Annotated in this window: 47 protein-coding genes and 2 pseudogenes (2 of these 49 cut by a window edge); 29 read left to right on the forward strand and 20 right to left on the reverse strand. The window is 53.6% G+C overall.

Features of this window, described 5'->3' with window-relative positions; translation table 11 throughout:
* From tssK to crtB, 10 genes and pseudogenes are all read left to right on the forward strand, one after another.
* On the forward strand, positions 1-391 hold the 3' portion of the coding sequence (gene tssK, locus E0E17_RS19270; protein ID WP_130835788.1) for a type VI secretion system baseplate subunit TssK. The gene continues 965 nt to the left of window position 1, outside the view; only the last 391 of its 1356 coding nucleotides appear in the window; its start codon lies off the left edge, out of view; the stop codon is at positions 389-391.
* Between the two features lie 221 nt (positions 392-612).
* A pseudogene (icmH, locus tag E0E17_RS19275) lies at positions 613-1794 on the forward strand (type IVB secretion system protein IcmH/DotU); the annotation flags it as partial.
* Positions 1795-1805: 11 nt separating this feature from the next.
* Positions 1806-5237, forward strand: a complete 3432-nt coding sequence (gene tssM / locus E0E17_RS19280) for a type VI secretion system membrane subunit TssM (protein ID WP_130835790.1) — start codon at positions 1806-1808, stop codon at positions 5235-5237.
* Positions 5238-5258: 21 nt separating this feature from the next.
* Positions 5259-5612 (forward strand): DUF6277 family protein, encoded by a 354-nt coding sequence (locus E0E17_RS19285; protein WP_130835791.1) that lies wholly within the window; start codon positions 5259-5261, stop codon positions 5610-5612.
* A gap of 470 nt (positions 5613-6082) precedes the next feature.
* Entirely contained in the window at positions 6083-6640 is a 558-nt protein-coding gene (locus tag E0E17_RS19290; protein ID WP_130835792.1) for a YtfJ family protein, read from the forward strand.
* Positions 6641-6807: 167 nt separating this feature from the next.
* Complete coding sequence (locus E0E17_RS19295) at positions 6808-7713, forward strand: polyprenyl synthetase family protein (RefSeq protein WP_130835793.1); 906 nt, start codon at positions 6808-6810, stop codon at positions 7711-7713.
* A gap of 1 nt (position 7714) precedes the next feature.
* Positions 7715-8998: a glycosyltransferase gene (locus E0E17_RS19300; protein WP_130835794.1), complete on the forward strand. Its 1284-nt coding sequence runs from the start codon at positions 7715-7717 to the stop codon at positions 8996-8998.
* Positions 8995-10164 (forward strand): lycopene beta-cyclase CrtY, encoded by a 1170-nt coding sequence (gene crtY / locus E0E17_RS19305; RefSeq protein ID WP_130835795.1) that lies wholly within the window; start codon positions 8995-8997, stop codon positions 10162-10164. The genes E0E17_RS19300 and crtY overlap by 4 nt, the downstream gene beginning before the upstream one ends.
* A complete protein-coding gene (locus E0E17_RS19310; RefSeq protein WP_130835796.1) occupies positions 10161-11642 on the forward strand; it encodes a phytoene desaturase in 1482 nt (493 codons plus the stop codon). Before crtY ends, E0E17_RS19310 begins: the two co-directional genes overlap by 4 nt.
* The gene (gene crtB / locus E0E17_RS19315) at positions 11639-12565 is read left to right on the forward strand and encodes a 15-cis-phytoene synthase CrtB (protein WP_237680848.1); all 927 of its coding nucleotides are present in this window, start codon (positions 11639-11641) and stop codon (positions 12563-12565) included. The genes E0E17_RS19310 and crtB overlap by 4 nt, the downstream gene beginning before the upstream one ends.
* Here the strand turns inward: crtB and E0E17_RS19320 are convergent.
* From E0E17_RS19320 to E0E17_RS19330, 3 genes are all read right to left on the reverse strand, one after another.
* Complete coding sequence (locus E0E17_RS19320) at positions 12504-13037, reverse strand: sterol desaturase family protein (RefSeq protein ID WP_130835856.1); 534 nt, start codon at positions 13035-13037, stop codon at positions 12504-12506. The genes crtB and E0E17_RS19320 overlap by 62 nt on opposite strands.
* Positions 13038-13142: 105 nt before the next feature.
* Entirely contained in the window at positions 13143-13634 is a 492-nt protein-coding gene (locus tag E0E17_RS19325; RefSeq protein ID WP_130835797.1) for a DMT family transporter, read from the reverse strand.
* A gap of 11 nt (positions 13635-13645) precedes the next feature.
* The gene (locus E0E17_RS19330; protein WP_130835798.1) at positions 13646-14080 is read right to left on the reverse strand and encodes a DMT family transporter; all 435 of its coding nucleotides are present in this window, start codon (positions 14078-14080) and stop codon (positions 13646-13648) included.
* Positions 14081-14177: 97 nt separating this feature from the next.
* Here E0E17_RS19330 and E0E17_RS19335 point away from each other — a divergent pair, with 97 nt between their 5' ends.
* Positions 14178-15113 carry a LysR family transcriptional regulator gene (locus tag E0E17_RS19335; RefSeq protein WP_130835799.1) on the forward strand — a complete coding sequence of 312 codons (936 nt, stop codon included), beginning with the start codon at positions 14178-14180 and terminating at the stop codon, positions 15111-15113.
* A gap of 646 nt (positions 15114-15759) precedes the next feature.
* Here E0E17_RS19335 and E0E17_RS19340 read toward each other — a convergent pair.
* The 3 genes from E0E17_RS19340 to E0E17_RS19350 form a co-directional block, all read right to left on the reverse strand.
* Positions 15760-16836, reverse strand: coding sequence for a YsnF/AvaK domain-containing protein (locus tag E0E17_RS19340; RefSeq protein WP_130835800.1), 1077 nt, complete (start codon positions 16834-16836; stop codon positions 15760-15762).
* Between the two features lie 3 nt (positions 16837-16839).
* Positions 16840-17271 (reverse strand): YsnF/AvaK domain-containing protein, encoded by a 432-nt coding sequence (locus tag E0E17_RS19345; protein ID WP_130835801.1) that lies wholly within the window; start codon positions 17269-17271, stop codon positions 16840-16842.
* Between the two features lie 252 nt (positions 17272-17523).
* On the reverse strand, positions 17524-17811 hold the full coding sequence (locus tag E0E17_RS19350; RefSeq protein ID WP_130835802.1) for a putative quinol monooxygenase: 288 nt from the start codon (positions 17809-17811) through the stop codon (positions 17524-17526).
* 182 nt (positions 17812-17993) lie between these two features.
* Between E0E17_RS19350 and E0E17_RS19355 the strand changes: the two genes are divergently transcribed.
* Complete coding sequence (locus E0E17_RS19355; RefSeq protein ID WP_130835803.1) at positions 17994-18734, forward strand: NADPH-dependent oxidoreductase; 741 nt, start codon at positions 17994-17996, stop codon at positions 18732-18734.
* A gap of 54 nt (positions 18735-18788) precedes the next feature.
* Here the strand turns inward: E0E17_RS19355 and E0E17_RS19360 are convergent, their stop codons facing one another.
* Positions 18789-19340: an NADPH-dependent FMN reductase gene (locus E0E17_RS19360; protein ID WP_130835804.1), complete on the reverse strand. Its 552-nt coding sequence runs from the start codon at positions 19338-19340 to the stop codon at positions 18789-18791.
* A gap of 575 nt (positions 19341-19915) precedes the next feature.
* Between E0E17_RS19360 and E0E17_RS19365 the strand changes: the two genes are divergently transcribed.
* A complete protein-coding gene (locus E0E17_RS19365) occupies positions 19916-23731 on the forward strand; it encodes an NAD(P)-binding protein (RefSeq protein WP_130835805.1) in 3816 nt (1271 codons plus the stop codon).
* A gap of 38 nt (positions 23732-23769) precedes the next feature.
* On the opposite strand, the gene E0E17_RS19370 is transcribed toward E0E17_RS19365, so the two are convergent.
* The 4 genes from E0E17_RS19370 to eptA all read right to left on the reverse strand — a co-directional run bounded on the left by E0E17_RS19370 (position 23770) and on the right by eptA (position 29560).
* Positions 23770-24915 carry a YbfB/YjiJ family MFS transporter gene (locus tag E0E17_RS19370; RefSeq protein ID WP_130835806.1) on the reverse strand — a complete coding sequence of 382 codons (1146 nt, stop codon included), beginning with the start codon at positions 24913-24915 and terminating at the stop codon, positions 23770-23772.
* 1251 nt (positions 24916-26166) lie between these two features.
* Positions 26167-27225 carry a two-component system sensor histidine kinase PmrB gene (gene pmrB / locus E0E17_RS19375; RefSeq protein ID WP_439654646.1) on the reverse strand — a complete coding sequence of 353 codons (1059 nt, stop codon included), beginning with the start codon at positions 27223-27225 and terminating at the stop codon, positions 26167-26169.
* A 14-nt stretch (positions 27226-27239) separates the two neighbouring features.
* Entirely contained in the window at positions 27240-27920 is a 681-nt protein-coding gene (pmrA, locus tag E0E17_RS19380; RefSeq protein WP_130835808.1) for a two-component system response regulator PmrA, read from the reverse strand.
* The gene (gene eptA, locus E0E17_RS19385; RefSeq protein ID WP_130835809.1) at positions 27917-29560 is read right to left on the reverse strand and encodes a phosphoethanolamine transferase EptA; all 1644 of its coding nucleotides are present in this window, start codon (positions 29558-29560) and stop codon (positions 27917-27919) included. The genes pmrA and eptA overlap by 4 nt, the downstream gene beginning before the upstream one ends.
* A gap of 286 nt (positions 29561-29846) precedes the next feature.
* Between eptA and hipB the strand changes: the two genes are divergently transcribed.
* Positions 29847-30104: a type II toxin-antitoxin system antitoxin HipB gene (gene hipB / locus E0E17_RS19390; protein WP_130835810.1), complete on the forward strand. Its 258-nt coding sequence runs from the start codon at positions 29847-29849 to the stop codon at positions 30102-30104.
* On the forward strand, positions 30104-31411 hold the full coding sequence (locus tag E0E17_RS19395) for a type II toxin-antitoxin system HipA family toxin (protein WP_130835857.1): 1308 nt from the start codon (positions 30104-30106) through the stop codon (positions 31409-31411). Before hipB ends, E0E17_RS19395 begins: the two co-directional genes overlap by 1 nt.
* A 22-nt stretch (positions 31412-31433) precedes the next feature.
* Here the strand turns inward: E0E17_RS19395 and E0E17_RS19400 are convergent, their stop codons facing one another.
* On the reverse strand, positions 31434-32228 hold the full coding sequence (locus E0E17_RS19400) for a helix-turn-helix transcriptional regulator (protein ID WP_130835811.1): 795 nt from the start codon (positions 32226-32228) through the stop codon (positions 31434-31436).
* A 111-nt stretch (positions 32229-32339) separates the two neighbouring features.
* On the opposite strand from E0E17_RS19400, the gene E0E17_RS19405 reads away from it, so the two are divergent.
* The 5 genes from E0E17_RS19405 to E0E17_RS19425 all read left to right on the forward strand — a co-directional run bounded on the left by E0E17_RS19405 (position 32340) and on the right by E0E17_RS19425 (position 36415).
* Positions 32340-33107, forward strand: coding sequence for a class I SAM-dependent methyltransferase (locus tag E0E17_RS19405; protein WP_130835812.1), 768 nt, complete (start codon positions 32340-32342; stop codon positions 33105-33107).
* Positions 33108-33304: 197 nt separating this feature from the next.
* Positions 33305-33526, forward strand: coding sequence for a helix-turn-helix domain-containing protein (locus E0E17_RS20660; RefSeq protein WP_207302108.1), 222 nt, complete (start codon positions 33305-33307; stop codon positions 33524-33526).
* A 16-nt stretch (positions 33527-33542) separates the two neighbouring features.
* Positions 33543-34067, forward strand: coding sequence for an MmyB family transcriptional regulator (locus E0E17_RS19415; protein ID WP_130835813.1), 525 nt, complete (start codon positions 33543-33545; stop codon positions 34065-34067).
* A 108-nt stretch (positions 34068-34175) separates the two neighbouring features.
* The gene (locus tag E0E17_RS19420; protein WP_130835814.1) at positions 34176-34628 is read left to right on the forward strand and encodes a DUF2946 domain-containing protein; all 453 of its coding nucleotides are present in this window, start codon (positions 34176-34178) and stop codon (positions 34626-34628) included.
* Between the two features lie 71 nt (positions 34629-34699).
* Positions 34700-36415 carry a DUF2534 family protein gene (locus E0E17_RS19425; RefSeq protein ID WP_130835815.1) on the forward strand — a complete coding sequence of 572 codons (1716 nt, stop codon included), beginning with the start codon at positions 34700-34702 and terminating at the stop codon, positions 36413-36415.
* A gap of 313 nt (positions 36416-36728) precedes the next feature.
* On the opposite strand, the gene E0E17_RS19430 is transcribed toward E0E17_RS19425, so the two are convergent.
* Positions 36729-36998, reverse strand: a complete 270-nt coding sequence (locus E0E17_RS19430; RefSeq protein ID WP_130835816.1) for a hypothetical protein — start codon at positions 36996-36998, stop codon at positions 36729-36731.
* 517 nt (positions 36999-37515) lie between these two features.
* Between E0E17_RS19430 and E0E17_RS19435 the strand changes: the two genes are divergently transcribed.
* Complete coding sequence (locus E0E17_RS19435; RefSeq protein WP_130835817.1) at positions 37516-38229, forward strand: helix-turn-helix transcriptional regulator; 714 nt, start codon at positions 37516-37518, stop codon at positions 38227-38229.
* On the opposite strand, the gene E0E17_RS19440 is transcribed toward E0E17_RS19435, so the two are convergent.
* Together E0E17_RS19440 and E0E17_RS19445 are read right to left on the reverse strand one after the other, a co-directional pair.
* Positions 38212-38859, reverse strand: a complete 648-nt coding sequence (locus E0E17_RS19440; RefSeq protein WP_130835818.1) for an acyl-homoserine-lactone synthase — start codon at positions 38857-38859, stop codon at positions 38212-38214. The genes E0E17_RS19435 and E0E17_RS19440 overlap by 18 nt on opposite strands.
* Before the next feature lie 696 nt (positions 38860-39555).
* A complete protein-coding gene (locus E0E17_RS19445) occupies positions 39556-40524 on the reverse strand; it encodes a magnesium and cobalt transport protein CorA (protein WP_130835819.1) in 969 nt (322 codons plus the stop codon).
* A gap of 432 nt (positions 40525-40956) precedes the next feature.
* Here E0E17_RS19445 and E0E17_RS19450 point away from each other — a divergent pair, with 432 nt between their 5' ends.
* The gene (locus E0E17_RS19450) at positions 40957-42354 is read left to right on the forward strand and encodes an NAD(P)/FAD-dependent oxidoreductase (RefSeq protein WP_130835820.1); all 1398 of its coding nucleotides are present in this window, start codon (positions 40957-40959) and stop codon (positions 42352-42354) included.
* Positions 42351-43568 carry an NAD(P)/FAD-dependent oxidoreductase gene (locus tag E0E17_RS19455; RefSeq protein ID WP_130835821.1) on the forward strand — a complete coding sequence of 406 codons (1218 nt, stop codon included), beginning with the start codon at positions 42351-42353 and terminating at the stop codon, positions 43566-43568. Before E0E17_RS19450 ends, E0E17_RS19455 begins: the two co-directional genes overlap by 4 nt.
* Positions 43569-43800: 232 nt before the next feature.
* Here the strand turns inward: E0E17_RS19455 and E0E17_RS19460 are convergent, their stop codons facing one another.
* The 3 genes from E0E17_RS19460 to E0E17_RS19470 all read right to left on the reverse strand — a co-directional run bounded on the left by E0E17_RS19460 (position 43801) and on the right by E0E17_RS19470 (position 46928).
* Positions 43801-44157: a DUF1937 family protein gene (locus E0E17_RS19460; RefSeq protein ID WP_130835822.1), complete on the reverse strand. Its 357-nt coding sequence runs from the start codon at positions 44155-44157 to the stop codon at positions 43801-43803.
* Between the two features lie 62 nt (positions 44158-44219).
* On the reverse strand, positions 44220-45470 hold the full coding sequence (gene eutH, locus E0E17_RS19465; RefSeq protein WP_130835823.1) for an ethanolamine utilization protein EutH: 1251 nt from the start codon (positions 45468-45470) through the stop codon (positions 44220-44222).
* A gap of 15 nt (positions 45471-45485) precedes the next feature.
* On the reverse strand, positions 45486-46928 hold the full coding sequence (locus tag E0E17_RS19470) for a glycerol kinase (RefSeq protein ID WP_130835824.1): 1443 nt from the start codon (positions 46926-46928) through the stop codon (positions 45486-45488).
* Between the two features lie 337 nt (positions 46929-47265).
* Here E0E17_RS19470 and E0E17_RS19475 point away from each other — a divergent pair, with 337 nt between their 5' ends.
* Positions 47266-48030: a DeoR/GlpR family DNA-binding transcription regulator gene (locus tag E0E17_RS19475; RefSeq protein ID WP_130835825.1), complete on the forward strand. Its 765-nt coding sequence runs from the start codon at positions 47266-47268 to the stop codon at positions 48028-48030.
* Positions 48031-48564: 534 nt separating this feature from the next.
* Positions 48565-49351: pseudogene (locus tag E0E17_RS19480) on the forward strand (chromate transporter).
* Between the two features lie 86 nt (positions 49352-49437).
* Here the strand turns inward: E0E17_RS19480 and E0E17_RS19485 are convergent.
* The gene (locus E0E17_RS19485) at positions 49438-50814 is read right to left on the reverse strand and encodes an aldehyde dehydrogenase family protein (protein WP_130835826.1); all 1377 of its coding nucleotides are present in this window, start codon (positions 50812-50814) and stop codon (positions 49438-49440) included.
* A 510-nt stretch (positions 50815-51324) separates the two neighbouring features.
* Between E0E17_RS19485 and E0E17_RS19490 the strand changes: the two genes are divergently transcribed.
* From E0E17_RS19490 to budC, 4 genes are all read left to right on the forward strand, one after another.
* Entirely contained in the window at positions 51325-52272 is a 948-nt protein-coding gene (locus tag E0E17_RS19490; RefSeq protein WP_130835827.1) for a RepB family plasmid replication initiator protein, read from the forward strand.
* A 1165-nt stretch (positions 52273-53437) separates the two neighbouring features.
* Positions 53438-54637 carry an AAA family ATPase gene (locus E0E17_RS19495; protein ID WP_130835828.1) on the forward strand — a complete coding sequence of 400 codons (1200 nt, stop codon included), beginning with the start codon at positions 53438-53440 and terminating at the stop codon, positions 54635-54637.
* Between the two features lie 8 nt (positions 54638-54645).
* Complete coding sequence (locus tag E0E17_RS19500) at positions 54646-55608, forward strand: ParB family protein (RefSeq protein WP_130835829.1); 963 nt, start codon at positions 54646-54648, stop codon at positions 55606-55608.
* A gap of 536 nt (positions 55609-56144) precedes the next feature.
* The gene (gene budC, locus E0E17_RS19505; RefSeq protein ID WP_130835830.1) at positions 56145-56909 is read left to right on the forward strand and encodes a meso-2,3-butanediol dehydrogenase; all 765 of its coding nucleotides are present in this window, start codon (positions 56145-56147) and stop codon (positions 56907-56909) included.
* A gap of 72 nt (positions 56910-56981) precedes the next feature.
* Here budC and betA read toward each other — a convergent pair whose 3' ends face one another.
* Positions 56982-57671: the 3' portion of a choline dehydrogenase gene (betA, locus tag E0E17_RS19510; RefSeq protein WP_130835831.1), read on the reverse strand. It continues 987 nt past the right edge of the window; 690 of the gene's 1677 nt are visible here — the last part of the coding sequence; the start codon falls outside the window, past its right edge — the gene reads right to left on this strand; the stop codon is at positions 56982-56984.

Here is a 57671-nt window from a genome sequence, read left to right on the forward strand (position 1 = left end):
CGTGGCGTTGCCCTTTGTGGAGCATGGCGACAACCTCTATCTCTGCGCGAATGATGCACAGCGCCGGATGGAAAAGCTCATTTTTGTGGTAACAACGCAGCTTCCGGCCGACGCGGTACGCACGCGTTTTCCGGCACAGACCAAGCTGGGACCGGTCGAAAAAATTGTCCAGCTTATCGACTTACAGCTGCCTGGCGCACGTTTGTTGCCCATGGCGACGCCGCCGCGTTATCTGCCCTATTACCCCGACAGCCTCTATTTCGAGGCCGACAGCAGCGACCCGCTCTACAGTGAGATGCTGGCGGGCAGCGCGATGGCGCTCAGTATTGTCGGCGATTTTCCCGGTTTGCGCTTTGAGGCCTGGGGACTGCGCCAGGGGAGGCAGGGATGACAGAGCCCGAACCTTCGCTCGCTGATCCTCTCGCGCCAGTACCTCAGTCAGCAAACAGGCTCCCCTGGCAGCAGAGTGACCCGCGGCTGACCTTAAGGGCACTCTGGCCCCCGTCAAGCCAGCCAGAGAGGCAGACGACACAGGGCCCGCCTGCAGCCGGGCCTGATGTGACGGCGCTGCCGGGACAGGCGACTCACGAGCGCTGTACGGACACCGCTTATCCCGCCGCGTTAACAGGCGTCTGGGATAATCCTGCTATCGCCGCCGCGATGCCGCTGCTGCTGCTGATTGAACGTCTGCGCAATGATCCGGCCATGTCTCTGACGACATGGCGGCCGCGTATTGGTCGGGAAATCGATGCTTTTCAGCAGACGCTCAGCCGGAAGCCTTATCCGACTGAGGCAGTGATGCAGCTGTCTTATCTGCTGTGTACCTATATTGACGGCGTACTCGCCAGTCTGCCAACAGACGAAACGGTGCCTCAGAGCCTGCTGGTGGAATTTCACGGGGACGCCTGGGGAGGCGAAAAGTGTTTCACCCATCTGGCGCATTATCTGACGGCAGCGCAGCAAAACCGCGAGGTGCTGGCGTTTTATGATTTGATACTGGCGCTGGGGTTTGAGGGAAAATATCAGATGCTGGAGCGCGGCGCCGTTTTATTAAGGGATCTGCGCACGCACCTTCATACTCTGCTCTACGGCCAGACCCCCACGCAATCGCTGACAGACATTTGTTGTCCCTCAATTCCGCCACGACGCGCCGGGATCAGGGCTTCCCGGCTGTTCGGTTATGGCTTACTGATCGCTCTGCTGATTTACGGCCTCAGCGCATGGCATCTTCATATCCAGGCACGCCCTCTCCGTCACGCCATTCTCGCCTGGATTCCTCCTGAGCCGCGCAGGATCACTATTATGGAGACGCTGCCTGCGCCGCTGATGGATATTCTGCACGAGGGATGGCTGGAGGTACGCAGAGATCCGCGCGGCTGGCTGCTGATTTTCACCTCTGATGGCGCCTTCCATACCGGTTCGGCCCGGCTTTCCGAGTCCTTCGTACAAAAGAGAAACATTGAACGTCTGGGCCTTGCGCTGGCGCCATGGCCTGGGGATCTGGAGGTCATCGGGCATACGGACAATCAGCCTTTCCGGCGCGCCAGCGTTAACAGTAACCTCAGACTTTCTGAAGCGCGGGCAAGAACAGTGGCGAATAAGCTCCGGGAAACGGCCCTTCATCACGCGTACCCGCGTGAAATTATCGCCGTGGGTCGCGGCGAGTTCGAACCTGTGGCGGATAACGCCACGCAAGCGGGACGTCGCCGTAACCGGCGCGTCGACATTTTATGGAAAATCGGACAGCGTGACGCTGACCTGACGCCGGAGGCGTACAGGGAGCGAGGGGAATAACAGGGAGCGTTATGATACGTCGATTTTTGCTACTGATAATGATCCTGCTGGCGTGTTATGCCCTGTGGTGGATCGGCCCGCTGATCGCCATCGGCACCTTCTTTCCCCTGGCCAGCAGCGGGGTACGGCAGATCCTTATCGCCATGCTGCTGTGTTACGCGCTCTGGCCCCTGACAGCGCGCCTCGTCAGCCCTCTTTTCCGTTATGCCCGCGCGCCCTTGCCCGGACCAGAAAAGAAGAAGGTGCCGCAGGATCGGATCACTACGCGTTTTTATGATGCGCTGCGCACGCTGCAACAGGCGAACCTCTCCCGACAAAAAACGCGCTGGCAACGCTGGCGTCAGCGCTGGAGCAAAAACTACCTCAGGGAAAAGCCGTGGTTCCTGATTATGGGGCCGCCGGGGTGCGGCAAAACTGCCATGATTTATCAGAATGGTGAGGGCTTTTTGCTACCGGAACATTACGGGCTGGGCCAGACGACGGAGACCGGGCCTACCCGGGATTGCAACTGGTGGCTGACCGAACGGGCGGTCTATATCGACACGTCAGGTGAATGGCTGCAGTTACAGGATCAGAGCGAAGCGGTGAGCCACGCCCGGCAAACGCTGTTTTCTCTGATACGCCAGTATCGTCGTTTTCCGGCGATTGATGGCATGATTCTCTGCCTCAATGCCGCGGAGCTGTTCAGTGCCTCACTCAGTGAGCGTAAAACGCTGGCGGATACGTTACGGGTACGTCTGCTGGAGGCCGCTTCACTGTTTCGTTGCGACATCGCCGTTTACCTGCTGCTGAATCAGCTCGACCGGCTACCAGGCGGGGAAGCTTTTCTGACGGTGCTGAGTGACGTGCTGCTGGCAGAAGGTCTCGGTATCGCGCTGCCGGTGACTCCACAGGGGGAAAGCGCGCTGGACTGCGCTGAAGCGAGTTTTACGGCCCTGCAGACCCGCATCAGCCGCTATATTCTGGAAGTTTTACCGCATGCGCCGGACAGCCCTCTGCGTCACCAGCTACTGCTGTTTACCGAAACGCTGGGGACGCTGCGCAACAGCCTGCTGGCATTGCTGCCGCAGGTATTTCCGCGCCTGCCAGCCGGATACGCCGCCCGGTTGCGGCAGCTGTGGCTCGGCAGCATCACGACGCGTCCGGCTGGCGGCATCTATTCGCCTGCGCTTACCCGGGCGATTGACGAACGCGGCATCTTGTTGACATCCGGGCCGCTGCCGTTACCTCAGCGCCTGCTGACTGCGGGTCGTCAGGTTGTGGTCACGCTGATACTCTTCTCTCTGCTGCTGTTTATGGCTGTCCGCTATTTTCAGGAGGCTAACGCTATCGTCTGGACGGCAGCGCGTTTTGCCGAGACAAAGCGCCGGGCAGAGGAAGCGCTGCCATCAGCGCCGCACCATAATGATCTGTTGAGCGCCAGCGAACAGCTGGGTTATCTCTCTACGCCCTTTGTCGACCGTGTCGCCCCCCTGCCTTTTCCCTATGCTGAACAGCACTTGCTCAGCAAAGCACTGCAACAGACCTGGCAGCGCCACCTGTATAAGATTTTCTGGCCCGCCGTCGAACGCTTCGTGGTACAGGAACTGCATAAAAACATCCTCTCCTCCGACGCGGAAGTCTATGACAGCCTGAAAATCTATATGATGCTGCTCCATCCGCGCTACCGCGATCCCGCGCTGTTGGAAAGCTGGTTTATGCCGCGCTGGCGTGACTTTGCCCCCGCGTCATCCACAGAGCAGGATCGTCAGCGGTTCCGCGCTTATCTGCACGCGCTCTTCAGCGATCGTTCAGCCGCAGCGCCGGTAGCCAGCCCGGATGCGGCGCTGCTGCGCAGGGCGCAGCTGAGCGCGATGAAAATCCCGCTCTGGCTGCGTGTGATACATGAGATTCAGCACCAGCCGTTAGCGCCGCATATCAACAATGTTACCCTGGCTGATGCTGCCGGTCAGGAAGCGGCGCTGGTGCTGCGCCGGAAAAGCCAGAGCAGGCTTACCGAGGTAGCGATACCGGCTTTCTATACCCGTGCGGGTTATCGCGATCATTTTTTATCCCGGCTACAGGCGGTGTCAGCAGCCATCATCCGAGAAGCGCAGTGGGTGTTAAATAACGCAGCGCACGCCCTTAGCGACGCTGATGTCATCACCGCCGCGCAAAAACTGGCGGATGAGGCACAAAAGCAGTACCTGATACAGTATGCCGATGAATGGGAGCGCTTTATGCAGGATATCCGCCTGCGTCAGGTGAGCGGACTGGATGATGCGGCTCAGCTGGCACGTCAGCTTGCCGAACCGTCGTCGCCGCTGGCCACTCTGGTGCGCTATGCCGCCACCGAAGTGACGCTGCACGATGAGAACCTGGCTAACGTACCGGGCTGGCTGGCACAACAGAGCCGCCGCTTGTCACAGGTGCGGCGCGGTATCCTTGATGACCTGAACGGCCAGCGGGCACGTCACCGTACTACGCCTGAGCAAAGTATCACTGAGCGCTTCACGGCATTACGTCGTCTGGCCGGCTCGCTGGAAAACCCCGCGTCCCCTTCCGGCGATCCGCTTACCCGCGCCTTTGATCAGGTTTACAACAGCCTCGTCACCCTGACGCTTGCGCTGCGTGCCGGTCAGATTTTACCGCAAAACAGTGAATTCAGCCGGCTGGAGATCGACATGGCCGGGCAGCCTGAGCCGGTACGCAGCGTCATCATGGATCTTATTGCCATCGGACAGGCGCAAAGTCTGCAGCAGAGTAAAGAAAACCTTGGCCGCGGCATGGCTTCCCTCGCTGTCGGTTTATGTAAAAAGGCGGTCAGCGGCAGATATCCTTTCAAACGCTCGGCGCATGAAGAGGTGGGTATTGCCGATTTCGGCAGACTCTTTGCTCCCGGCGGAGCAATGCACCATTTTTTTGAGCGTTATCTCGCCCCTTACGTAGACAACCGCGGAGGACGCTGGCAGGTGAAACCTGGCAGTCAGGGCGTTGTCGGGCAGCAGACCCTCGCCGCTTTTGAAAATGCAGCGCTGATACGTGACACCTTTTTTGACGCATCGGGCAAACTGGCTCTGTCGATGCTTATCCGTCCGCTCGCGTTATCCCCTGCGTTTGCCGAAGCGGTACTGGATATTGATGGCCAGCAGATTGTGTACAGTCACGGCTACGTGCCGCCGGTACATATCAACTGGCCGGGGCCGAAAGGCGGCGTTTATGTGCAGCTGAGGCTGAAAACCCGTGACGGCAGGGTGGAGACCCTGCGCTTTGACGGTCCCTGGGCGCTGTTCCGTTTTTATGACGCCAGTCACCCCATCACCTCTGGCGAGAAGCGGCGCGAACTGACACTGACCGTAAATGGCACTGAGGCGCTTTTCCGCCTCGAACTGAGTGCGACCATGAAAGATTACCCGCTCTGGTCACGCGCCCTGACCCCGTTCCCCTGTCCGGAATCCCTTTAACCTGATAAAAGGAAATATCACATGCTGGATCCAAAAAAATTTCAGGCCTTTATCGCCTCGGGCACAAAAAGCGCGCAAGCTGCACAACAGGAATTACTGGCCCCGTTCCTGCAGGGAATAGAGACCATGGAGCTATCCGGCGCGGATACGGCCAGGACCATTATTAATAACGTGAATCAGACCTGTAAACAGATGCTGGATGAGATGAACAGCGTGTTCAGCGGCCTGCAGGAGAACGTTGATGCTCACCAGAAAATGCAAAAAGAGGAGCGGCCAAAAGATTTTGACTCAGCAATGCGCGATCTGCGCGACACGCTTGCCACTGGCTTTCCGCAAGAGATGAAGCAGTTGTTTGATAAGCTGCCTAAAATCTGAGGTTTTCCCTGACACCGAAACAGGATGCGTCCCGGAGAAGATCAAAGAGTCTGTGACTTGCTGAAATCACAACCGTCCTCCGGACGTTAAGGTAGTCTGGCGCTGGACCTGATAAGCGTTATTTGCGTGATACCAGTCACATCTTAACGTTGAATCCGTTCCGCCTGAAAAAAGCCTGCTAAAGTCATTAGCACTATTGCTGAATGAGGCAATATCCTGATACGCCCGTCCGGGCTTTATAGCCTGAAATCGTCCTGTTCCCTGGTGTTATTGCATACTGTTTCTCCCCCGGCGCGCCCGGGGGCCTTTTTTAGCTGAACAGCTAATCCGGTCCGGTCATCACTGTAGTCTGTTCAATCGCCCCCGGCGGAAAGTGGCAACCAGCAACAAGCTCAACGATACTGGCGTGAATAAAGATTGCCGGTCCGGCGCAAGCCCACCCCCACGCGATAATGTTTCCGGAGAACATCATGGCGCTGCCCGCTACTTTTGCTGTTATTGTTGCGCTTCTGCTGCCCGCAAGCACCCTGGCGCATAACTTTACTGAGGGCGCACGCGTCGCGCCGGTGGGTATTGCGGAGAACGGCGAGCTGCAATTTTCGCAGGGAAAACTGCACTATACCCGCTGGAACAGCGCCCAGCTGACCGGCAAAGTGCGCGCGCTGCTGCATATCGCCGGCCGCCTTTCTGCTAAGGATCTCAATCTGGCGCTCACCGACGCTATCGCTACGGCACGTCTGCCTGCCGATCGTTACCAGACCATCACGATTGTTAATACTGATGATGCCATTCCTGGCAGTGCCATCTTTGTACGTCGCGCCATCGAGAGCAGTAAAAAAACCGCCCCCGAATCGCAGTTTGTTATCGACAGCAAGGGAGAGGCAAAACGCGTCTGGGCACTGGCGGCGGGCAGCTCCGCTGTCGTGGTGCTCGATGCTGAGGGCAGAGTGCGTTTCGCCAGAGAGGGGGCGCTGACCTCTGCCGAGGTGCAGCAGGTGATCGCGCTGTTAAACAGGCTGCTGCAATAGCGTTTTTTGACAGCACGGCGGGCATCCCTTTCTCGCCTTTGCCGCAGAATCAGTCGTTGTAGTCACACCCAAAGTAAATTAATCCTGGTAACCTGGCATATACCGAAGCCGCAGTCTTTACTTAGCGTTAAATACCAAAGCGGTTGCGGCAATCAGGGAAAGCGATAATGACAGCCAGTGCAGAAAAAATCTGGAATGCAGAGGATGATATGCAGGCGGTGCGTCAGGCACTGCAAGCCCGTCTTGAGCAACTGTTACCGGCAGGTGAAGAGCATGACCGGGTCAGTGCCGCGATGCGTGAAGGGGTGCTGGCTCCAGGAAAGCGTATCCGGCCACTGCTGTTGCTGCTTGCCGCGCGAGATTTGGGCTGTGACGTTCGTCATCCCGGCCTGCTCGATTTTGCCTGCGCCGTTGAGATGGTGCATGCCGCCTCGCTGATGCTTGACGATATTCCGTCCATGGATAATGCCCTGCTGCGTCGTGGCCGGCCGACCATTCATCGTCAGTTCGGCGAAAACGTCGCTATTCTGGCGGCGGTCGCCCTGCTGAGTAAAGCCTTTGGTGTGGTCGCCGATGCCCGCGAGCTCTCCGACAGTTGCCGCGCGCAGGCCGTCGCGGAGCTGTCGGCCGCGGTGGGGCAGCAAGGCCTGGTGCAGGGACAATTCCGCGATCTGAGCGAAGGGGAGCATGAACGTTCACCCGAAGCGATCCTGACCACCAATGAGCTGAAAACCAGTATGTTGTTTGCAGCCACGCTGCAAATGGCGGCAATCGTAGCCGATGCGGCGTTGCCGGTGCGGCATAAGCTGCATTGTTTTGCCCGCGATCTGGGCCAGGCCTTTCAACTGCTCGACGATCTGGCGGACAGCCTGCCCACCACCGGTAAGGACATCAACAAGGATGCGGGTAAGTCTACCCTGGTGGCGATAATGGGCGCTGAGGCGGCACAGCAGCAGCTGCGTGCCCACCTGCAAAGCGCCGATGCCCATTTAGCCTGCGCCTGCGAACAGGGCGCGGCGACCCGACACTTTATGAACAGTTGGTTCAGTCAGCAACTGACCATGCTTGGCTGATATGAGCCATTACGCTGTTATTGCACCACCGCTTTACAGTCACTTCAGCGCGCTGCAGGCGCTTGCCTGCACGCTGCTGGCGCGTGGTCATCAAATCACCTTTATCCATCAGTCGGACGCGCGCAATCTGCTCAGCGATACGCGTATCGGCTTTCATGTAGTAGGGAGAGACAGCCACCCGCCCGGCTCGCTGGCACGCACCCTGCGTCGGCTGGCGAGTCCGTCCGGTCTGCTGATACACCGGGTGATCAATGATCTTGCCAGCACCACGGAGATGCTGTGTTGCGCGTTACCGGAAGCCATTGCACAGCTGGAGGTAGAGGGTCTGATTGTTGATCAGATGGAGGCGGCCGGCGGGCTGGTAGCTGAGGCGCTGGGATTACCCTTTGTTTCGGTGGCCTGTGCGTTGCCCGTCAATCGCGAGCCTGGCCTGCCGCTGCCGGTGATGCCATTTAACTACGCCACCGATGAACGGGCAAGACGACTCTATGACATGAGCAGCCGCGTGCATGACTGGCTGATGCGCCGCCAGGGAGCGGTGATCGCGCAGCACGCCCGGCGTTTTGGCCTGCCGCCCCGCCAGGCACTGCATGAATGTCTCTCCCCGCTGGCGCAGATCAGTCAGACTCTACCTCTCTTCGATTTCCCGCGGCACCAGCTGCCCGCCTGTTACCATGCGCCCGGCCCGCTGCGTGTTCCTGCCCTCTCCTCGCCTCAGCCAATGCCCTGGCCTGGCGGGTCAGCAACGCCGCGGGTTTACGCTTCGCTGGGCACGTTACAGGGTCACCGTTTTGCTTTGTTCCGTACCTTCGCGCGCGCCTGCCGCCGCGCTGGCGCGTCGCTGGTGGTGGCTCATTGTGGCGGCCTTACCCCACAGCAGGAGGAGGCGCTGCGCAGGGAGGGCGCCGCCTGGGTGACCGATTTCGTTGACCAGCCCGCAATACTGGCGCAGGCGCAGGTCGTTATTACGCACGGCGGGCTGAACACGGTCATGGATGCCATTACCCACCGCGTCCCGATTCTGTGCGTGCCGATCGCCTTCGATCAGCCAGGGGTCGCGGCACGGGTGGTCTACAGCGGCATTGGCCGCCGCATTTCGCGCTTCGCCAGCAGCAAGCTTGTTGCCGATCATTTACACGCCTTACTGACGGATGATCGCTACCAGCGGCAGCTAGCTGCGGCGCAACAGCAGCTCCGCCACGCCGGGGGCGTGGAAAAAGCGGCAGATATCGTCGAGCGCGCGCTCGGCACGCAACAGCCGGTTCTGGCGGAGACGCAGCTGTGAGACGTCACTGGGATCTCATTCTGGTCGGCGCCGGACTGGCCAATGGCCTGATCGCCTGGCGCTTACGTCAGCGTCAGCCGCAACTGAAGGTGCTGATGCTGGAAGCTGGCCCACAGGCAGGCGGCAACCATACCTGGTCCTTTCATCAGGCCGATCTTCGCCCTGAACAACACGCCTGGATCGCGCCGCTGGTGGCACATCGCTGGGAAGGTTATGACGTCCGCTTTCCTCAGCGGGTGCGTACTTTACCCGGCGGCTACCTGAGCGTGAGCGCGGAACGTTTTGCTCAGGTCATGCGTCAGGCGCTGGGAGAGAATTTACTGACCGGTTGTCCGGTGGCAGAGGTAACGCCTGCCCAGATACAGCTGGTCAGCGGCGAAACCTTCAGCGCCGCTACGGTGATTGACGGGCGCGGTTACCAGCCTGATCCCGCGCTCACCGTGGGTTTTCAGGCCTTTCTGGGGCAACAGTGGCAACTGAGTCACCCGCACGGTCTGACACGCCCAATACTGATGGACGCCACCGTGGATCAGCTGCAGGGCTTTCGCTTTATCTATACCCTGCCGCTGTCGGCTGATACCTTACTGATTGAGGATACGCGTTATACCGATGGCGCCCGGCTCGACGCTGAACAGGCGCGTCAGCAGATCGCCCGCTATGCTGAGCGCCAGGGCTGGCTGCTGGATAAACTGCAACGTGAAGAGCATGGCAGTCTGGCGATTACGCTGAGCGGTGAGCCTGACGCCTTCTGGGCGCAACGACAGGGGCAGCCGTGCAGCGGTCTGCGTGCCGGACTGTTCCATCCTACCACCGGCTATTCGCTGCCGCAGGCGGTGGCGCTGGCAGAGCGCATTGCGGCGCAGAGCGTGCTGAGCCATGAGGTGCTGTTTGCCCTGATTCAGCGCTATGCCCGCCGGCAGTGGCAGCAGCAGCGCTTTTTCCGCATTCTCAATCGTATGCTCTTTCTCGCCGGGCAGCCCGATCAGCGCTGGCAGGTGATGCAACATTTTTACCGCCTTGATGAGGGCGTGATCGACCGCTTCTACGCGGGTCAACTTACCCTGGCTGATAAGGCGCGCATCCTGACAGGCAAACCACCGGTCCCGGTACGCGCGGCGATTCAGGCCATACTCAAACTACATTCCCGGCTACGAGCGCCATTATGAAAAGAACTATCGTTATCGGGGCCGGTTTTGGCGGCCTGGCCCTGGCCATTCGGTTACAGGCAAATGGCATTCCCGTTACCCTGCTCGAACAGCGTGATAAGCCAGGCGGTCGCGCTTATGTTTATCAGGATCAGGGATTTACCTTCGACGCTGGCCCGACGGTGATTACCGATCCCTCTGCCATTGAAGCGTTGTTTACCCTGGCGGGCAAACGTATGAGCGACTACGTTGAACTGCTGCCGGTTACGCCGTTCTACCGGCTCTGCTGGGAATCCGGCAAGGTGCTGGATTACGATAACGATCAGCAACGGCTTGAGCAGCAGATTGCCCGCTTTAATCCGCATGATGTTGCCGGTTATCAGCGCTTCCTGGAGTATTCCCGCGCCGTGTTTAAAGAGGGCTATCTGAAACTGGGCACGGTGCCTTTTCTCTCTTTCCGCGACATGCTGCGCGCCGGTCCGCAGCTGGCGCGTCTGCAGGCCTGGCGCAGCGTCTACAGCAAAGTCGCCGAATTTATTGAGGATGAGCATCTGCGGCAGGCGTTCTCTTTTCACTCGCTGCTGGTAGGCGGCAACCCCTTTGCAACCTCGTCGATCTATACGCTGATTCACGCCCTGGAACGCGAATGGGGCGTCTGGTTTGCCCGCGGCGGCACCGGCGCGCTGGTGCAGGCGCTGGTGCGTCTGTTTCAGGATCTGGGGGGTGAACTGGTGCTGAACGCGCCGGTGGGTCGTCTGGAGATGCACGGCGATCGGGTCAGTGGCGTCACCCTGCAAGACGGGCGTCGCTTCGATTGTACAGCAGTCGCCTCTAACGCTGACGTGGTGCATACCTATGACAAGTTGCTCGGCCATCATCCCGCCGGTCAGGCACGGGCACGTACCCTGAAGCGCAAACGCATGAGCAACTCGCTGTTTGTGCTCTACTTTGGCCTGAATCATCATCACGATCATCTGGCGCACCATACCGTGTGCTTTGGCCCGCGTTATCGCGAACTGATTGACGATATCTTTCACAGCCAGCATCTGGCAGAAGATTTCTCGCTCTATCTGCATGCGCCCTGTACCACCGATCCCTCGCTCGCTCCGCCCGGCTGCGGCAGTTATTACGTCCTGGCACCGGTGCCTCATCTGGGTACCGCCAATCTGGACTGGGCGCAGGAAGGGCCGCGCCTGCGGGATCGTATTTTCAGCTATCTGGAGCAGTACTATATGCCCGGCCTGCACCAGCAATTAGTGACCCAGCGGATGTTTACGCCTTTTGACTTCCGCGATGAGCTGGGCGCCCATCTGGGCTCCGCCTTTTCCATCGAGCCGATACTGACGCAGAGCGCCTGGTTCCGTCCCCACAACCGCGATGATCAGATCGCCAATCTCTATCTGGTCGGCGCCGGGACCCATCCGGGCGCCGGGGTGCCGGGGGTCATTGGCTCCGCCAAAGCCACCGCCTCGCTGATGCTGGAGGATCTGACGCCATGAGTGACGCCTTTGCTGACCAGCTGACCCGCACCATGGCGGTGGGTTCGAAAAGTTTTGCCACTGCGGCAAAGCTGTTTGATGCTCGCACCCGACGCAGCACGCTGATGCTCTACGCCTGGTGCCGCCACTGCGACGATGTTATTGATGGACAAACGCTGGGTTTTGCCGATCCGGTCGCCGCCGGTGACTCTGCGGAAGCGCGCCTGTTGCGGTTACAGACCCTGACCCGTCGCGCCTGCGCGGGAGAATCGATGAGCGAGCCTGCCTTTATCGCCTTTCAGCAGGTGGCGCAGCGGCATGCTATCCCACAGCAGCAGGCGTTCGATCATCTGGAAGGCTTTGCAATGGATGTGCGTGATGAGCACTACGAAACGCTGGAGGATACGCTGCGCTACTGCTATCACGTGGCGGGCGTTGTCGGCCTGATGATGGCGCGCGTCATGGGGGTGCGTGATGAGGCTGTGCTCGACCGCGCCTGCGATCTGGGGCTGGCTTTTCAGCTGACCAATATTGCCCGTGATATCGTTGAAGATGCCCGCGTCGGACGCTGCTACCTGCCTGCGCGCTGGCTGGCTGAGGCGGGACTCAACAGGAATAATTTTGCCGATCCCGCGCACCGCGCTGCGCTGTCCCGGGTCGCCGCGCGCCTGGTCGCGGCGGCGGAACCCTATTACGCCTCGGCACGCGCCGGCATTAGCCATCTGCCGCTGCGTTCCGCCTGGGCCATCGCCACCGCACGCGGCGTCTATCGCGCCATCGGAATGAAAGTCTCTCATGCCGGTGAACACGCCTGGGATCGTCGTCAGGGTACCAGCCGGGCGGAAAAGCTTACCCTACTGCTTTCCGGCGCCGGGCTGGCGCTCAGTTCGCGGGCGGCGTCCGCTCCGGCGCGTCCGGCCGGGCTCTGGCAGCGTCCCCGTTAACCTTTTTGCCCTGCTGCGCCCGTAACGCCGCCTGCAGTTTGGGCAATGGCGGCGCATAGAGAAAACCGAAGGAGACGCACCCTTCGCGCCCCCGGACCGCATGATGCAGGCGATGCGCCATATATAAACGCTTCAGATAGCCCCGGCGTGGGATGTAACGAAATGGCCAGCGCTGATGGACCAGACCATCATGGACAATAAAGTAGAGCGCCCCGTAAGCGGTCATCCCGCCGCCAATCCACTGTAACGGCCAGTAGCCCGCGGTGCCGAGCGCAACCAACAGGATCGCCAGACCGGCAAAAAGCACAGCATAGAGATCGTTTAATTCAAACCCGCCTTTGTGGGGCTTATGGTGTGAATGGTGCCAGCCCCACCCCCAGCCGTGCATGATGTATTTGTGCGACAGCGCCGCCACGATCTCCATGCAGGCCACGGTGGCCAGCAGGATTAACATATTGCACAGGACGATCATCGTTTCTCCTGATACCAACAACAGCGGTTTATCCGCCGACAAAGGCATTTTCCATGCCCTTAGCGTAGCGGATAGTCCCCTGTTGTGCCTGTCTGGCGTGCAGGTTCAGTGACGCATCGCTGCCTGCTGTCGGCGTTTCGCAACTGCCTCTGCTTTGGTTGTGTTACTGGCATAGATAAAAAATAAGGCGATTCCCAGACAGATAACGGCCCCCAGGCGGTTCAGCGAAAAAGGTATCGTCGCATTACCCAGCCAGCCGAAGTGGTCAATCAGCATACTCATCGCCAGCTGGCCAAAGATCACCGCAACAGTCGCCACCGCCGTACCGATGCGCTGCACGGCCAGCACCATGATGACAATATAAGGCACGCCACACAGTGCCCCGAGTAGCTGCCATTTCGGCATATCCAGCAGGGTCAGCGCTTGCCTGGGTTCAAAAAAGAAAATCAGCAGTGCAGTCACCAGCGCGCCCACAGAAAACGTCAGAAAAGCGCTGCGCAATACGCCCACCCGGCTGCCCAGCTGGCCGTTAATCGTCGCCTGCACGCTGAGTAAAGCGCCGCCCAGCACCGCCAGAATAATCATCAGAACCGTCACTTTTCTCCCCCTTAGCCCTGCGCAACCAGCGCGAGCGCAGCAATAATAAACATCAGCGCAATCAGCCTTTTGCTGTCAATTCTGCGCCGCGCTGCGCCAAACAGTGCGAAATGGTCAATGATCAGGCTTTTAAATACCTGCCCCGCCAGGATGCCTATCATCGTCATGGCGATACCAATCACGGGTGTGGCCAGCGTCAGAATGACCACGTAACCCGGGCCCAGCACCCCACCCAGCAGCTGCCAGCCAGGCTGGGCAAAAAAAGAAGGGCTGTGACGTGGACTGAAGAATAGCATCAGCAGAAAGGTGAGCGCGGCGCCGACGCCGAAAATGCTGAACGTTGCCCAGAGATCGCCCACCTTACCGGCCAGCGGCCCCAGCAGACCTGCCTCAACAGACAATCCCATCCCACCCGCAATAACGAGTACTATCAATAAAAGCGGCATTACGGCGTCTCCGGTTATTCAGGTGGCGCAGCATACAGCAGCGCAGCCTGGCGAAAAACGTTATAATTCAGGAAACACTTTTGCAGGATTTGCACAAATGCAGGCAGCCAGCGCAATCAGTATGCGGGCGCTACAGTTCTTTATCAGCGTGTTCGATGCGCAAAGTTTTTCCGTAGTGGCGCGGCGTGAGGGGGTCTCTGCCTCGATGGTGTCACGCATTATTTATCAGCTGGAGGATGCGCTGGGTCAGCAGCTGTTTTATCGCAATACCCGTGCGGTGATCCCCACCGAGGCGGGCAGGCTCTTTGTGGATTATGCCCGCGTCATGACCGAGCAGCTGAGTGAAGCACGCCGGGAGTTGCAGGACCGCGCCGTGGAGCCGTCGGGGTTAATTCGCCTGAATGCGCCGGTCTTTTTCGGACAGCGTCATATCGCGCCCTGGCTGACGGGACTTTCAGTCCGTTATCCCCGTCTGCTGATGGAACTGGTATTAACTGACGACTTCATCGACCCACACCGTGAGGGCGCGGATATCATTTTTCGCATCGGCACCCTGACCAATTCCACCTTTCACGCCAGAGTTTTTGGCACCCAGCGCTATTATCTTGCCGCCGCGCCCGCCTATTTACGACAACACGGGTCACCAGAGAGTCCTGACGCCTTCAGCCAGCATCAATGCCTGGTGTATAAAGGCTCCTCCGGTCCCAACCGCTGGCTGTTCCGGATACCCGGAGGGGCCTGGGTGCACTACCCGGTTGCCGCGCTGCTGACCTCCAATCATGCGGAAACCCTCCTGACGGCGGCATTAGACGGGATGGGCATGGTGCTGTTCCCGGACTGGCTGATTGGCGATGCGTTAAAAAAAGGACAGCTTATCCGGCTGTTACCGGATTATGAGGCTGCGATTAATACCGAGCCTCAGCAGATCGCCGCCATTTATCCTCATGCGCGTCATCCTCCACTCAATATCAGAGCCGTGATTGACTATTTCGTCACGGTCTACGGATCGCCGCTCTACTGGCAGTCTCTCTGAAGAAGGGCTTCCGTCAGCGCTGGCGCTGATGCTGTAAGTAGCGAAACCAGAAGCGTCGGAGATAAAACAGTATCAGGCGCAGAATAAAAACAGGTGATTTAATAAAGCGGTGATTTTCATCCATGACCACAGCGGTATCCATTTCGCATTGTTCGCAGTTGCAGTAAAAGAAAAACTTCTCTTCTGAAGTCAGAGGAGCGAAACATTTAACGCACCGGTCAGCCATGTGAACCTTTTATCTTTTGAAGAGAAATATCCGCGCAGTCGATTCTGATCAGCTTGTAGGTTCAGCGTTTGTAGTCTGAGCCGGAAACCAGAAATCGTGCCCTATATTAAGACAGGTTCGCTCCCCTGCCTGCTGGTAGACATCTGAAATCGCTGGAAAGCTCACTGACAACGCGGGTTAACAGATTAGGCCGCCGCCCGCTACGTCCAGCAGAGGCGAGACAAAACTCAACCTGACAGCTCCGGCCTTTTGTGCAGAAAAAAACACCCGTATAAAGCGGGTGGCGGGAAAGAAGAAAAGAAAGCTGGCGACCCTCTCTTATACAGATAATCGCCAGGCGTCTGATAAACCGGGTTATCCGCAGAAACGGTGCATAACCAGGTTAACGACCGGGTATAACCCGCCGCATGTGCCGTGACGTTAGCCCTGGTCAAATTTATTCTGCACTTTGTTTTTTGCCGTTTCGGCTTTGTCAGTGGCCTTGTCGAGTAAAGTCTGATCATCGTGCTGAGTGCTGCCGGAGGCTGGCGTAACGCCCGGCCGATCCTGATCCTCTGCTCGGGAAACCGGGGTAGCGGGATCATCAATGGTCGCCGTGCTGTCTGTCGTCGCGCTGCTGCCAGCAAGCGTGTCGTTCTCACGTGTTTCCGGCGCGGTATGATCAATATCCACTTCCTGACGCCGCACGGTGTCGCTGACGGTTTCCACCCGCTCACTGGCGTCTGTTCGCACCACCACCTCTTCGGTAACCTGAGCGGTTTTATTGATAACCGGCTGCTCGTGGGTTTCTGTAACTTCCACCGTTTTTTCTGACCAGTCAACTTCACCGGGTTGCGCGGGCTGATTGATGTCACGGCGGAAAATATCCGCATGCTGCTCGCGCAGCGAAACATCATGGGTCACTTCATCAGTGATGGTGTAGCGACGCACACGGGTCGAACCCTCACTCACCAGACGTTTACCTACCTCCAGACGCTCTTGCGCCAGACGCAGCACCTCCTCCTCACTCTCATCGCCAGTCAGCGAGGTACGCAGCGGCGTCGTGTCATTACCGGTCAGCGCGCTGTTTTGTGTCTCCGACAGGTTAGCCCCCCGGTCACCGGTCATAATCGGATCCGCTGACGGGGAGACCGTAGAAACGCTGCCGCTGGTGTCCTGGTAATCAGGCGTATTTTGCAGCGGCGTATCGATCGATTCATGGGCATCAAGAATGGTTAACGCGCGTGGCAGTTGATCTTCATCGGCACGCAATGTCAGCACCACGCCGTCAGAGGCGAGCGCTTCGTTATACACAGCAGCCTGTTCATCATCTACCGTATCGCCAAACAGACGCTGCCAGAGGTTGGGGCGAAGAGCGTCATGACCTTCAGACGCTAAACGCTCGCCAGAGAGAATATCGATATCGCTGTCAGGATAGCCAGCCTTCAGCAGGCTACGTTTGGCGCCTTCCGCCTGGGCCAGCGTTTTGTATGAGGTAACGATTTTTTCATGGGCCATGATCTATTCCTCTTTGAGGGATTGTGATGAAGAGGGGACTTCCTCTCGTTCAATTTTTGCGTGCTGTTTCCTTAGCGTTACCACTTCCTGAAAAGGAACCTGCTGCCCGATCTTGCGAATATGCAGTTCCTCCCTGAGGACGAGTTTCCTGACAATTTCAATCTCTTCCTCCACAACCGGCACAATCAACACCCCATTCTCTTCACGAATTTCCGGCATCGTTTCCACCGGCTGGGATTTCTCAATCCGCTCCACCTCTACCCGTTCATGATTAAGAAAGGTGTTGATGACTTCGTCATGTTGTGTCGTCGAGCGGGTCACCGTCACGCGGCCATCCACCACCCGCTTTTTGCTCAGCGAGATCTGTTCTTCAGCAAGCTTAAGTACAGCCTCAGCGTTATCCTGCGGCTTTTCATCAGAGGGTTGGGTTGTCATGATGTTCCCGGCGCAACGGCGATTAATGAAAGAAACTCATCCGCTAAGGCAAATCAGTAAAATAACTGTCTGCCCGTGACTTCACCGTTAAGCCTAGTTCAGTTCAGAAGGGAAAGAGGACAATGTTACATACTGTCACTCATCACAGGTCCTGCAGATCACGTGTGGAAAGAGCGTCTCCGTAAAGAAAGGATTTCAGACGAGCTCACCCCGGCAACCCTGTAGTGCGACAGCGCGCCGGGCTGATGTGGCTCAGAGCGGGGTCATTTTATGCACGCTTAAGGTGGCCTTGCCCTCAAGCGCCCGCAGCAGTTGTTGCAGCGGCTCAGCCTGATTGTGTTGATCCAGCATTTCAGAAGAATGCCAGCGCTCAATCATGACAAACTGTCCTGCGTCATCCAGGTTTTTGTGCAGCACATACTGTTCACAGCCCGGCTCGCTTTGTACTTGCTGTACCGCCGTTTTCAGTGCCTGCTCGACGTCTTTTTCATGACCTGCGTTAGCATTAATGTACGCAACGACAGTAATAGTGCTGTTCATATAACCTCCTGAAAGTAAAGTTTTCCTTAATAGCGCAAGCGGTAGGCGATGTCCCGGTGATACCGCCCGGCCCAGGGTTTAACGGGCTGTGCTGCATGGTCAGCAGCACCCGGCACAGAGTGTAAAACGGTCTGGCCAGCGGATAAATATAATCGAGCCTCTGTTAAAACGCCGGAATAAAAATGAATAACGTCATTGAAACTTTAATTAATCATCGCAGCGATCGTAGTTTTCTTGATAAAGCGATCCCTGATGAGATACTGAATAATATTATTCATTCCGCTTATCGTGCTCCGACATCCGTACATTCCCAGCAGGTTTCGTTGATCGTGACCCGCGATAAAGCAACCAAAGCGAAACTGGCTGAGCTGGCAGGCGGCCAACCCTGGATTGCCCGGGCACCGGTGTTTATCACTTTTGTGCTGGATATGCATAAAACCGCCCGGGGCATGAAGCTGGCGGGTGAAACCCAAATGGCTCACCAGAGCATCGAGAGTATCGTTTCCGGCAGTATTGACGTGGGTATTGCGCTGGCTTCAGCCATGGCGGCTGCCCATTCCCAAGGGCTGGGCGTGGTGCCGATTGGCGGGATTCGCAGAGATCCGCTGGAAGTGATTAAGCTGCTTAATCTGCCGAAAATGACCTTCCCGGTAAATGGCTTAACGCTCGGCTATGTTGATCAGCCCGCGGCGCTGAAACCGCGTCTGCCACTGCCAACCTTCCGTCATGATGAAAGCTATAACAGCGAAGCGCTGGATACGCTGATCGCGCAACATAATGACGAGCTGATCCAGCACTGGAAAACCATCGAACGTGACGGTGGCGAGAGCTGGAGTAAGACTGTTGGCAACTACTATAAAAGTATCTACTTCCCGAATGTGTTGCCTGCGCTGAAAGAACAGGGATTCGGCACCGAAAAATAAGCTTTTCAGCCTCTGGCGAACATTCCCGCCAGAGGCTTTTTCAGCAAGTTACCCTCAGGCCGCGACGAAAGCTGCAAAGGCTTTCAGCTGGCCCTGCAGGAAGGTGCGCGTCACCTCATCCACCAGCACATTATCTTCTACCTTCGCATTCACCTGCCCAATCATCGCTTCAGGCTTATTCATCACGCGCGCATCAAAAAATACCAGGATCTGGCGCAGATGATATTGCGCACGCGCACCGCCCACATTCCCTGGTGAAGCGCTCTGGATCAGCACCGGCTTCCCCGCCAGCGGCTGAGGCGTCACGCGTGATAACCAGTCGAGGGCGTTTTTCAGCACCCCCGGCACCGAATAGTTATATTCCGGTGTCACGATGATCAGACCATCTGCATCGCCAATGGCTGCGGCCATCGCCTGCACCGGGGCCGGAAAGCCCTCCGCCTGAACATCAGCATTATAATGAGGAAAATCGCCCGGCGATCCCAGATGATCGATGGTGACGCCTGCGGGCGCCAGCTCCGGCAACGTGTGAGCGACAGCGCGGTTAAAAGAGTCGGCGCGCAGGCTGCCTGTCAGCGTAACAAAATGCAGTGGTTTCCCCGTCATAGGTATTTTTCCTGTTTGTCTGAAGCTATTACAGGTGACCTGGCCACCTGTCTGCGGGTCAGTCACCTCCCGCTACCCTGTAAAAAGCATAGACGCTGATCTGTCACTCTCCTCTGCAAATCGCTGACCCTTTCCTTCCTTTTTCCCCGCTGCGCTTAGGCCTCCTAAGGGCTTTACAGGGTTATCATTTTGCGGCCGCGCTTTTGTAAAGTGACGGAGAAATCTGCTGCCGCTTGGCTTTCTCTTTTATCTTCAGTTGCTTGCACAACAACGCGTCTTGCCTATACTTTGGAAAAAGATTTCGCTTCGAAACCAGTTTCGTTTTAATTCGAAAGCGGGAGTGAAAAAATTTTTCTGATAGCGTTCATTCCCTCTCCACGCTATCCCTTATTTGCAGTAACCGCGAACCGCTTCCACCAGGCCGCGCGTAAATGTCTGTCACCTTCGGCATGGAGTGCCTGACCAACCAGAATGGCTCTCTCAGCCAGTCTGCACAGTAATGTTTTCACTCCTGACCCGTCGACCGGCGGAATGTCAGCGTGGTTGTTTTACTTGCAAGTTTCAGAGGAAACGGAATGACGTTATTTTCCAGCTTTTGGCAGGCCGGTTATGAAGGAGCTGATCATATCAACCCTCAGGGTAACAGGCTGTCGATGAACGAGATTAACGACCATCTGGCGCGCGCGCGCGAAGATTATGCCGCGCTCCGGCGCTTCAATATTCGCACCGTTCGTGAAAGCGTTGGCTGGCGGCTGGCGGAAACGGCTAACGGACACTACGACTTCTCTTCCGTTGCGCTGCGCATGCAGGCAGCCCGGGAGCAGGGTATCCAGATCAGCTGGACAATTTGTCACTACGGCTGGCCGGAAGATCTCAGCCTGTTTTCGTTAGACTTTGTGCCACGTTTCGCCGCCTTTTGCGCAGCGCTGGCTCGCTACCTCGTCCCCTGGTATCAGGAAGCCCCCGTCTACTCCCCGATGAATGAGATCTCTTTTCTCAGCTGGGGGATTGAAGCCGGGGTATTTTTCTGTCCGGATGCACCTGAGCATAACCGGGGCGATGCCAGTAAACGCCAGCTGGTGCGCGCCACGCTGGCAGCCTGTGATGCCATCTGGCAGGCCGATCCCCGGGCGCGCTTTCTGCACTGCGATCCCATCATTCATGTCATTGCCGATGAGGACAGCGCTGCCTGTCACGAACTGACCCGGACGTTATGTGAATCACAATATCAGGCCTGGGATATGATCGCTGGCAGGCGCGACCCTGAACTGGGTGGTGCTGAACATTATCTTGACCTGATCGGCGTCAATTATTATCACGCCAATCAATGGGAAGCCTTTTCTACCCGACGCCTTTACTGGCACCTGGGTGACCCGCGGCGTAAGCCGCTGCATGAAATGTTACAGGCCCTGCAGCAACGTTATCAGCGGCCCTTACTGCTGGCAGAAACCAGCCATGTCGGCAGCGGTCGGGCCGCCTGGATTTCACAAATCGCCGGACAAGTGGCGCAGGCGCAACTGGCCGGCGTAGACCTGCTCGGTATCTGCCTCTATCCCATTATCGATCGACCACAATGGGAGGATACAACATTCTGGACCCGCAGTGGACTCTGGGATCTCGATCGGCACGGTCCTGATCCCTCAGCACGTCAGTTACAACCGTCTTATGCCCATGCGCTGCGCCAGGCGCAACGTTCACTGCGGAATTTTCAATTGTTTATCTCATCTGCCAAGCTGGCTCAGGAGAACGGTATGAAACAACCTACGTTAATTGTATTCAGTCACTTGCGCTGGGGTTTTGTTTTTCAACGTCCACAGCACCTGTTGACACGTCTGGCGCAACATTATCGGGTTCTGTTTATTGAAGAGCCGATTTATCAGCCAGGCCCGGCGGGCCTGCATGAGAGTTCGCCCGCCCCGAATATTACCGTGATTCAGCCACACACCGATGTTGACGCCCCGGGCTTCCATGACAGCCAGATCGCGCCGCTTCAGCTGCTGCTCTCGACCCTCGTGGATGAAGATGAGCGTCCGCTGGTCTGGTTCTATACCCCTATGGCGTTGCCATTGTTAACACCCTTCCAGCCCTGTGCTGTGATCTATGACTGCATGGATGAGCTTTCCGCGTTTAATCACGCGCCGCGCCAGTTGCAACAACGTGAATCGGCGCTGATGAGCCGCGCGGATCTGGTCTTTACCGGCGGCACCAGCCTCTATGAGGCGAAAAAGAGCAAACATCCGCAGGTACACTGCTTCCCCAGCAGCGTAGATGCCTTACATTTTGAACAGGCGCTGGATCGCAATAACGGCCACCCGCTGCAGAGCGCGCTACCTGCGCCACGCCTTGGTTATTACGGCGTTATTGATGAACGGATGGATCTGGCGCTGATTGCCGCCCTGGCTGACAGCCATCCGGACTGGCAGATTGTGATGGTCGGGCCGGTAGTCAAAATCGATCCGGCAACACTGCCCCAGCGCGCCAATATCCACTGGTTTGGTCAGCAGCCTTATGAAGCGCTCCCGCAATTTCTGGCGGGCTGGGATGTCTGTCTGATGCCGTTTGCGCTGAATGCTTCAACGCGCTTTATCAGTCCCACCAAAGTACTGGAATATATGGCTGCCCAGCTGCCTGTGGTCAGTACGGCCATTACTGACGTTGAACGTCACTATTCCGGGCTGGTGGCTATCGCTTACAACCAGCAGGAATTTATTCAGGCCTGTGAAAATGCGTTGCAGCTCCCGCCAGCCGCCCGTCAGCAGCTGGCTGAACAGATGGGCGCCAGGGTGGCTGCCACCTCCTGGGATCACACAGCAGAGCAGATGTTCCAGCTGATGCATCAGGTTATGACCACTTCGGATGAAAATACGCGCCATGCAGGTGAACCCGCCGGATTACAGCCCGCAGTAAGCTGGCTGAAGCCCGTTAATGAAGATACGGATCCGGTGCCCTGTCTGATTATTGGTGCGGGGCCTACCGGCCTGAGCGCAGGTTACCACTATGGCGAAGGGGCGGTGATTCTGGAGAAGAATGACACGCCCGGAGGCTGGTGTCGTTCGGTGCAGGATAAGGGTTTCACCTTCGATTACGCCGGACACATTATGTTTTCGCAGGATCCCTATGTCCTTCAGCTGTATGAAATGCTGCTGGGAGACAATCTGCACTGGCAGGATCGTGAAGCCTGGGTGTATAACGATGGCGTTTATACCCGTTATCCCTTCCAGTCTGCCCTCTATGGCTTACCGGCAGAGGTGATCAAAGAGTGTATTCTTGGTGCGATAGAAGCACGCTATGGCGAAACCGAAGCGCGCACTGTGCCACTGGAAGTTGCAGCGGTGAAAGGTCAGCTGCGTAGTGAAAACCGGAGCTATCGCCGCGACTGCTGTGCCGATGGCGCAGTACCGGATGGTGAAACCTGCCCGGCGGCCGGGGACGAGGAAGCCAGCGAAAATTTTGAACAGTTTATTATGCGTACCTGGGGCAAAGGCATTGCCCGCCACTTTGCCCTGCCCTATAACAGAAAGCTGTGGAAGCTGCCGCTGACCGAGATGGAAACCTCCTGGCTGGGCGGACGCGTACCACTGCCCGATCTGGAGCAGATTATTGACGGCGCGCTGCAGCCACTGGCAAAACCGGTTGGGCCTAACGCGCGTTTCGGCTATCCGTTGCGCGGTGGATTCCAGGCGCTGATGAATGGCTTCCTGCCCCATCTGAAATGCACGCTGGAAACTAATGCCGCCATTGCAAAAATTCTGCCGCAGGCGCATATCGCGATCCTCGCAGACGGACGCCATTATCGCTATGACCAGTTAATCAGCACCATGCCCCTGCCGGAACTGATTAAGCTGATGGGAGATGAAGTCCCGCAAAATGTGCAGGCCGCGGCGAAAAAATTACGCCATGTCTCGGTACGTTGCGTCAATCTGGGTATTGGCCGTACAGCACTGACGGAGAAACACTGGATTTACTATCCCGGTGAAACCATTTTCCACCGTATCTTTGTCCAGGGCAACGCCAGCCCAGAATGTAACCCGGAAGGCAGATTCGGCCTCACTTGCGAAATCACATACTGCCCGGATAACCCCCTGCCGGCAGAAGGCGAGGCGCTGATTGCCCGCTGTGTGGAGGATTGCATTAAGGTAGGCATGATGCGCGCCGACGATGTGATTCTCACCGCCAATGAGGTGGATATGCCTTACGCCTATGTGGTCTACGACCATGCGCGCAAGGCAAACGTCACCCTGATTCGCCAGTGGCTGCTGACGCAGGATATCCATCTGTCGGGTCGTTACAGCGAATGGGAGTATTATAATTCTGACCACGCTTTTCTGGCCGGGAAACGGGCAGCGGAGAATGTGAAAACCCAGCTGCTCTCCCAGAGCACGCGCGGATAGTGGCAACGGATGCCAGCCGAACGCTGGCACCCTGAGCGTTATTCCGCAGCCAGCACGGCGCGGCGGCTGTACAGTATGGTTGCTGCCGCAAACAACAAACCGCCCACAGCTATGGCCAGCGCGGGCATCAGCGAATGAAACAGTGAGACGCTGAGCGCAGAAACCAGCGGGCCGGCAAGCTGACCACTGGCGTAGCCGGTGGTCAGTACCCCCACCATGCGCGACACCTGTCCCTGATGCAGCTCACGTCCCCGACGCATCGTCAACTGCATAATGGCGAGAAAGCAGCCGCCAGTCAGCAGTGTAGCGGTAATCAGTCCCAGCTCGTTTTGCCAGATAATCACGCTCGCCACGCCCATGCCCTGCAACCCCAGCGCGAACGCCAGCGCCCTGGTGCTACTGACGCGCATGCCGAAGAAGATCACCATCAGCACACCGGCAATTGCAGCAAGGCCAAAAAGCGGCCAGAACAGGGCGCTCAGTGCGCTACCCGGTAACAGGGTATGCGCCAGCTGCGACAAAAAGGTAACGGGGATGATATAACCAAATCCCGCCAGGGTATAAGCCACCAGCAGCGTACGCGGCGTGGCCGCAGCGGATTGGGCGTCCTCCTGGCTTTCTGCCTTATCCGCCAGCGATTTTGGCAGCAGCGGAATAAACAGCAGTGCGATCAGCAGTGCGACTCCGCCATAGACCTGCCAGCTCTGGGCCGCGCTGGCATGATGGGCAGCCAGCAGCCAGGCGAGCAGGCCCGTCAGCGCTATCCCTGCCCCCGGACCGGAAAAAACGGCGGCAGAGAGACGCGGGCTGTTACGTTGCGCCAGCTGTGCCTGCGTCCAGGCGGTAACAATAATCAATGCCCAGGCTCCCCCGACGCCGGCAATAAAACGGCAAACGCACTGAAACCAGAGACTGGCCGACAGAAACGAGAAAAAGGTCACCGCCGCCGTCGCCCACAATCCAACATGCAGATGCAGCGCCAGCCGCTTACGCAACCCGATCACATAAATGGAACCCAGCAGGTAACCGACATAATTCATCGATGCCAGCAGACCTGCACTGAAGAGCGTCAGACTCCCCTCGTTAATCATCACCGGTAGCTGCGGGGTCAGTGAAAAACGGCCCATGCCCATGACAGCAATCAGGGTAAAGCATCCGGTGAGTGCAATCGCAGCACTTTTCATAGTGAAAATTCTTATCAGCAACAAAACAGGCGCACACGTTAAAGGTGACCGGCCATAAAGAAAATACGCCAGTTTATTCCCGAATAAAAAAATAGTTTTACGGGGGATGCTGTCTCTCCGCAGATCAGAGCAAGCTGCAGCGCCCGGCCCTGTCCGCCACAGTATCTCTGCGCAAAAGTGCGCCCGCCGGTAGCCGGTTAAACAGCGTTGTGACGCACAGCCTTTATCGTGATAAAAACAGAAAGGGCGAAATAAAAAGGCCCCCGCGTCGTCTGGCAGAGGCCTTTTAAAATACTTCAGATTCACTGTTTCGCATTAATTAACTTAATAATGTCGTACTGCTTCGATACCGTGTTGAGACGTACTGGTGGTCCCAGGAATATTCGACACTCGATAACATGTCCTCCCATACGTTGAACCTAATGGTAATGCTCCGTATGTATCCTCCGGTCCTGAGAAAAACCAAAGGTATAGATCACCTGAACGATTAAACGCCTCATCTGTAACGCTGTTTACCGCTATTCTGGCCTGTTGCATGCATAAACAGTTGAATAACCCAAACGCGCGCAGAGAGTCGCTTTTCGCCCTTGCGTCCCCCCTGTTATGCGACAGTCAAACTTTACTGCAAGGCCTGAAAGCTCCATCATAACGGCAGGCAATCTGCCCGTTATGATTACCCCATAAAACATACACTTCGCGGCCTTTATCGCATCCTTTTTACGTAAACAACAGCACAATAACGCTTACTGGTATATTGTGTCGCTGTTATTCTTAAATTTAGTTGCTTTAACGGCCATGTCAATATTATTTCGCACTGTTTTCCGCTGATCTTAATCATTAGAATAAAGCTACTGACATTTATATTAATTCGTCATAGCGACCTCTTTCTCTCCTGTTTTGTGCATGATTAACCACGCTAATAATTGGCGTAATACATCGCTTAATTCAGGAAGGATAAAAATTTCAGCGAAACGCAAGGGGCATAACGCAACGGTGAAACGAACCGCCGACGGCTCCGTTCCGTTTATTGACATCCGCTGTTTCTCTTTGCTGACGCTTGTGCTTTGCAGCAATAATCTCTCCCCCGTAGCTTAAGGTTTCCTTAATCTTCCGTAGTTATACTTTTCTGAACCTTTAAGGAGCGGATGATGAAAAAACAGGCTGAGTGGTCAATGAATGAATATGTGTCGCTGTTGCTTTGCGTGACAGTTATTTTGAGTTTCCTGAAAATATGGTTTACCACCTGATTGTTTACTCAGGAAAACAGATACAGGCCTGACAGCCAGGCCCGGGATTTCGGTTTTCAAGAAAAAACTGTCCTTTATGCAACTGGACAATACGGGTGACAATGCTCAGTCCGAGGCCGATGCCGCCATAACGCTGATCCATACGGACGAAAGCCCGGCTCAGCTCCCCGCTTTTGCTTTCATCAATGCCCGGCCCTTCATCTTCCACTATCAGTGTGGGAGAAGGTAAGGCTACAACTTTCACACTAACCCGACTCTTTTCCGGGCTGTAGCGACAGGCATTTTCCACCAGATTACGCAGCAGTACGCGTAACAACGTCGCATCTCCACGCAGAGTCACATCCTCAGGCAGGCTGATGCTCAGTTGCTGCTGGCGTGTCATCAGCATAATCTCCAGTTCCTCCTGCATCGGCAACACCACATCTCTGCCCAGCATCAGACTCTGGTAATTCCCTGCGGTAAATGATTGACCGACACGTGCCAGCTGGAGTAACTGCGATACACTGTTTGTCATTTGATCCAGACGTTGAATAAGCGGCTGGACCGGGATCTGATAGGTTTTCTCAATCAGTTCCAGGTGCAGCCTCAGACCGGCAAGGGGCGTACGCAGTTCATGGGCGACATCAGCCGTAAACAGCCGTTCCCGTTCCAGATTGGCCGCCAGGCGCGAAACCAGTTGATTGATGGCCACCGTTACCGCATCGATTTCCCGTACGGCACTGTGATAATTCACCGGCGCAATCTCATCTTCTCTGCGGTTTTCCAGTTGCCGCTGCAGTTCCAGCAAGGGGCGGGTTATCCATTTTACCGCCTGAAAGCAGAGCCCCAGCGTCAGGGCGATCATGACCAGACTGGGCAGCGCCAGGCTGGCCAGCGCTTCATGAATCTCCTTTTCCACATGGCCCTGTTCATCACGATGCAGCAACGCAGCCTCAACCAGCAGCTCTATCTGCTCTTTGCTTTCATGCCATAACCAAAGCACGCTGATGACCTGACAGAAAAACAGAATAAATCCTATGGTTATCAGCAATCGAAAACGCAGAGTTTGGCTGTTTTTTCCCATCCCAAAGAAACGACTCATAGCGGTTCACTTTGTTCTGTGTTCCGGATCAGGGTATAGCCAAATCCGCGCACGGTGCGGATCGACGCTTTACCGATCTTATCCCGTAAGTTGTGGATATGCACCTCAAGCGTATTGGTCGAAGGTTCAGATTCCCAGTTATAAATATCGTGATAAAGAATTTCACGATGTACGGGATTACCGGCTTTCAACATCAGGCGAGCCAGGATCGCATACTCTTTCGGCGTTAAGTCAAGCACTGTGCCGGCCAGATAGATCTGGCGGTGGTTCATATCCAGCGTCAGATCGTTGACCTGCACCAGGCTCTCCCCCTGACTGACATGCCGGCGGATAAGCGCACGGAGACGGGCAAGTAATTCATCAAGCGCGAAGGGCTTGATAAGATAATCATCAGCGCCCGCATCCAGGCCAGCAATACGCTCGCTTACCGTATCCCTGGCCGTGAGGATAAGCACAGGCAGCATGATTTTCTGCCGTCTGAGACGCAGCAGGAGTTTCAAACCATCCTCATCAGGCAACCCCAGATCGAGAATAAGCAGGCTATAAATCCCGGCATCCAGGCTGGCCTCGGCTTCACGTACGGTGGATACGCCGTCACAGACATACCCTTCCCGCTGCACGGCCATTATCAGCCCCTGCAACAGCAGGGTATCATCCTCAACAATTAATATTTTCATCTTTTCCTGTTTCGACACATCGACAGGATGTCATCAGCGGACTGGTATTCCCGGGTCAGGGTGCCTGTCAGTCCTAACATGGTTGAAAACAGATTATCCTGCGAAAAAGAGTCTGACAATGCGAGCCTGGAAAGGCACGGCATATCTATCCCATAGCGCTTCTGGTACTCATCAGATAACCAGATCAGCAAAGGCACATGTTTTTGCTGCTCTGGTGCAATGGCGTAGGGCATGCCATGCAAATAGATCCCCTTTTCACCCAGTGATTCGCCATGATCAGACAGATAGACGAGACTGGTGGTAAAGGTATCCTGATGCGCCTGTAATAAGCGTATCGCTTTATCTACAATATAATCGACATACAGGATAGTGTTATCATACGTATTGACCAGCTGCGTTTCGGAGCAGCTCTGAATTTCATTTGTGTCGCAGTCTGGGACAAATTTACGGAACTGCGGCGGATAACGATGAGAATAAGTTGGGCCATGGCTGCCTATCGTATGCAAAACAATAAGACCATTGCCCTTTAAATGACGAATGTATTCGTCAAGGCCGTGGAATAACACATCGTCGTAGCATTCTCCTTTGATGCACATGCCGGGGAGATTCAGCGCGGTCATATCCTGATGGGGCACACGGTCACAGGCACCTTTGCACCCCCCGTCATTTTCATTCCACAACACCTGAATGCCCGCCCGCTGCACAATATCCAGCAGTCCTTCCTGATGGCTGGCCAGTGACTCGTCATAATGTGAGCGCGGCATATTAGAAAACATACAGGGCACAGATACTGCCGTCGCTGTTCCACAAGAGAGTGTATGTGGGAAAAAGATCACCTGATCCTGGGCCAGTTTTGGGTTAGTCGGCTTGATATAACCTGCCAGAGAAAAATTATCGGCGCGGGAAGTCTCACCCACTATCAGGATAGTCAGGTTCTTTTTCGTGCCAGCCGCCATCCGGGGATCCAGGTGCGCATCCAGACCAATACGCACTAAAGGCTGATTATCCAGACGGTGATGGGAATAATAAGACCAGGAAGCAGCAATGCTGTTTGACGGATTCAGCGCTTTAACTATTTCTTTGTGGTTACGAAACAGCGAAGCGTAATCTTTATAAAACAGCAGCGCCACTATCATTATCAGCAACGCTGAAATCAACAGGTTAAGGCCGCCTTTAGCCATCGCTCTCCACAGGGAGGCGGATGGCTTAATACGCACCCAGAAAGCCAGCCCGACCATTAACAGGCCGGCAACAGCGAAATAGAGCAGAAAGCGGGGAGTCAGTAAGGCAATGCTTTCCGCTGCGGTGGTATCAAGTATATTCACCACCATTGAACGGTCGAGGATAATACCGTAGTTCTGAATAAAGAACTGGGCCGCCGCAGAAACCAGAATGAACAGGCTCAGGACAATTCTTTCCAGACCGATCAAGGCGAAAAGCGTGGCGACAATATTAATGACGCACAACGCCACCAGCGGCATGGAAAGAAACACCAGCACATTGTGTAACGAGCTTAACGGATATACCGCAAGCACCTGGCGGTAGAAAGCCAGATTCAAAAAAACAGCAATATAAGCCGAAAATAACACCAGAAACCTTTGCTGACTCAGCGCCGGTTTGTGCACATTCATTAAGGACATACAGGGATTCCGCCATCAACAGAACCGCCAAGCATGACAGGCAAACCTTAGGAAAACCTTAAATGGTTTGCGGTGAGCGTATTTGACCGCAGGTTACAGGAGTTTATCCCTGTTAAGGGATAAAGTTGACGATATCCCTTAACAGGGATAAATTAATCATTAACCTTTATAGCGGATAAGTAGACTGCCATACCCTGGTGGTCATCTGGCAGCACGCTTTTGCTAAGCCGCAGGCCGTCGCTTGCTTCTCCGGTCATTGCTGTGATTTCTTATTTGAGTGCTCCTTATGATCTATAGTCCCCGGCAGCTGGCGCATTATCTGAAACTGATCCGCCAGAAAAATCACTGGACGCAGAGTGAGCTGGCTCGAAAAGTCGGGCTTAAGCAGTCAACCATCTCCCATTTCGAAAACAACCCGGACATGACGACCCTCGCTACCCTGTTTAAAATTCTGCAGGCACTTGAGTTGCAGATGAATATTCCGGAACAGAGGGAAATGCCAGCGCACCCAGCCGATCACTCTGCAGAGGATAACGAGTGGTGATCCAGGAACTCATTGCCTTCATGAACGGTGAGCGGGTCGGCGTGTTGAAAAAATATCGCAATGGCGCGCATGTTTTTCAGTATCACGAAAGCTGGCTCAGCAACAGACTGGCCAGGCCCCTTTCTTTGTCACTGCCCCTGCAGTTACCGGCTATCACGTCAGAAGCGGTTATTAATTACTTTGATAACCTGTTACCCGACAATCCGCTGATCAGGGACAGGATTGTGGCACGTCATCAGGCAAAATCCCGTCAGCCTTTTGATTTGCTGTATGAAGTTGGCAGAGACAGCGTGGGCGCAGTGATGCTGCTGCCCCCCGGCGAAGCGTTACCTGATCTGCATATCCGTTATGAACTGCTGAATGAGGAGAAGCTGGAGCGCGTACTGTCAGCGTATAAATCCGCTATCCCGCTGGGCATGATCGAGGGAGAAGATGATTTTCGTATTTCAGTGGCGGGGGCACAGGAAAAAACCGCGCTGCTGAAAACTGATCTGGGCTGGAGTATCCCGAAAGGCGCCACACCGACCTCACATATTATCAAGCTGCCTATTGGTGAAATCCGGCAGCCGTCGGCCACGCTGGACATGAGTGCCAGTGCAGAAAATGAATTTCTCTGTCTTGCCCTTGCCCGTGAACTTGGTTTCCGGGTCCCGGACGCCACGATTATGACTGTCGGCAGCATCCGGGCGCTGGCCGTTGAGCGTTTTGACCGGCGCTGGAATGCCGACCGGACACAGCTTATCCGCTTGCCGCAGGAAGATATGTGTCAGGCATTTGGACTGCCTTCCTCCATCAAATATGAAAGCGATGGCGGACCGGGTATCCGGGAAATTATGGCGCTGCTGATGGGGTCCAGCAATGCGCTGAACGATCGCTTTCATTTTATGAAGTTCCAGGTTTTCCAGTGGTTAATCGGCGCAACGGATGGCCATGCCAAAAATTTTTCCTTGTTCATTGAAAAAGGCGGAAGTTACCGGTTAACCCCCTTCTATGATGTGATTTCCGCCTGGCCGGTACTGGGCGGCACCGGATTAAATATCCGCAATCTGAAACTGGCGATGGGCCTCACAGCCACGCAGGGGAAAAAATATGCCATTGATAAAATTTTCCCGCGGCATTTTATCGCGACGGCGAAAAGCGTGAATTTTGATACGGACCAGATGAGGCAGATCCTGGATTTCTTTATTACGGAATTCCCGCAGGCGGTAAAACGGGTTGCGGCAACGCTGCCGGACGATTTCCCCTTCCCTATCGCCAACGCCATCTTTCAGAACGCATTGAAAATGCTCGAACGCCTGAAGCGCTGAAGCGAAAAGCGGACGCCGGGGTTTACGCCGGCGTTTTCCCTTCAGGCAGCAACATCACCATTTTCAGAGAACGATTGCTGGTCAGTTGCCAGCTTACCTGACGGTAATGCAGTTCCCCCTGCTGCGCATGGCGAAAAACGCGCTCGCCGCCCTCTCTGACAATCACTTGCTGGCGTTGCCAGAAAGCATGAAATGAGGGACTTTCGCGTGTCATCTGCTGCACAAAGGCGTTCAGGGTTTCATCATGGGCATAATGCATCGCGTCGGCGCGCAATTCTGCCACGAGACGACTGGCCCGCGCCTCCCAGTCAACCACCAGCTGCTGCGCCAGTGGATGCAAAAACATAAACTGCAGCATATTAGGATGCGCATCCTGATCCAGCCAGCCACAGAACAGCCGTGCTGCGGGCCGGTTCCAGGCCAGCATATTGCAGGTCAGGTCGAGTAAATAACAGGGTTCGTTCACCTGATGCACCGCCGCGAGCACAGCATCGTCAACCTGCGGGATCGTCTCTTCCAGCGGATCGCTCTGCAATGCCAGCCGGAAAAGGTAATTTCTTTCCGCGGGTTTCATTTTCAGTGCCACGGCAATATTCGACAGCGTCTGCGCAGACACCACTATCTCACGTCCCTGTTCAATCCAGGTATACCAGGTGGTACTGATACCGCTCAGCTGCGCCACTTCTTCGCGACGTAAGCCCCGGGTTCTGCGCCGTGCCATCACCGGCAAGCCCAGCATTTCCGGCGAAGTGTTTTCCCGCTGGCTGCGCAAAAAGGCACCCAGGGCTTTCGGCCCTGAAAGCAGCGTGTGATCCATAAAGAGGGTACCCCTTATACCAGTATAACTGGCAATATTGTACCCGTATAAAGCCGGCAGTATAGTGATTTACGCTTATTACATTTACCTGCCACGAGACGGAGACGACGTATGAAAAACCACAGTCATGAAGAGTTAGTGGGATCGCAGTTTGGCGATCGGGCGCAGGCCTATCTGCAAAGCCAGGTTCATGCGCAAGGCGCGGACTTAATACGGCTGGCTGACTGGCTGCATGATGATGCTGAAGCCAGCGTACTGGATGTGGGCTGTGGTGCCGGCCATGTCAGTTTTCTGGCGGCAGGGAAAGTCGCGCAGGTTACGGCTTATGATCTGTCAGATAAAATGCTGACCGTCGTACGCGAGGCGGCAGCGGCTCGGGGTTTAACCAATATCACGACCTGCCAGGGATACGCTGAAAAGCTGCCTTTTGCTGACGCCAGCTTTGACGTAGTGATCAGCCGCTACTCCGCTCATCACTGGCATGATGTGGGACTGGCCCTGCGTGAAATCAGACGCGTCCTGAAACCAGGCGGCCGGTTTATCCTGATGGATATTGCGTCAACCGGACAGCCGGTACGGGATATCTGGTTACAGACGACAGAAATGCTGCGCGATCCTTCACATGTACATAATTACTCGCAGGGGGAGTGGCTGTGCATGGTAAATGAGTGCGGTATGCAGGTGACCGCCCTGATCCCGGATCGACTGAGACTGGAGTACAGTTCCTGGGTAGAGAGGATGAATACTCCGGAGACTTTCCGGCAGGCGATACGTCTGTTGCAGCAGCAGGTCTCCGCAGAGGTCCGCGGCTATTTTGCCATTGAAGAGGATGGCTCTTTCACCACCGACACCATTATGTTCCAGGCTGAATGGCGATAACGTTAGCGGGAACTGCCTCTCTCTGGCAGCGCGCCTGTGCAACCCCGGGGGCCTGACGGAGACAGTTGCGGCGGGATAACCTCTCTGGCCGTTGCTGTCCCGTCAGCCTCTTTCAGCGAGAGGAAAACAACCTTATTGTGATTGACTGCACGGATGCTATGATGCGCGCCCCCGCAGCAGGTACCTGTTTACGCATCATGAAAAGCCAGAACGCTCTCAGCCAGTTTCTTCTTTCCCACCTGCACAAAATCGACCCTGCCGAATACGGTTTTTCCCATGCCGGACGCCGGATTAATGGATTGCGCCGTGAAGAGGTGGCTCAGCAGGCCGCGGTATCGGTCAGCTGGTATACATGGCTGGAACAGGGGCGCGATAGTCACATCGTCCTGCAACCTTACAACATATTGGTAAGGTGCTAAAACTGGATCGTACCGGATGGATTACTTACGTGCCCAGGTGCCGGGCGGTGAGCTGGTCTCCGCGTCACCGCAGGAAATTTCACCGACGGTTAAGCGTGTCGTTGATGATCTGGCACCCCATCCCACCTTTGTACGTACTGCCAGTATGGATATTATTTACTGGAACACTGCCGCGACTGAAAAAATTTTCGACTGGTCAACGCTGCCTGTTGAGCAGCGTAATTCCCTGCTGCTGATGTTTGGTTATGATGGATATCAACAACGCATTGAAAACCGGGGGTGCGCCGCACGCCATACCGTTGCCAGTTTCCGTACGACCTTTGCGCTCAGCAAAAGCAAAGCGCGCTTCAGTGAGATACTGACAGCCCTCTCTGCCAGCAGCGCTTTTCAGACGCTGTGGCAGGAAATGCACGTCGAGAAAATCGGCCAGGGCGAAAAAGTCATCCGCAACGCACGGGGAGAGCAGGTGAACTATCGCTATGTTTCTCTGGAAGTCGAAAACAGTCCGGGCATTTTTGTCATCTGTTATCTGGCGATGTAGCGCCTTTTGTTGCGGCCTGTCGCGCAACAGATGTCAAAATAGCTTAACACTTGTTTTTGCTTCGCGTTACACTGCCGCCACTGATGTCTGACCACCCGCCCGACTCTGATGATGGTATCGCGTACTGCTCAACAACATTTCACTGCCTGGCTGGCCATACTGGCTGTGCTGCTGCTGTTTATGATGCCGGTCGTGTCCACATCACTGGTAGAAGCGCACCAGAAAAAAATGCCTGATGCGTATACGGACGTTGCGGCCAGAACGCATCTGCATCAGCACAACACGCCACTGCCGGAAGCCGCCGTTGCAAAAGAGGATCCGCAGGCAGCAGACATTCACCGCCCGATGTCGGCAGAGGGACTGGCCTGCGGTTACTGCGATCTGTTGGTTCACGTTCCGCTTATACTCTGGCTCTTTCTGCCTTTTATCTGGCAGATAACGTTAATCGCGCGGGTGCAACCCGTCGTGACGATCAGTGCGCCCGCGAGGCGTCATCCTTACGGTTTTCCTCATCCCCGAGCCCCACCCCCGTCCCTGACCGGTACCTCTTACGCTGTTTAACCGATCATTTTTTTCCTGCCTTCGTCAGGAAGAAAATGATGTACCTTGTTATCCTGACAACAGGACTGGCTATGTCTTATTCAACGACTCATGCATCTCCAGGGCACCATGCACTCTTCGCGCTGTTGCGACGACTTCATTTTTATATTGGCTTGTTTATTGCTCCCTTTATTTTTATCGCCGCGCTGACCGGTACGCTTTATGTTCTGACACCGCAAATCGAAAATGCGCTTTATGCCGATGCGCTTGCCGTCGAACCTCAGGGTGCACCGAAACCCCTTTCTGAACAGATCGCTGCGGCCCGGGCTTATGTCGGTGAAACGGTTAAAATTTATGCCGTCCGTCCTGCGCCTGCGCCCGATGAGACCACGCGCGTGCAGTTTTTTGCTGCCGATGCCGGAGAGTCAGAATCACGCGCCCTGTTTATCGATCCTTACCGGTTGCAGATTAAGGGCGATATGACCGTCTACGGAACCAGCGGGGTGCTGCCGCTGAGAATGTGGATCGATAAGCTGCATCGCGGACTGCTGCTGGGCGATGCCGGTCGTCTCTACAGCGAGCTGGCAGCTTCCTGGCTCTGGGTGGCTGCGCTCGGCGGTCTGGTGCTCTGGCTGGGCAACCGGGCGCAGCGTCAGACGAACAAAAGCCGCCACCGCATCGCCCGCACCCGACACTGGCATCTTACGCTCGGTCTGATTCTGCTGGGCGGCCTGCTTTTTTTCTCTGTGACCGGCCTGACCTGGTCACAATGGGCCGGCAATAATATCAATAAGCTGCGCGCTGAACTTGGCTGGCTGACGCCACAGGTCAGCGTTGCGCTTGACCGTTCGGTACTTGCAGAAGCGCCCGATGCGCATGCTGACCATCGCGCCAGCCAGAGGGAGGCTGAGCCCGCGGATACGCCGATGGGCAGACCGCTGCGGATTGATAATAACAGCGCCAACGGTGACTGGGACCGGGTATTGAGCGCCGCACGTGCGGCTGGCCTCGGGGCTGCAAAAATTGAACTGCGGCAGCCGGCAAAAGAAGGCAGCGCCTGGACAGTAACAGAAATTGATCGCAGCTGGCCTTCCCGGGTCGATGCCGTCTCGGTGAACCCACATAACTTCACGATTGTCGATCAGGTCAGGTTCAGAGACTTTCCGCTGGTAGCGAAGCTGACACGCTGGGGCGTCGACGCGCACATGGGCATTCTGTTTGGTCTGCCTAATCAGCTTCTGCTGGCGGCCTTTGGTGCAGGATTGTGCATATTGATCCTGTTGGGCTATCGCCTGTGGTGGCTGCGCAGGCCTGCCGCACCGGACGCCCGCAGCACACAGACCCTGGTAGCCAACTGGCTGGCGCTGCCGCGTCGCTGGAAAATCATCTCCCTCGTTCTGGCGTTTGCGCTGGGCGCGAGCCTGCCGGTGATGGGAGCGAGCCTGCTGCTGTTTATCCTGTTTGATCTGATGCGCCAGGAACACCAGCATAAGCAGGCGACACGCCTTGTCGCGCCGTTGGTGAAGGAGAAGAAGCAGGTAACTGCACGCTCGGCGATACGCCAGAAAGAGAAGCGTCACTTTCTGACTGCCGTTGCGGTTGTCGCACTGATTGCGGGTAGCGTAATGACCCGGGCCATCATCGGCGGTGCTCTCGAGGCCTATGCGATTCCGCTCAGCGAATGGTCGCTGCAGCTCTACGTGACGCATATTATGATGATAGCGCTCTACACGACGGTGTTTACCGCTCTGTTCTCCGTTCCGCTCTGGTACTTTTTCCTGGGGGAAAAAGCAGAGCCGCAACAATAATTTTTCAGCGCACCCGGACCCATCGGGTGCGCCGTTACGACCCGCTCGCCGGGTTTAGACGGATGACAACGGGTTCCCTTCTGGTTTCTGTTATCAACGCGAATAACGCGAATAGTGTTTTTTTCGACATTAAGCTTTTTTGTAAGCCGATTTTCCGGCATGTTACTTTGCAACCCGGAAACAGATAAGATAAAAATCCTTTTTTCTCAACAGGTTATTATTACGCTCCGTGTCCTGTTCTCCCGACCAGTTTTGCGTATTCTGATCAGAGGGCGATAGCGGAACGGGCGTCAAGGGTTTACAGGGGTGCCTGCTAATTCACATCGTGATCCAGCGGGCTTCGGAAAGCATGTCGCGCAGCGTGCATCAACTGACTGGCGGTAACGGTGGGAGGTAAGCGGTTCAATACTTTGCTGGCCTGCCAGTAGCAGAGTATCAATACTTCATCCGTCTCTTTTTCCGCCATTTCCCGTAGGCGCGCACGCAATGACAGAACATCAAGCGTTTGCTGCTCATCCATCATCTCATTAATCGTCTGGTTAATGATCTGATGAATTATTTTCCAGGAAAGTTCAGTAAACAAAATTTGGCCTCTTTGTAATGCTTCTCTTCTCTAACCTGCTCAATGTATCAGGAGATACCGGGTGATGCAGTACCGAAGCGTTTAACGAGTCGACACAAGTGAGTAACTATAGCCCTCCTGTTACTTTCTACCCGGGCTGCAAGCTGAGCTATAAAAATTTGATTTTAATATCAATAAACTATCACCAGAGGTGATGAAAAAAAGCGCACTTTTACGCAAAAATGGCGCCTTCGTTACTGAAAAATGCTGCCCGCGGGTCTGTTTACTGCTGGTCGCGATGTTGCCTGGCGCTGCACGGGCAACCAGAGAGAAGAGAGGTAGGGTCAAAAACGGACCGAATGCGTCAGAACGAAGTTCCGCCCTGCCCTCCTGCCCTGAGAAGCGCGTTACATCACCCTCATGCATAAGCGCAGCGGTTATCATTTCATACCTTTTGATTTAAATCCAAAGATAAATAGATTACCATTCACTTAAGGGAATATGGGTTTAATAAAACAGTCAGGTGATATCAGTTAAAATGAACAGTAATTTTTATAATAACGAGGGAATTAATGGGGTCATCAGGAAAAAGCTGAATGACAAGTTCGCTCATTACGGGTCGTTAATTTTCGCCTATGCCATTATGAATAAAAAAGAGCCGTTAAAAATGGCCATTATCAATAATCACCCAACCTGGTTTGATATCTATCTGGAAAAGCACTATCAACTCATTGATCCTGTAATAATAAAATCGTTAAAAACGGTTCAGGATTTCTCGTGGGATAAGGAAGTGTTAACTCCTGCCAGCTATAAGCTGCCAAAAATCTTTGCTGCAGGCGAAAAGCACAATATTGAATCCGGACATACTTTTGTACTGCATGATTATAAAAATAACCTTGCGGTATTATCACTTATCGCATACGAAAGTTGCAGTTTCGATATTGAAACCAACCGGGCGGCGCTGCAGTCTTTCTTTATCTCCCTCCATGAAGAGATGCTCCGTTCCTATGATGGCATTCATAAAAATAACGCAAATGCGCTGTCACAAAGAGAGAGTGAAGTGCTCTATTGGGTAGGACTCGGCAAAACCTATTTTGAAACTTCTGTTATTCTTGGTATTTCTCAAAGAACGGTCAAATTCCATATCAATAACATTGTCAAAAAATTGGGTGTTTCGAATGCCAGGCATGCTGTAAAACTGAGCATTGAGCTGGATTTATTAAACAGCCAGAAATCAGCAGAGGAAAGCTAGCGGCCAGTGATCAAGCGAAGCAGAAGTAAGTACAGGATCTTTTTTTCCTTTACTGACCATGTCATTGACGCTGGCTCTGTCTGCAGGCATATAGATAAAGTATATTTTTTCTTTCTTTTCTGATACTCCTTCCTGAAGCAGGATAATTTTCCAGCCTGATCGCTGAAAAATCAAATACATCGTTTGACTGACAACGGCATACATACCTTTGAAATCATTAGCTATGCAGTAATTTATCATTGATATAAAAATCATTTTGCTAAGTGGATAAGCGCTTAAGCCCAACGTGTTTCTTTTATTTTTATCAATGAACAAGCGGGTAACTTCAATATAACTACCATCATCTGGCAGTGTTATACCGCCAAAAAAATCAGAAAAAATCTCGCGTGTCATATTTCTGTGCTGTGTATTGATAAAGCGCGCGCTACAAATGATTTCACCTGCGGTCATGCCAAACAGATAAACGGTATTCTCTGTATCGTATTCATCATATTCCAGACCGTTATGGCTGTTAACGCGCCAGTTCAGACGGGACTTAAAAGTCTCATGTCTTAAGCGGTAAAGATCATGCGCCTGATGATGAGATAACTCAGCATAATCCATGGTAAAAAATTCAACAATTTTATTCATCAAGGTGTCCTGATTAAGGGTCAGATAGGTTGTTTTTTTAGCCTGCCATGCGCCTGCAACTGGGTTACTTTAGACTAACTGTACTTTAGTACAGCTAGTATCTGCTTCGTTATGACAGTAGGATAAAAAAATTACCTGACCTCCTTGTTATGTTAAACAAACAGGTCAGGTGGCCAGCGGCCAACACCAGGGAAATCTAAGCCGGCCTGAAGCCGGTTACCAGGGGATAAAATAATTTTATACTTATTTATTCCCGGTAATTAATAAAATAATTATCAAGTCTACTGAAACAATCGACAGCGCTCAGGTACGCATCCAGACGTACCAGCGTTTGCTGTCAATCGACAAAAATAATTTAAATACTTCCATTCTTAATTATCTTATAATAATTAGTCATTTTTGGCACGCAGATTTTCATCCTCCCCGCGCATTTCCCTCAGGCAAAGCATGCCTTGCGTGGCTGTGGTGCATGCATCTGACCTCACCGCTCACCCGAACAGCATCCCCTTTACCATCATGACGCGGAACGCAGCACGCCGGCAACGGTAACATCATGCCTGTTAAGCACTTGCTGTGCCTGATATAAGTCCCCCCATCTGACAGACAAGATCTCTGAAGCTGTCACTCAGCGCATACATGTGCTGAAGCAGAGGGTAAAACAGTCATCAACCCCACCTCTTCCGGGGCGGGCAGCAATTACAACCATTTCGATCGCTTAAGTCTGCGCCAGAGTCCCAGGCAGATAACCAGGGTCACACCCAGCACAGCGGGATAAGCCAGTTCGCCCTTTAGTTCCGGCATATGTTCAAAGTTCATGCCGTACATGCTGAAAATAATGGTCGGAATAATTAAAATCGCCCCCCAGCCTGCGAGCTTCTTACCGACCTCATTTTGCTGAACAGAAACCAGCGCCAGATTAACGTGCATTGCACTGGTCAACATATCCCGCATATCTTCTGCATCGGTAACCACATGGCGTGCATGATCCTGCACATCACGAATATAGGCGCGTAGCGATGCGGGGATAATCTCCTCGTGAAACCGCACCAGCTGCTGGCAAATTTCGGTAACCGGCATGGCAGCGTTGCGTAATTCCAGCAGTTGGCGTCGCAAGGTATAAACGCTTTTTACCGTCTCACGATTGAATTCGGTGCGGAACATCGCGTCCTCCAGTTCACCGATGCGGCTGATCAGCGAAGCGGTGATCTGGCTGTAGTGATCGACAATAAAATCGAGAAGGCAGTAAAACGCATATCCGGGCCCTTCGCTCAGCAGCTCTGTATTCTCCTCCGCCCTGAGGCGACTCGGCGCATAACTTTCTGATGCGCCGTGGCGCACGGTGATCAGGAAATTTTTGCCGATAAAAAAGTGCGTTTCACCGAAGTCGATCTGATGATCTTCCTGCAGCTGCGCTGTTTTAACAACAATAAACAGCGAATCTCCATACAGCTCTATTTTAGGCCGCTGATGGGCCGTCAGCGCATCTTCAATGGCCAGATCATGCAGGCCAAATTCCTGCTGCAACTTGTGCATAAAATCTGCATCAGGTTGCCACAGGCCAACCCAGAGAAAAGCCTTTTCTTCATTAATAACCTGTCTCACTTCTTCCAGATGAATACTCTCGTTACGCTTTCCGTGACGATAAACCACACTGTTAATCATCATACCTGAAACTGCTCCATGAGATAGACCGAGGCCCGCAGGCGCCAGAAAATTGATCTCACAAGGGTAGCAGTCTGGCAGAGAAGAAAAAGGTAAAAACAGCGCTTCAGGCGCAACAAAAGCGGATTTGTCGCTGCGCCCGACTCTCTGCCGCTCCGCTCTGACCATCAACAGGCTCTACGGATTGTGTCTGTTACCCACACATCCCGCTCTCCTCTGTTGCTACCTCTACAGGTAAACCCACATTGCACAGGGCGTTTTACCTTCACGAATAATATTTAAAATAGTTATTTTAAACAACGATTTACAATATATACAATAATTAAAACCGCCTGTGCGACAATATCTTAAATGTGGTATCAACTTTGTTTTCACGTTGTATTTATGTGGTATTTGTGATTTTATAAACACAAACCCGCTGTTGAGATAATGTTAATGACACTGTGGAATGAAAATGTTGATGTGGTTGTCATCGGTGGTGGTGTTGTGGGCTGTGCCGTATTCCGCCGCTTTGCGCTGATGGGCGCCCGTACGCTCCTGCTTGAGAAAGGCGGAGATATTCTGTCCGGTGCCAGTAAGGCGAACAGTGCCATTCTGCACACCGGCTTTGACGCGCCTGCGGGCAGCGTGGAGCTGCACTGTATGCAGGCCGGCTATGCTGAATATCTTGCTATCCATGAGAAAATGAACCTGCCGTTGCTTAAAACAACCGCCATCGTCGTCGCGTGGAATGAGGAACAGCTCGCTGCACTGCCAGGGATCGTCAAGCAGGCCCACGACAACCATGTTACCGATGTCGAACAGATTTCTGCTGCGGAGGTCTATCGCCGGGAACCCAACCTGGCTCCCGGTGCGCTGGGAGGCGTTTATGTCCCGGGAGAATATGTCATTGATCCCTGGAGTGCCCCGCTGGCCTATATGACCCAGGCTGTCATGCATGGCGGTCGCTATAAATTCAACTGTGAAGTGCAAGACGCTACGCGGGAACAGGACGGATGGTTACTGACGACCTCTCAGGGTCAGGTACGTACCCGACTGGTGATTAACTGTGCCGGTAATCATGGCGATCTGATCGACGGATTCTGGCGTCAGCCTGATTATGAAATTCGTCCGCGCAAAGGCCAGTTCCTGGTTTATGACAAAGCGGCCGCAGCGGAAATTAAGGCGATTATTCTGCCGGTACCCACAGCAACAACCAAAGGCGTTCTGCTGTGCCGGACGATTTTCGGCAATCTGATCCTCGGGCCTACAGCTGAAGAGCAGCAAGACCGTAACCGCGCCGATGTTGACGAAGCCGTGCTACAGGGGCTGATTGCAAAAGGCACCCTGATGTTGCCTGCACTGAAAAATTACACTGTCACCGCCACCTATGCCGGCTTACGCCCGGCAACGGAACAGAAAGCGTACCGGATTTATGATTATCCCGATGACCAGTGGATTAGCGTCGGTGGTATTCGCTCTACGGGCCTGACGGCATCATTGGGTATCGCCGCCTGGGTAGAAGATATTTATAGAAACCGTTTTGCAGAGCTGTTTCCGCTCACCGCACCGACAGAACTGCAGTGGCCCAAAATGCCCATGCTGTCTGAATATGAACCGCGTGATTATACCTGCGCCGGCAATGGCGGCATTGTCTGCCACTGTGAGCTGGTGACCCGCCGCGAGCTGGAAGCCACGTTCAATTCCGCCGTACCACCCGAGTGTATTGGTGCTCTGCGACGCCGTACCCGCGTCATGATGGGCCGCTGTAACGGCTTTTTTTGCAGCAACAACGTGGCTGAAATTGTAGGGAATCGTCTGGACAACACGCTGGTCGTCGGGAAGGTAGAATGAGCACTGAATATAACGTCATCATTATTGGGGCCGGTCCGTCCGGTCTTGCCGCAGCCCGCGCATTGTCTGAAGCCGGGGTGAAAGATGTATTGCTGATCGAAAGGGAAAAAGAGGCCGGTGGCGTGCCGCGTCATTGCCGTCATCCTACTTTTGGCCTGCAGACGTTCCATTACCCTATGCATGGCCATGTCTGGGCGGACCGGCTCCTGAAAATGGTCGCGGGACAATATGAGATCCGTACCAGCACGACAGTGGTGGGCATTCATCCTGCGGGCAGAGTTGAAATTACGTCTGATCGGGGCCTGGAAACGCTACAGGCAAAGCGCGTGATTATCGCCACAGGTGTACGCGAAACGCCACGCCATGCCAGGCTGGTCAGCGGCCTCAGACCTCAGGGGATCCTGACCGCCGGTGCGCTGCAGCAGTTTATCTATCTGAAAAAACTCAAGCCGGGCCTGCAACCGGTGATTGTCGGTTCCGAACTGGTCAGCTTTTCTGCGATCTGGACGCTGCGCAATGCTGGCATTAAAGCTGTCGCGCTGATTGATGAAAACAGGCGTCCCACAGCGTTCCGCCTCAGCGTAATCTATGCACGCCTGTTGGGCGTCGCCGTACATCTGGGCGCGCATATCATCCGAATTAACGGTACTGAGCGGGTTGAGAGTGTTGAATTCAGTGGAGCTGACGGCGAAGCCCATAAACTTGCCTGCGACAGCATTATTTTTACCGGTCGCTTTACCGGTGAATATACGCTTATCCGTAAAAGTCACCTTGCTTATGAAGCGGAAACAGGCCGGCCACTGTTTGATCAATATGGTCGCTGCTCCGATCCCTGCTATTACGCAACAGGTAACATGACGCACCCGGCAGATATGGGTGATCAGTGTTATCAGGAGGGGCAACGCATTGGACAGTTTGTCGCACAATCGCTGCAGGGTCAGGAAAGCGCAGACTGTGACGTACCAGTGCATCTGGATGATACCTTTCGTCTGGCAGCGCCAAACCGGGTGAGCGGCGGCCGTCAGCACAGCGAACCCGTTACACTTAATGTCCGCGTTAATCATTATTACAAAGGAACGATTGTGGTACGGGACGGGGAGCGGGAATTGTACCGGGGCAAGCATCGCTGTCTTCCCGAACGCAGGGTCCTGTTGAAGAATATTGATATTTCAGGCATCACACCGGAAAGCGAAATTACCATCAGCACGCACTGAACCCTCGCCAGAGGTAATACAGGGCAGAGCCACAGGCTTTGCCCTTTTTTTATGCGGGCCTTTTTCCTGCCCTTCGGTTATGCGTTTACCTTTTGTCCCGATACAGAACGTGCCGTTCCAGGTTCGCATCAGAAGCAGCAAAAAGGGAGTATCAGTCAGGCGGGAAGAGAGAAAATGGCGGGGAGTGGCAGGAAAAAAATAAGGCCTGCTCTGGCAGGCCTTACAGTTACATTTAAGCGAACTCTTTTTCGACTTCGGACCAGAGACTGACGCGTTGATTGCGGTTTTTATAGAATTTAATCTCTCGCTGTATACCCGCGCTCTTGTCCCATCCGTCGATATCCAGGATGATCAGCTCATCCATCATCTCCAGAAAGAGCGCATCAACCGGTGCCCATACTTTACCAATATTTTCTCGGGCCGTTTTTTCGAACGCCAGATTGACTGGATGGGACATCGTCACCTGGCTGAAGACCGCATGTCCCGCTTCGATAATTTTTGCCGCGACCCGGTTACAGGCCATGAAACGTGCATGAACGATTTGTTCATCCGCATGGCTGTAAGGGCAAGCGAGAAAAATTTTACGCATTTAAATTCCCCTGGTGCTGCTTAGAAAAGCTATGTCCAGATGTGGACACAGCGAATAAACGTTTAATGGCTCGCCTGGACAGTAATTTTTTGCTCAGCCATTACGATATCGTTTTTTTCGTCATCACGGCGTTCCATACGCTGTGCTTCCGGAACAGAGATAAAAACAGCAATGGCGACGGCAATGGCACCTGCCGCGAACTTACCAACCATAATCGGCAGGACAAGCGTAGGCTGGAAGTTTGCCGTGAAGGCCAGGTGATCGCCCAGTGTCGCCTGCGCACAGATGCCGAAGGCCACACATAATACTTTGTCACGAGCGCGCATATCTTTAAACAGATGGAACACAGCAATGATATTAGCCAGCACCATCACCATGCCCAGCGCACCGGCATCGGTAAGTCGCAGCTGGCGACCAATAAACTTCATCGGACGCTGACAATATTTCTGGAACAAATAACAGACCGGGAAAGTCCCTGCGAGCATGATGCCAATGTAACCCGCGATTTCAATTGCCCGGTAAAGCTCTTTTTCATCAGCAAATAACGGATCGAAGACCCAGCCGCCAAACACTTTGGTAAACACGCCGGTGAAATGCTGGATAATACAGGCCGCCAGAACCAGTTTAATAAAGGCATCGATGGCTTTGCCGAACAGCAGGAAACCATTCACCATCAGGGTGGTACGGTATTTCAGTCCCAGCGCCAGTACAAAGCAGAAGGCGAATAATGGGGCGAGCATTTGCAGCGCGTGTAAAAAATCCACCTGCAGATAATGACTGGCAGGAGAAGAGGTCGAAATAATATCGCGTACCGGAATGTTATTCAGAGTAATAATCATCAGTGAAATCAGTACGCCAAAAGGAATACTGATCAGCCCTGCCATTGCCCCCAGCGCCAGATATTTATGGTCAGCGGGTTTCAGCATAATCAGGCCAACGGGTATCAGATAGACGATACTGGCACCTGAGGTGTAGCCAATCAGCATGGCCGTTATCCACTGGTCACGGTTTGCGGCAATCGCATCCGCGAGCTGATAACCGCCCATATCAACCGCAATAATAGAGAGCGCAGCGATAGAAACGTCAGACCCCATAGACTCAAACAGTGGGCCGATAGTATGAGTAATGGCATAAGAAATAATGGGAATAGCCGCCATAATACCCGCCTGAGCAAGAAACACCGGCCCGATAGAATGGATGCCATTAACAAATTCTTTTCCCAGACCGCTTTCAGGTTTTATTATCGAGGCCATGGCACCGAGAAGGGTGCCCGCCATAATAATATAAATGATGATATTTCCAATTTCAGACATACTTTCCTCTTTGAATTACTCGCTGCGCAAATGGTGAGACCGAGATATAATTTCTTTATATTTTTCGAAGTACGGTGATAGATTCTGCCGTCCAGGTTCGGTAATCGCGTGCTGATTTTTCACTTTTAGTGGATGAGTGATCCCCAGGCCTTTACGCGCCAGCATCGCCACCCCCTGAGCGGTAATTTCCCGGTTAGCTGGCGTCACAATGCGTTTCTGGATAAGCGTGGCAAGAAACTGTTTAAAATAGACGTTTGAAGATAAACCTCCATCAACAGAGATGGTATCGCCAACAGGACGGATCTTGTCCATCGCGGTAATGACCTCGGCAGAGCGCATCGCTATCCCCTCCAGAATGGACTGCAGCATATCTTTGCGTTCGGTCTCAAGAGAAAGCCCTGCCCACAAACCGGCTGCTGAACGGTCCCAGTAGGGACAGCCGAGACCAGAAAGCGCGGGCACAAAAGCCAGTCCGCGGGCAATGGCCGGTTCCTCTGAAAAGTCGGAGAACTCGTCTAAATCGTTATAAAGACCGATTTTTCCTGCCCAGTTAATGGCGGAAGCGGCGTTATAAACACCACCATCCAGACCATATAACGGCTTCTCGTCGGGGAATTTCCAGCACAGCGTGGGCAACAGACCAGAGCCTTCAGCATCAGGCACCGCATTACCGGTTACAGATTGCAAAAAGGCGCCTGTACCAAAGGTAATTTTCATCTGTCCGGGTTCAAGACAGCCGTGTCCGTAAGTACCGGCAAACTGGTCGACAATGCAGGCTGTCAGAGGAGTTGTATTGCCTTCATAGCGCACGTCACCGAAATGAGCAGTGTTATGGCGAACGTCCGGTAGCGCCTCGACAGGCACACCAAACAGGCGGCATAACTCCTCATCCCACTGCAGCGTATGAATATTGAATAAAGAGGTGCGGGAAGCTGAATTGTAATCTGTAACGTGCGTGCCACAGAGGTGGAACATGAAAAACGCATCCATCGTGCCCAGCCGGAGCTGACCACGACGGGCAAGCTCACGGGCGCCAGACACGTTACGCATAATCCAGCCCAGTTTGCTGGCAGAAAAGTAAGCATCCAGCGGCAGCCCGGTTTTCGCGCGCACCAGCGCTTCCGCGCCCTCAGCGCGCAACTGACGAATTATCTTTTCAGTTCGCTGATCCTGCCAGATAATGGCGTTGTAAAGGGGCTGGCCACTTTGTGCATCCCACGCCACAACACTTTCCCCCTGATGGGCAAGACCGATGGCATCCACAACGCCGCAATGACTCAGGCAAGAGCGAATATTGCGCAGGATCTCCATGGGATCATGTTCCACCCAGCCGGGATTTGGCGTCAGCTGCTTGTGTGCAATCGCAACAGGCGAAAAATGTTTTCCATCTTCATTGAAAACCACAACACGTGTTCCGGTCGTTCCCTGGTCAATGGCTGCGTAACGCTGGTTTAGCATAAACCCCTCAATCTTTTTTGTGGCTTGCATGTTGTCATGATTATATTGCCAACGCTTTATTACCACATAAACACACCAAATCAACACAAATAACACATTACGCCGTTTAAGTGTGATGCGCCTCATACTTTTTACTTATGACTGTGTGGTTATGATGTGGTAAATACGTGATAATAACGGCACGGAAGGGGTTGACACGGACTGCCTGGCCACAAAAGGACGCTCAGATGTGGGATTCCCCACAAGGGATCACGCGCGGGCAATTGACAGTAGCGGACGTGTCGCAGATAGTCCCACCTGGAAACGAGCATAACGCGCTTATAAAGCAGGTAAGAAGATGGATTACTCAAACGCTTCGGAAAGAAGAAACATCATCCTTGAACATCTGAAAGCTAACGGCCAGGTTTTTGTTAACGAGCTGGCTGAAGAGTTTAACGTATCGCAGGAAACCATACGGCGTGATCTTAATAAGCTGGAAGAGCTCAGGCATATCAAAAAGATTCATGGCGGTGCAGTCAGCGCCCAGTTCGGCTTTGAACTTGAATTTAATCAGCGGGCCAGACTGGCAGAAGACGAGAAAAAAGCCATTGCTTTAAAAGCGGCAGAGCTCATTAAACCCGGAGATTCACTCTTCATTGACTTCGGCACCACTACGCTGGAGTTTGCCAGACAAATAGCCTCAGTCACGCAACTGACCGTCATGACCAATTCCCCGGTCATTGCCAACCTCTTTCATGAAAATGCCACAACAAACCTTATTCTTATCGGAGGCCAGTTTGGCATGTCAAAAATGGAGTGTATCGGGCCCGTGACATTGCAGGGGATCAGTGCGTTTTATGCCGACTATGCGGTTATCGGCGCCGGCGCGGTCAGTCCTGAAGCCGGTATTATGGATCAGGATCTGAATGAAGCGGCGATAGCCCGTCAGATGATAAAACAAAGTAACAAAACGATCGTGCTGGCTGACGGGCATAAGCTGAATAACCGCGCGACATCACTGGTTGCGGAATGGAATGATATTTCCTGGCTGGTAACCACCGACCCTGACAATAAATTAAAACATCTCCGATTTCCCGAAACGCTGAACATCATTGTTGCCTGACGTAGCAGCTAAGATGCCTGGCTGGCAGCAGAATGCCATAAGGAATGATTAGCCGCGCGATCGGCAACGCTGTTCAGAGGGTTTCATATTCATCCTGACCCGCTGCTCACTCTGTCAGCGGGTTCTAGCCCTACTGAACCTCGGCCAGCCTGTGTTCCCGTGGCGCTGACAGTGATGATCTTTCGTTAAGAAGGGCTTGCCTGCATTGCTCACCGGTAATAATCATTCCCGCTTCCGGCACTCTACCCCATGCCCACAGTAGTGAAGGACAAGCTTTCTTTCCGCCGGTACGACGTGAAAAACCACATAGTTTACGAAAATGCAGACTGTACGGTGTCATCCTGACAACCGGCCAGACCTGAACGAGGGTTACAGATCCTGAAACCAGAAATGATACCTGAGTAGCCTGTACGCTGTCTGACGACTTGTTAATTTCTTACGAAATGAGGTCCGGTAATCATGTGTAAAACAGGAGCACACGCTCTGACTTAGGCTGGAACAAAGCCATCTCCGGTTCCCTTACGGCAAGCCTTTCTGTTCAGACTGACGCTGGGATTTATCAGCTTTGGCGGACCTGACGGGCAGATTGCCATTATGCATCAGGAACTGGTTGAAAATCGCCGCTGGATATCCGAGCAGCGTTTCCTGCATGCGTTGAACTTCTGCATGGTGCTGCCGCTGTCATTGACGACCATACGCCACTGCCGTCTCATGCCCGGTTCAGCTGGAAGCGTATGGGAAAAGTGATTGCCGTCGGCGTATTGTTGTGGGGTTTCCCCATGGTTGCGCTGACGTCGCTGCTGGGGTTGGAACATCTGGTGACGCAGATGAGCGGTTTCTTTACTAAAGCGGCGTTGCTGACCTTTGGTGGCGCCTATGCGGTCCTCCCGTACGTGTATCAGAGAGCCGTGACGCATTACGGCTGGCTTACGTCAGGGCAAATAATGGATGGGCTGGCGCCTGGTGAATCCACCCCCGGCCCTCTGATTATGGTGGTCACTTTTGCAGGCTTTGTGGGTGGCTATACGAAAGCCGTATTCGGAGCGGATAGTCTGTTTATGGGCGGCGTGGTTGCTGCCTGCCTGGTGACGTGGTTACTTTTCTGCCTTCATTCATTTTTATCCTGGCTGGCGCTCCTTTTATCGAAACCACGCATAGTAAAATGGTTTTCTCAGCCCCGCTAACGGCCATTACTGCCGCTGTAGTGGGAGTTATGCTTAACCTGGCGCTTTTTCGCTATAACTGGAAAGTGACACCTATTATCGCCGCTACTGCCATTGCAGGTCTCGTCATACATCTGACGGGGTTGAGTGAGGTATAACACAGGTATGGCTGACAGGATGTCAGCCATATTGCCTCCTGGCTACGCCTGGTTGCGCAAACGAACAAACAGGGCTGAAAACAGGATTAACGACGGTTTTTCCACACGGTCTGGATGTTACAAAACTCATGCACACCAAAATGAGACAGCTCCCGTCCGTAGCCGCTCTTTTTCACGCCGCCGATGGTGACGCGCGGATCGGATGCGCCGTAACCGTTAATAAATACACCGCCGGTTTCCAGCCGGGCCGCCATCTCGTCGGCCAGTGCCATATCCGCTGTCCAGAGTGTCGCGCTGAGGCCAAACTCACTGTTATTTGCCAGCTGGAGGGCATGCTCAGCATCACGTGCTACCGTCAGTGCAGCTACCGGGCCAAACAGTTCTTCTCTGAATGCGGTCATATTTTCGCTGACATCAGCCAGGATGGTTGGCGCATAGTAATTACCCTTACCAGCCAGTTTTTCTCCACCGATCACCAGACGTGCGCCCTCCTGCAGACTTTTTTTCACCTGGTTATCGAGTTCATCTCGTAAATCGAAGCGTGCCATGGGGCCGATATAATTGGTTTCATCCAGCGGATCGCCAATACGCAGCGCTTTTACTGCCGCCACAAAGCGCGTTTCGAATTCTGCAGCAACAGGCGCTTCGAGAATAAAGCGCTTCGCGGCCATACAGACCTGGCCACTATTCTGGAAACGTCCTGCTACGGCAGCCTTTACAGCTTCATCAAGATCAGCATCTGCCAGTACGATAAAAGGATCCGCACCACCCAGTTCCAGCACGGTTTTCTTCAATGCTGCGCCTGCCTGAGCAGCAATAGCGGCTCCGGCGCGTACGCTGCCAGTGACAGCAACGGCGGCAATGCGCGGATCGTTAATTGCTGCTGAGACCCCATTGTTGTCGACATTAATGATGTCGAAAGCCCCTTCAGGCAAATCGGTTGCTGCAAACAGATCGCGTAGCAGATAAGCGCAGCCCATAACGTTTGGCGCGTGTTTTAACAGATAAGCATTGCCAGCCAGCAGAATACTTACCGCGCCGCGTAGCACCTGCCAGAATGGAAAGTTCCAGGGCATTACTGCAAGCACAACGCCAAGAGGTCGAAATTCCTGCCATGCCTGCTGATTTTCAACCTGCGTTGCCTGTGGGGCCAGTATCCCTGCGCCCTGAGAAACATACCAGTCACATAAATCTGCACACTTCGTAATTTCCCCTCTCGCCTGAGCAATGGGTTTGCCCATCTCCAGGGTAATCATGTGTGCAAGCTCATCCCGGCGCTGACGCAGCTGATCCCCAAGCTGGCTCAGTACCTGCAAACGTTGGTTCAGCCCGGTGTTGCGCCACAGGCTAAAACCGCGGGCGCTGTGATTCAGCGCCTGTTCAAGCTCAGTGGTGCTTTGCATCATATAACGCGCAAGGATTTCACCATTGGTGGGATTTCGTGAAATGGCATAATCAGTCATGACATTTTTTCTCAGTAAAAATGAACAGACTCAACCTTACACAACCGAGTTAATGATGAATAATGAATAATCTTGAGGAAGTTAATTACAAAAAATGAATGATAATATCCTGCCTGTGGTAAACAGGCTGAAAGAGTTGCTACTGCGTATCGTTTTATTTGTATGACAGGACAGATGTTTTTCAGAATGCAGCAGAAGTGCTGGTGATGGTGGAGATGTGAACTGACTGTAAAGTGTCAGAGAGGTTTTAAGTTATCCACATATACAGTGATTAGATCCCAATAAATGATCCAACAGAGATCTTTAAAAGATCCAAAGAGATCCCCGATCGCTGTAAGCCGCGCCGCACAAGGGCTGAGAGGGTGTTGATGTTCACTGTAATCAGTAAAGTGTTCACTGTAATCAGTACTTTATTCACTATACACTGTAGAATGTTCACTGTAATCAGTGATAATGTTCACTATAGTCAGTAGGCGATCCTTTTCATCCACAGAAAGAAGATCTCGCAGCATGGCCAATAAAGAGAACGATAACAAAGGGTTACTTGAGCCTTTTCTGGTAGTTACAAAAAACAGCGGTGAAGTTATCCAGCTTCAGCCTAATAAAAATAATACCGTACAGCCGGTCGCCTTAATGCGTCTTGGCCTGTTTGTCCCTACCCTGAAATCGACGGCGCGTGGAAAATCGGGCGCTATGGCCTCCACTGACGCCACAAAAGAGTTGAAAAACCTTTCGCTGGTTAAAGCTGAGGGATACGAGAAGATTACCATTACCGGTGCCAGGCTGGATATGGACAACGATTTTAAAACCTGGGCCGGGATCATTCAGTCTTTCGCGAAATACCCTTCCAAAGCGGACACGGTGACTCTGCCGTTTATCGATTTTGTGAAGATGTGTGGTATTCCCTCTGCTAACTCCTCGGCAGCGCTGCGTAAACGGCTGGATGCCTCTTTGCGCCGTATCGCCACCAATACGCTCTCCTTCGAGGGGAACGGAAAGGCATACCATACTCATCTGGTGCAGTCAGCTTATTACGATCGTGAGAAGGACGTTGTCAGGATCCAGGCAGACCCGAAGCTGTTTGAGCTGTATAATTTTGATCATAAAGTTTTACTCCAGTTGCGTGCTATCTCTCGTCTGAAGCGTAAAGAGTCAGCACAGGCGCTCTATACCTTTCTGGAAAGCCTGCCCACTAATCCGGCACCTATCTCTCTCGCGCGTCTCCGTATGCGTCTGAATCTCGGCTCGAAAACAACGACACAGAACCACGTGGTACGCCGCGCCATGGAGCAGCTGAAAGAGATAGGCTATCTCGACTACTCGGAAATAAAACGTGGGCGTTCAGTTTTCTTTCTTATTCACAGCCGTACGCCCAAGCTGGACGGTATTGGGAATCTGGAAAGTATTGATGACCTTAACGAGCTCGATTTTGAGGAGCCCACACAAGATTCACTGTAATCAGTAGCAGGCTAATGGAAACCGGTGTGATACGAGAGTGACTGGGATTCACTGTAATCAGTAAACCGCTAGCGTTCACTGTATTCAGTAACGTTCACTGTAATCAGTAATGACGACGGATAGGCCCTGTCCCCGCTCTGTTCTGGCAGGCAGGATTAATATAAAGTTCTGGCTGTTTTTAGAATATAAGCTTATATTTCAATCTGTTGGTTAATCATTCCCGAATGCTCTCTGTTCGCGCGCAATGTTCTCCTGCTTCCTTTCTTCGCTGCGTTACTGACTCCAGTGAATGTTCGGTTCGCACTCTGTCAGGACGCTTGGGCTCTCTTTAGCCGCACGTGATCGGGAGAATCCCGTCATCTCTCTGATATTCCGGTTTAAGCCAGTGCGAAAGGGCATGAGACGCTCGCTGTACTCGGTAAGAATCCTTGCTCTGCCCCTCCCCTTTTACTGATTACAGTGAACGTTACTGAATACAGTGAACGTTGGCATTCTGACGAACAATCGAGGCTTGCCGCCAGGGTTACTGATTACAGTGAACGTTTTTAACGGGTTTCACTTACTGATTCCAGTGAATGATTTCAGGAATGCGAGGTCTGTTCCAGACCCAGTGGCTGGCTGATACTGAATACAGTGAATCTTACAAGACAAATCCTGCCTTCTGCGGTGTCGTTCATCCGATTCATCCTGTACAGACAAGGCCTGGACTGACTCGCAACGACAGATAAACGGCAATGGGATCATGCCATGCGTTACTGACGCATAGCCGGGCAGCACTGAATACAGTGAACATCACTGATTACAGTGAATACCGGTGTTAGCGCTCTTGTGCTGATTACAGTGAATCATCTTCAGCGGAGTACAGGTGAAAATAAAAAACACCCAATCACTGATTACAGTGAACGCTGAAAAATCTGGCAAGAGTGAGTTCATTCCGGGTTGAACTCTGACCCCCGTACCTGCTGCGCCAGGAATTTACTGATTACAGTGAATGTGCGCCAGGGCATCTCAGATCCTTTGCTCAACCCGTACGGTCACCATCCTCAAGGTATCCCCCCTGCTCTGGCGGCGTACGTGCAGCGGAATCACGCGACTGGTTTTAATAAGTTGCCATACATGAAGGATTTATGTATAAAGACGAAAATCCTGCATACATGGAGTAACTATGGCTACTGATGAGAGACAAGTTCTTAAAGTTGCGCAGCGTTCTGAGAAAATGTTATTCAGCCTGACGGAACAGATCCAGGCGCAGAAAGAAGAGCTGAAAGAAAACACCTATTATCAGATCTACGCCAAAGCGGCGGTAGCCAAACTGCCTAAACTGACCCGCGCCAGCGTCGATTATGCGGTTAATGAAATGGAAGAAAGTGGCTACGTCTTTGATAAAAGACCTGCGGGCACCTCCACTAAGTACGCCATGTCAATTCAGAATATTATTGATATTTATCATCATCGTGGCGTACCAAAATATCGCGATCGTCATCCGGAAGCTTACACCCTGTTTGTCGGTAACCTGAAAGGTGGCGTTTCAAAAACGGTTTCAACCGTGTCGCTGGCACATGCTTTACGTGCTCATCCTCATCTCCTGTATGAAGATTTACGTATTCTGGTGATCGATCTGGACCCGCAGTCTTCCGCGACCATGTTTCTTAATCATCAACGGTCGGTAGGGCTGGTGGAAGCCACGGCGGCTCAGGCGATGCTGCAAAATGTGACGCGTGAGGAGCTGAAGGAGGAGTTTATCGTGCCTTCTATCGTGCCGGGCGTCGATGTGCTGCCCGCCTCCATTGATGATGCTTTTATTGCCTCTCGTTGGGATGAGCTTTGTGCTGAACATCTGCCCGGACAGAATGTGCATAGCGTACTGTATGAAAATGTCATCGCAAAACTTAAAGATGATTATGACTTTATCTTTATCGACAGTGGGCCGCATCTCGATGCTTTCCTGAAGAATGCGATTGCCGCCTCCGATTTATTAATGACCCCGGTGCCGCCAGCGCAGGTCGATTTCCATTCAACGCTGAAATATCTCACACGTCTGCCTGAGCTTATTGCCATTATCGAAGAATCTGGTGCCGTCTGTCGTGTACAGGGCAACATCGGCTTTATGTCCAAGCTCTCGAATAAGGCAGACCACAAACTGTGTCATAGTCTGGCAAAAGAGATTTTCGGCGGCGATATGCTGGATGTCGCCCTGCCCCGGCTCGATGGATTTGAACGTTGTGGCGAATCCTTTGACACCGTAATCTCTGCCAACCCGGCAACTTATGTGGGAAGCAGCGAAGCGCTGAAAAACGCACGCGTTGCGGCAGAAGATTTTGCAAAAGCAGTCTTTGATCGTATTGAATTTATCCGGCTGAATTGAGGTTTCTGATGAGCGCTAAAAGAATAACGATTGGCCGAACTTTCAGCCAGACGCCGATACAAACAGAAAGCACCACAAATGCACCAACCCAAATTTTCACCCTGGCGACCGGCAAGCGTGCGCTGTTTCGCTTCGAGCACATTGCAGCTAAAGACGTCGGTAATAACACCTTTGTACGGATAGAAACTAATGGCCGCGATCAGTCAGGGCTTACCCCCGAATCGCTGAAGGACATCACCCGGACTCTCAGACTCCAGCAGTTTTTCCCGGCCATTGGAGTCAGACAGGGCGAGCAAATTGAAATTCTTGATGGCTCACGTCGCCGCGCTGCCGCACTTTTATGTAAAACTGGCCTTGATGTGCTGGTTACCGATTCAGCCATCACGCCAGAAGAAGCACGTAAACTGGCACAGGATATTCAGACCGCGCGCGAACATAATCTGCGTGAAGTGGGTTTGCACCTGCAGACGTTAAAAACCTCAGGGTTATCGCAGAAAGAGATCGCGGAAAGCCAGGGGTTATCACAAGCGAAAGTGACGCGTGCCTTACAGGCGGCTACAGTACCCGCCGAACTGGTAGCGCTTTTCCCGGTGCCCTCTGAACTGACTTATCCCGACTATAAAACGTTGCTGATAGCCCATGAGAAACTGCAGGAAAAAGGCGAAACGCCAGCGGCGCTTGTCAGTGCGCTTTCTTCCGAAGTAGAGGTTATTTGCGCCCAGGAAGGTCTTGCTGCAGATGAGTGCAAAAATCGCATCCTACGCTTGATCAAAAATACCAGTGCAGCCATGGCGCCAGCCAAAGAAAAAGTGGTGACAAAACCGCTCTGGAGCTTTAGCGACAAAGACCGTTTTGCACGTAAGAAAAGCCGTGGACGCATGTTCAGCTACGAATTTAATCGTCAGTCGAAAGAACTTCAGCAGGAACTTGATCGGGTCATTGAAGAGACGTTACGTAAATACCTTTCCTGAACACAGAGGCTGCCAACGGCAGCCTTTCTCTTTAGCTTCGCCATGCTGTTTTCATCACTAAGTGATTGTTTTATTGATAATGTGCGTCAGAATTTCAGCCTGAAATCGCCGGATTTCAGCAGACAGGATAACCACAGCTTTAACGCCTCTTTCTGCTGCTCGGCTCTGTTTTCATGGCGACTGACAAAGCCTGGCCTTCTTTCCGTTCTGATTTTTGATCATTATCAGGCATTTTCGAACCTTCATGAAATGCCAGAAAAGCGGGGGTGTTCGCCAGTGCGATTTCATTATTAACTGTTTGAATTTATTGTTATTTAAACTTAAATTTCAGCCTGAAATCGCCGGGTTTCGCCCCGAGTCATCGGGTGATTAAAACCCGCTCCCGAGATAAAGAAGTCGCAGTATTGTTTGACGCGATACCGCTGTTGCTCCTGATTAAGAGTGATCAAACTTGCAGAGTATGAGTCTGTTACCAGGGTTAATAAGGTGCTGTTGATTCAGCGAATAGCAGGCAGATGATACCAACAGGAGGTTAAATGGCTCGTTTTCAGGATAAAGTGGTAGTGATAACCGGTGCAGGTTCCGGCATTGGCGCAGGTACAGCACTGCGCTTTGCTCACGAAGGCGCGCAGGTAGTACTGGCAGGACGTACCCGGGAAAAGCTGGAGAACACCGCAGCGCAGCTGGCGCCGGGTAACCACCTTATCGCGCCCTGTGATGTTTCCGTGCCTGAAGAAGTTGAAGCACTGGCGCAGCAGGTTCTCGGAGAATATGGTCGGGTGGATGTTCTGGTTAATAATGCCGGGATTGTCGTTCAGGGACGTATTCATGAGGTCAGGCTGGATGAGTGGCAGACATTAATGAATACCGATCTCAACGGGGTATTTTATTGTCTGCATTACTTTATGCCTGCCCTGCTGAAAAGCAAAGGGAACGTAATCAATATCTCATCCGTGTCCGGCCTGGGCGGCGACTGGGGAATGAGCGCTTATAACGCCGCAAAAGGCGCGATTACTAATTTTACACGGGCGCTGGCTATGGATTATGCGGCTGATGGTGTGCGGGTAAATGCCGTATGTCCCGGCTTTACCTTTACCGATATGACAGAAGATATGAAACAGGATGAGGCGCTGTTGAATAAATTTTATGAGCGTATCCCGCTGGGGCGGGCTGGCGAGCCGGAAGATCTGGCAGCGGCTATCGCGTTCCTGGCTAGTGATGATGCGCGCTATATTACCGGCGTTAATCTGCCGGTAGATGGCGGGATTACCGCCTCAAACGGGCAGCCAAAGCAGGCCTGATGCCAGGTGACATGTCAGGATAAAAAAAGCCGGAGATGATGATCTCCGGCTTTTTTATTCACTTCATCATCTTTAGCGAAGCGGAGGCTGACGGACTGGCGCCTCGCCAGCCACATAATAGGGCGCTGTACTGACGGGCAATGGCTGACGTCCACGGATCACATCAGCAAGTTTTTCACCCATCATAATAGTGGTCGCATTCAGGTTACCCGTGATGATCAGCGGCATAATTGACGCATCTACTACACGCAGTCCTTCCAGTCCATGTACGCGACCTTGCGCATCCACCACGGCCATGTCATCGTAACCCATTTTGCAGCTACCGCAGGGGTGATAAGCGGTTTCTGCATGATTACGCACAAACTCGTCAAGCTGCTCATCGCTCTGACAATCAAGGCCCGGGCTGATCTCACGGCCACGATATTTGTCCAGAGCGGGCTGATTCATGATCTCACGCGTAATACGAATTGCATCGCGGAACTCCTGCCAGTCCTGCTCGCAGGACATGTAATTAAACAGGATGCTCGGATGAGCATGAGGATCGCGTGATTTCAGCTGTACACGACCGCGGCTGGGAGAGCGCATAGAGCCTACATGGCACTGGAAGCCATGCGCCTCAACGGCATTAGAACCGTTATAATTAATCGCTACCGGCAAAAAGTGGTACTGAATATTTGGCCATGCAAACTCTTTGCGGCTGCGGATAAAACCGCCCGCCTCAAAGTGGTTGCTGGCTCCCGTACCTGTGCCTTTAAATAACCA

The organism is [Erwinia] mediterraneensis (assembly GCF_900604315.1).
Lineage (GTDB): Bacteria > Pseudomonadota > Gammaproteobacteria > Enterobacterales > Enterobacteriaceae > Pantoea > Pantoea mediterraneensis_A.

Excerpts from the sequence above, each read along its gene's own strand:
- tssM (WP_130835790.1), top strand. The coding sequence starts at position 1,806 with ATGATACGTCGATTTTTGCTACTGATAATGATCCTGCTGGCGTGTTAT.
- E0E17_RS19285 (WP_130835791.1), top strand. The coding sequence starts at position 5,259 with ATGCTGGATCCAAAAAAATTTCAGGCCTTTATCGCCTCGGGCACAAAA.
- E0E17_RS19290 (WP_130835792.1), top strand. The coding sequence starts at position 6,083 with ATGGCGCTGCCCGCTACTTTTGCTGTTATTGTTGCGCTTCTGCTGCCC.
- E0E17_RS19295 (WP_130835793.1), top strand. The coding sequence starts at position 6,808 with ATGACAGCCAGTGCAGAAAAAATCTGGAATGCAGAGGATGATATGCAG.
- E0E17_RS19300 (WP_130835794.1), top strand. The coding sequence starts at position 7,715 with ATGAGCCATTACGCTGTTATTGCACCACCGCTTTACAGTCACTTCAGC.
- E0E17_RS19310 (WP_130835796.1), top strand. The coding sequence starts at position 10,161 with ATGAAAAGAACTATCGTTATCGGGGCCGGTTTTGGCGGCCTGGCCCTG.
- crtB (WP_237680848.1), top strand. The coding sequence starts at position 11,639 with ATGAGTGACGCCTTTGCTGACCAGCTGACCCGCACCATGGCGGTGGGT.
- E0E17_RS19320 (WP_130835856.1), bottom strand. The coding sequence starts at position 13,037 with ATGATCGTCCTGTGCAATATGTTAATCCTGCTGGCCACCGTGGCCTGC.
- E0E17_RS19330 (WP_130835798.1), bottom strand. The coding sequence starts at position 14,080 with ATGCCGCTTTTATTGATAGTACTCGTTATTGCGGGTGGGATGGGATTG.
- E0E17_RS19335 (WP_130835799.1), top strand. The coding sequence starts at position 14,178 with ATGCAGGCAGCCAGCGCAATCAGTATGCGGGCGCTACAGTTCTTTATC.
- E0E17_RS19340 (WP_130835800.1), bottom strand. The coding sequence starts at position 16,836 with ATGGCCCATGAAAAAATCGTTACCTCATACAAAACGCTGGCCCAGGCG.
- E0E17_RS19345 (WP_130835801.1), bottom strand. The coding sequence starts at position 17,271 with ATGACAACCCAACCCTCTGATGAAAAGCCGCAGGATAACGCTGAGGCT.
- E0E17_RS19350 (WP_130835802.1), bottom strand. The coding sequence starts at position 17,811 with ATGAACAGCACTATTACTGTCGTTGCGTACATTAATGCTAACGCAGGT.
- E0E17_RS19355 (WP_130835803.1), top strand. The coding sequence starts at position 17,994 with ATGAATAACGTCATTGAAACTTTAATTAATCATCGCAGCGATCGTAGT.
- E0E17_RS19360 (WP_130835804.1), bottom strand. The coding sequence starts at position 19,340 with ATGACGGGGAAACCACTGCATTTTGTTACGCTGACAGGCAGCCTGCGC.
- E0E17_RS19365 (WP_130835805.1), top strand. The coding sequence starts at position 19,916 with ATGACGTTATTTTCCAGCTTTTGGCAGGCCGGTTATGAAGGAGCTGAT.
- E0E17_RS19370 (WP_130835806.1), bottom strand. The coding sequence starts at position 24,915 with ATGAAAAGTGCTGCGATTGCACTCACCGGATGCTTTACCCTGATTGCT.
- pmrB (WP_439654646.1), bottom strand. The coding sequence starts at position 27,225 with ATGGGAAAAAACAGCCAAACTCTGCGTTTTCGATTGCTGATAACCATA.
- pmrA (WP_130835808.1), bottom strand. The coding sequence starts at position 27,920 with ATGAAAATATTAATTGTTGAGGATGATACCCTGCTGTTGCAGGGGCTG.
- eptA (WP_130835809.1), bottom strand. The coding sequence starts at position 29,560 with ATGTCCTTAATGAATGTGCACAAACCGGCGCTGAGTCAGCAAAGGTTT.
- hipB (WP_130835810.1), top strand. The coding sequence starts at position 29,847 with ATGATCTATAGTCCCCGGCAGCTGGCGCATTATCTGAAACTGATCCGC.
- E0E17_RS19400 (WP_130835811.1), bottom strand. The coding sequence starts at position 32,228 with ATGGATCACACGCTGCTTTCAGGGCCGAAAGCCCTGGGTGCCTTTTTG.
- E0E17_RS19405 (WP_130835812.1), top strand. The coding sequence starts at position 32,340 with ATGAAAAACCACAGTCATGAAGAGTTAGTGGGATCGCAGTTTGGCGAT.
- E0E17_RS20660 (WP_207302108.1), top strand. The coding sequence starts at position 33,305 with ATGAAAAGCCAGAACGCTCTCAGCCAGTTTCTTCTTTCCCACCTGCAC.
- E0E17_RS19415 (WP_130835813.1), top strand. The coding sequence starts at position 33,543 with ATGGATTACTTACGTGCCCAGGTGCCGGGCGGTGAGCTGGTCTCCGCG.
- E0E17_RS19420 (WP_130835814.1), top strand. The coding sequence starts at position 34,176 with ATGATGGTATCGCGTACTGCTCAACAACATTTCACTGCCTGGCTGGCC.
- E0E17_RS19425 (WP_130835815.1), top strand. The coding sequence starts at position 34,700 with ATGTCTTATTCAACGACTCATGCATCTCCAGGGCACCATGCACTCTTC.
- E0E17_RS19435 (WP_130835817.1), top strand. The coding sequence starts at position 37,516 with ATGAACAGTAATTTTTATAATAACGAGGGAATTAATGGGGTCATCAGG.
- E0E17_RS19440 (WP_130835818.1), bottom strand. The coding sequence starts at position 38,859 with ATGAATAAAATTGTTGAATTTTTTACCATGGATTATGCTGAGTTATCT.
- E0E17_RS19445 (WP_130835819.1), bottom strand. The coding sequence starts at position 40,524 with ATGATGATTAACAGTGTGGTTTATCGTCACGGAAAGCGTAACGAGAGT.
- E0E17_RS19450 (WP_130835820.1), top strand. The coding sequence starts at position 40,957 with ATGACACTGTGGAATGAAAATGTTGATGTGGTTGTCATCGGTGGTGGT.
- E0E17_RS19455 (WP_130835821.1), top strand. The coding sequence starts at position 42,351 with ATGAGCACTGAATATAACGTCATCATTATTGGGGCCGGTCCGTCCGGT.
- E0E17_RS19460 (WP_130835822.1), bottom strand. The coding sequence starts at position 44,157 with ATGCGTAAAATTTTTCTCGCTTGCCCTTACAGCCATGCGGATGAACAA.
- eutH (WP_130835823.1), bottom strand. The coding sequence starts at position 45,470 with ATGTCTGAAATTGGAAATATCATCATTTATATTATTATGGCGGGCACC.
- E0E17_RS19470 (WP_130835824.1), bottom strand. The coding sequence starts at position 46,928 with ATGCTAAACCAGCGTTACGCAGCCATTGACCAGGGAACGACCGGAACA.
- E0E17_RS19475 (WP_130835825.1), top strand. The coding sequence starts at position 47,266 with ATGGATTACTCAAACGCTTCGGAAAGAAGAAACATCATCCTTGAACAT.
- E0E17_RS19485 (WP_130835826.1), bottom strand. The coding sequence starts at position 50,814 with ATGACTGATTATGCCATTTCACGAAATCCCACCAATGGTGAAATCCTT.
- E0E17_RS19490 (WP_130835827.1), top strand. The coding sequence starts at position 51,325 with ATGGCCAATAAAGAGAACGATAACAAAGGGTTACTTGAGCCTTTTCTG.
- E0E17_RS19495 (WP_130835828.1), top strand. The coding sequence starts at position 53,438 with ATGGCTACTGATGAGAGACAAGTTCTTAAAGTTGCGCAGCGTTCTGAG.
- E0E17_RS19500 (WP_130835829.1), top strand. The coding sequence starts at position 54,646 with ATGAGCGCTAAAAGAATAACGATTGGCCGAACTTTCAGCCAGACGCCG.
- budC (WP_130835830.1), top strand. The coding sequence starts at position 56,145 with ATGGCTCGTTTTCAGGATAAAGTGGTAGTGATAACCGGTGCAGGTTCC.